We start from the raw sequence: 56,775 nt of genomic DNA, 5'->3' as shown, positions 1-56,775 counted from the left end.
CCTGATGGATACCCACAATGGACCTGACCCCACGCGAAAAAGACAAACTGTTGATCTTCACCGCCGGCCTCGTCGCTGAGCGTCGACTGGCGCGCGGTGTGAAGCTCAACTACCCGGAAGCCATGGCCTACATCTCCGCAGCGCTGCTTGAAGGTGCCCGGGATGGCCAGACCGTGGCCGAGCTGATGCACTACGGCACCACCCTGCTGAGCCGCGAGCAAGTGATGGAGGGGATCCCGGAAATGATCCCGGAGATCCAGGTCGAAGCGACATTCCCCGACGGCACCAAGCTGGTCACCGTCCACCAACCGATCGTCTGAGGCCGCGCCATGCCCTACACCATTCGCGATGCCCTGCACGCCGACCTGCCGGCGATCCGCGACATCTACAACGACGCGGTGCTCAACACCACGGCGATCTGGAACGAATCGGCGGTCGACCTCGGCAACCGCCAGGCCTGGTTCAGCGCCCGCCAGGCCCAGGCCTACCCGATTCTGGTGATCGTCAACGCCGACAACGGCGTGCTCGGCTACGCTTCGTTTGGTGACTGGCGGCCGTTCGACGGTTTCCGCCACACCGTCGAGCACTCGGTCTATGTGCGCAGCGACCAGCGCGGCAACGGCATTGGCCCGCAATTGATGAACGCGCTGATCGAGCGGGCAAAAGCCTGCGGCAAGCACGTGATGGTCGCCGCCATCGAAAGTGGCAACGTCGCCTCCATTCGTCTGCACGAGCGCGCCGGTTTCAGCATCACCGGGCAAATGCCGCAGGTCGGCACCAAGTTCGGCCGCTGGCTCGACCTGACGTTCATGCAACTGACCCTCAATCCTGGCGCACAGCCGCCGGTCGCCAACAAGGAGTGACACGCGATGAACCCCGCCCAACTGCGACGCGTCAATGCGGAAAGTTTTGCGCACTATCGTCAGGGCCTGATTGATCTGCTGCTCGACGCCGTGGGCTATGGCGCCAGCGTCGGTTTCATGGCCGACCTCGATGCCGCCCAGGCGCGCGCCTATTTCGATGATGTTCAGCAACAGGTGAACAAGGGCAGCGTGTTGCTCTGGGTGGTGGTCAAGGATGAAGAGGTGCAGGCCAGCGTGCAGCTGGGCCTGTGCCAGAAGGCCAACGGCCTCAATCGCGCCGAAGTGCAGAAACTGCTGGTGCGCGAACAGGCGCGCCGGCGCGGCCTCGGTCAGCAATTGATGAATGCACTGGAACTCGAAGCGGCCAAGCACAAGCGCGGCATGCTCTACCTCGACACAGAAGCTGGTTCGCCGGCTGAAGATTTCTATAAAGCCCTGGGTTACACCCGCGCCGGTGAAATACCTGATTACGCCTGCAACCCGCACGGTACGTATCGGGCCACCGCCCTCTACTACAAGATTCTGCAAGGAGCCCGGCCATGATTCCCGGCGAGTACCAGATCCAGCCCGGCGACATCGAACTGAATGTCGGCCGCCGCACCGTCAACCTGAAAGTCGCCAACAGCGGCGACCGGCCGATCCAGGTCGGTTCGCACTATCACTTCTTCGAAAGCAACGATGCGCTGATCTTTGATCGCGCCGCCAGCCGTGGCATGCGCCTGAATATTCCAGCCGGGACTGCCGTGCGCTTCGAGCCGGGGCAGAGCCGCGAAATCGAACTGGTCGAATATGCCGGGCATCGGCGGGTGTTCGGTTTTGCCGGGCGAATCATGGGCAACCTCGACTGACTGATCGTTCCCACGCTCTGCGTGGGAACGATCAATTTTTGCAAGGAATTGAAATGAAGATTTCCCGGCAAGCCTACGCCGACATGTTCGGCCCCACCGTCGGCGACAAGGTGCGCCTGGCGGACACCGAGCTGTGGATCGAAGTCGAAAAAGACTTCACCACCTACGGCGAAGAAGTGAAGTTCGGCGGCGGCAAAGTGATCCGCGACGGCCAGGGCCAGAGCCAGTTGCTGGCCGCCGAAGTGGTCGACACGCTGATTACCAACGCGCTGATCATCGACCACTGGGGCATCGTCAAGGCCGACGTCGGCCTCAAGGACGGGCGCATCGCCGCGATCGGCAAGGCCGGCAACCCGGACGTGCAGCCGAACGTGACCATCGCTATCGGCGCCAGCACCGAAGTGATCGCCGGTGAAGGCATGATCCTCACCGCCGGCGGCATCGACACGCACATCCACTTCATCTGCCCGCAGCAGATCGAGGAAGCGCTGATGAGCGGCGTCACCACCATGATCGGCGGCGGCACGGGGCCGGCGACCGGCACCAACGCCACCACCTGCACTTCCGGCCCGTGGCACCTGGCGCGCATGCTCCAGGCCGCTGATGCGTTCCCGATGAACATCGGCCTCACCGGCAAGGGCAACGCCAGCCTGCCGGAGCCGTTGATCGAGCAGGTCAAGGCCGGCGCCATCGGCCTCAAGCTGCACGAAGACTGGGGCACCACCCCGGCGAGCATCGACAACTGCCTGAGTGTCGCCGACCAGTACGACGTGCAGGTGGCGATCCACACCGACACCCTCAACGAATCGGGCTTCGTCGAAACCACTCTCGGCGCGTTCAAGGGCCGCACCATCCATACCTACCACACCGAAGGTGCCGGTGGCGGCCACGCGCCGGACATCATCAAGGCCTGCGGTTTCCCTAACGTATTGCCGAGTTCGACCAACCCGACCCGGCCGTTCACCCGCAACACCATCGACGAACACCTCGACATGTTGATGGTCTGCCACCACCTCGACCCGAGCATCGCCGAAGACGTGGCGTTCGCCGAAAGCCGCATCCGCCGCGAAACGATTGCCGCCGAAGACATCCTCCACGACCTCGGCGCGTTCTCGATGATCAGCTCCGACAGCCAGGCCATGGGCCGCGTCGGTGAAGTCATCACGCGCACCTGGCAGACCGCCGACAAGATGAAAAAGCAGCGCGGCCCGCTGCCTCAGGACGGCGAAGGCAACGACAACTTCCGCGCCAAACGCTACATCGCCAAGTACACGATCAACCCGGCGATCACCCACGGCATCAGCCATGAAGTCGGTTCGATCGAAGTTGGCAAATGGGCCGATCTGGTGCTCTGGCGTCCAGCGTTTTTTGGCGTGAAGCCGACGTTGATTCTCAAGGGCGGCGCGATTGCCGCCAGCCTCATGGGCGATGCCAACGCGTCGATCCCCACACCGCAACCCGTGCACTACCGCCCGATGTTCGCCAGCTACGGCGGCTCGCTGCACGCCACCAGCCTGACGTTCATCAGCCAGGCGGCCCTGGAGGCCGGACTGCCGGAGGCCCTGGGCCTGAAGAAGAAAATCGGCGTGGTCAAAGGTTGCCGCGAGGTGCAGAAAACCGACCTGATCCACAACGACTATCTGCCGAACATCGATGTCGACCCGCAGACTTATCAGGTCAAGGCCGACGGTGTGCTTCTGTGGTGTGAACCGGCTGAAACCCTGCCGATGGCCCAGCGCTACTTCTTGTTCTGAGGCCGCCGACACACGGTAAAAGGCCCCGGGTCCGTGCCTTGCGCACAGACCCGGGGCCTTTTTCATGGGCGCGCAAAACCGCCGCTGCAACTGATCGTGTATTTCCCGCCAAAGGGACTACTATTCGATTCGCGCCACCTATTTTCAGGTACTGCCCATGCGTCTTTCCGAGTTCATCGTGGCCAACATCGACCCTATCGTCGATGAATGGGAACAGTTTGCCGCGACCATCACGCCGGCCGCCGACTATCTGGATTCCGCCGCGCTGCGCGATCACGCCAGTGCCATTCTGCGGGCCGCCGCCCGCGACATGAACAAACCGCAGAGCCCTGACGAACAGGCTGCCAAAGCCAAGGGCGAAGGCCCGGAAAAGACCCCAAGCCTGGACGAGGCCGGCGCCAGCCATGGCGAGCTGCGCCACACCGTGGGTTTCGATCTGGTGCAGATGACCTCCGAGTTCCGCCATCTGCGTGCCTGCGTGATCCGCCTGTGGGTCAACAGCCTCGACTCGCCGGACATGACCTATTTCCAGGACATGATCCGCTTCAACGAAGCCATTGATGAAGCGCTGGCCGAATCGACTGCGGCCTACGCCGAACAGGTCAATCGCTCGCGGGACATCTTCCTCGCCATCCTCGGCCACGACCTGCGTGCGCCGCTGCAAGCGGTGAGCATGTCCACCGAGTTGCTGCTGCGCAAAGCCAGCCTTGAAGGCGATGCCCTGACCTGCGCCCTGCACATCAAGCGCGGCGCGCGGCACATGGCAGTGATGGTCAGCGACCTGCTGGAACTGGTGCGCAGTCGACTGGGCAGAAGCCTGCCGATCGAACCGGCGCCGATGGACCTGGCCAATGCCGCACGGGCGGCGATTGCCGAGGCGTGCGCCGGCAATCCGGAGTGCGATCCGAAGCTCAAGGTGAACGGCGACACGCGCGGTACCTGGGATGCCGGACGGCTCGATCAGCTCCTGCAAAACCTGATCGGCAATGCGCTGCAGCACGGTGCGAACAATCGCGACGTAACCCTCACACTCAGCGGCGAGGGCGACAGTGTGTGTTTGTCGGTGCATAACTATGGCCCGCCGATTTCCGAAGAAGCCATTGGCACGATTTTCGACCCGTTGGTGCGCAGCGCCGACGAAGAACTCGGGCAGCCGTCGACCAGCCTCGGGTTGGGCCTGTTTATCGTCAAGGAAGTGGTCACCGCGCATGGCGGGACGATCGAAGTCAGCTCGAGCGCGGCTGACGGGACGTTGTTCAGTGTGGTGTTGCCCAGAACGGTTTAAGCAGGCTTACCGCGTTATCGTTCTTCGCGAGCAAGCCCGCTCCCACAGGAGACCGTGATCACATGTGGGAGCGGGCTTGCTCGCGAAGAGGCCCGATCAAGCAACCGATAAACATCAGACAGACTACTCGACCACCAACCGCCCCAAACGCTGGCGCAACATCCGGTTCTCGGCCCGCAGCTCCTGCACTTCTTCAAGCAGATCGAGCGCCAGGGCGACGCCCTCCCACTCAAGCTCAAGATCGCGCCGCAACTTGGCGGCGCGCTTGGCCAGACTCAGCTCGTAATCGGTGAAGCGCCATTCCCGGGGCTGCGCGCCCTGAGGTTCGAGGATGCCGTGTTCGACGATTTCGATCACGTAGACGTCCGACAAGTCGGCCGCCTCACAGAATTCTGCCAGGTCCAGTTGAACGATCAGGGGGCTGCTCATGATGGGCTACTCCGTCGTCGGGTTCAGAAGTTCTCTCGCGGATTGAAGGCGGCTTTCTTCGCCAGTTCCTGCCACAGCGCCTTGACCTCATCGTCCGAGGTTTTCGGCATCACGGCTTTGAGCTGCACGAACAGATAACCGCGCTCACCGGCCTTGTTTTTCAAGCCATGCCCCTTGGCGCGCATGCGCTGGCCGTTCTGGCTGCCGGCCGGGACCTTGAGGTTGATCTTGCCGGTCAGGGTCGGCACGGCCACCTCGGCACCCAGCGCCAGTTCCCACGGCGCCAGAGGCAGGGTGATGATCAGGTTTTCGCCTTCGACATCGAATTTCGGATGCGGCGCAAAGCGAATGGTCAGGTACAGGTCGCCATTGGCCCCGCCTCCAATGCCAGGCGCGCCCTGCCCCTTGAGGCGGATGCGCTCGCCGTCGGTCACGCCCGCCGGGATCTTCACGTTCAGGCTCTTGCTGGTGTTGCTGACGTGCTGACCATTGGCGTTGTATTGCGGGATCTGGAAGCTGACTTTCTTCGACTCGTCCGACAGCGTCTCCTCAAGGAAGATCGGCAGTTCCATTTCCACGTCTTGCCCTCGGCGCCCTGCACTGCGTTGTTGCCGACCTTCGCCGCCACCGAAACCGGGGCCACGATTGCCGAAGATCGAACTGAAGAAGTCCGAGAAGTCGCCGGTGTCGCCACCGCCGCCGCCAAAGCCGCCACGGCTCTGCCAGCCCGGTGGCCCCTGAAACGGCTGACCGTGCTGGCCGTAGCGGCGCAGTTCGTCGTACTCGGCGCGTTTGTCGGCGCTTTTCAGCGCTTCATAAGCTTCCGAGGCGTCCTTGAACTTGGCCTCGGCGTCTTTTTCCTTGCTGACATCGGGGTGGTATTTGCGCGCCAGCTTGCGATAGGCCGCCTTGATCGCCTTGTCGTCCGCTGTCGGCTCCACGCCGAGTATCTTGTAATAGTCTTTGAAGTCCATCGAAGGAATCACCATCCGTTATCGATTTCGCGCCGAGGCCAGCATGCGCTCATTCGCGCGTGCCGGGTTGACCGATCTCAAACTTGTGACCGGGTGGCGCAGCAGAAGTTTATCGGCAGTGGACGACGGTTCTTGCGACCGCCGGTATGTCTGCCGGCCCATGCCAGCAAGTTTGGGGCGAAGCTGCGACTTTCAAGAAGCTTAGTCGTGAAATAGCAGATGACCGGCCTTCGAATCTGTCGCGCACTGACATACACTGCGCGGCCGTTTTTTGACCGGAACCCGAAAGACATGAACAACGCCTCTCCAGCCCGTGCCTGCGGCATCGACTTCGGCACCTCCAACTCCACCGTCGGCTGGCTGCGCCCCGGCATGGAAACGATGATCGCGCTGGAAGACGACAAAATCACCCTGCCGTCGGTGGTCTTCTTCAACATCGAGGAGCGCCGCCCGGTTTACGGTCGCCTGGCGCTGCACGAGTACCTGGAAGGCTACGAAGGCCGGCTGATGCGCTCGCTCAAGAGCCTGCTGGGTTCCAAGCTGATCAAGCACGACACCAGCGTCCTCGGCACCGCGATGCCGTTCAAGGACTTGCTGGGGCTGTTCATCGGCCAATTGAAGAGCCGCGCCGAAACGGCTGCCGGTCGAGAGTTCGAACACGTGGTTCTGGGCCGCCCGGTGTTCTTCGTCGATGACGATCCGCTGGCCGACCAGGAAGCCGAAGACACCCTGGTGGAAGTCGCGCGCAAACTCGGCTTCAAGGATGTGTCGTTCCAGTACGAACCGATTGCTGCAGCGTTCGACTATGAGTCGACCATCGAAAAAGAAGAGCTGGTACTAATCGTAGACATCGGCGGTGGTACGTCCGACTTTTCCTTGGTGCGTCTGTCGCCCGAGCGTCGCAGCATGGACAACCGCCACGACGACATCCTCGCCACCGGCGGCGTGCATATCGGCGGTACCGACTTCGATAAACAGCTGAGCCTGCAAGGCCTGATGCCGCTCTTCGGCTACGGCAGCCGGATGAAGAGCGGCGCCTACATGCCGACCAGCCACCACATGAACCTGGCGACCTGGCACACCATCAACTCGGTGTACTCGCAAAAATCCAGCCTGGCGCTGGGCAGCATGCGCTACGACATCGAGGACACCGGCGGCATCGACCGACTGTTCAAGCTGATCGAACAGCGCGCCGGGCACTGGCTGGCGATGGAGGTCGAAGAAACCAAGATCCAGCTGACCCACACCGACAGCCGCCATGTACCGCTGGACCGGATCGAGCCAGGCCTGAGCGTGGAACTGAGCCGCGCCTTGTTCGAATCGTCGATCGACGCCTTGCTGGAACGCGTGCGCGGCAGCGTCACGCAGTTGTTGAACGACGCCAACGTGGCGGTGGGTCAGATCGATACGGTGTTCTTCACCGGTGGTTCCAGCGGCATCCCGGCACTGCGCAACAGCGTCTCGGCGATGCTGCCGAATGCGCGTCATGTTGAAGGCAATATCTTTGGCAGCATTGGCAGCGGGTTGGCGATTGAGGCGATGAAGCGTTACGGCTCGGTGAACTGATCCAAAATGGGCGGTGCACCCTTCGCGAGCAAGCCCGCTCCCACAGGTTCGGTGTGATCCTGTGGGAGCGGGCTTGCTCGCGAAAGGGGCGGCTCAGACGCTACAAAGCCTGGATCAGACCATCCCGCCCAGCTTCAACTCACTCTTCAGATACGCGTAATAAATCGGCCCCGCCACCACTCCCGGCAGGCCGAATGCGGCTTCGAACACCAGCATCGCCAGCAGCAACTCCCACGACTTGGCACTGATCTGCCCGCCGACAATGCGCGCGTTGAGGAAGTACTCGAGCTTGTGGATAAAGATCAGATAGCCCAGCGCCGCCACCGCCACCCAGATCGACAGCGACAGGCCGACGATGGTAATCAGCGTGTTCGACATCAGGTTACCGATCACCGGCAGCAGGCCGAGCAGGAAGGTCAGGACGATCAGGGTCTTGGTCAACGGCAGCTTGATGCCGAACAGAGGCAAGATCACCGCAAGGAAGATCGCGGTGAAGAAGGTGTTCAGCAGGGAAATCTTGATCTGCGCGAAGACGATATTGCGAAAGGCCTGGACCAGCAGATGCAGACGGTCGAACAGTGCGGCGGCCAGCGGTTTGCGTTTGGTCACGTCGGGAATGCGCTGCAAGGCGATGATCGCGCCGAGCACCATGCCGATCAGCAAAGTGACGAACATGTGTGCCGCGTCTTTGCCGACCAGTTGCAGGTCGGCCAGGTGCTTGCTTGCCCAATCGCCGATGGCCACGCGGAACTCGGCGGCGCTGGCGGGCAGATAGCTGTCGAGAAATGGCGGCAGTTGACCGCGAGCGCGATCGACCACGCCCATGAATTTGTCGAGAGAGGCACCGGGATTTTCCGCTTCATGCAGGAGAAAACTGATAGCGCCGGCGAAGATCAACGCCAGTACGCTGACCACCAACGTGCCCAGCAGCGCCACCGCCAGCCAGCGCGCGCGCCGGCCTTCGATCAGCCGTTGCAGTTGCGGGGTGAGCATGTTGACCAGCTCGAACACCAGCAAACCGGCCAGCAGACTGGGCAACAAGCGCAACGGCAATGCCAGCAGCAACCCGCCGCAAATGATGATGCAACTGACCCAGAACACAACATGACGCTCAGAAAACGTTGGCATACAGCCTCAAAACGAACGGCGTAAAAGGATTGGCAGTCTGCCAGCGTTCCCGAGAGAGCACTAGGAATATGCAGGTTTTGAGATTGTCGCTGACATTAGCGCCCTCTTCGCGAGCAAGCTCGCTCCCACATTGGAACTGCAGCATTCACCACCAATGTGGCAACACCCGGGTTATGCAGGGTTTGAGATTGGCGGTGCTGCAGCAGACGCCATCGCGAGCAGGCTCACTCCTACACTTGAAATACGTTCCCCTGTAGGAGTGAGCCTGCTCGCGATGAGGCCGGCACGCTCACCACCAGATCAGGGAGTTATTTTTTCTTCAGGCAATCACTCATGAATGTCTTGCGCGCATCGCCGGTCAGGGCTTTGGTTTTCGCGTCGGCGTTGCAGGTTTTCATTTTTTCCTGCTGCGGGGTCAGGGTCTTGGCGTCGTTGGCCGCCGGTGCTGCCTTGAGGCAGGTGCTCATGAAAGTCTTGCGCTCATCGCCTTTGAGGCTCTTGGCGGTAGCGTCGGCATTGCAGGTGGTCATTTTGTTCTGTTGCGCCGTGGCGGCGAAACCCTGGGAACACAGGAGCAGACCGATCATCAACAAAGGGACACGCAACATCTTCATGGAGTTTTCTCCTTGTCGCCGCACCGATGGGTGCGACCTCTGCTGAAGTGTAGCCAAATCTTGTTACACCTTCCTGCCTTCCTGATGGCTGCGACGATACTGCTCCGGCGTGCATCCGGCCTGCCGGGCGAACATGGCGATAAACGCCGAGCCGCTGCTGTAACCCAGATCGAAGGCGATTTCCTGCACGCTCCTTGTGCTTTCCAGTGCCTCGATCGCTGCCAGATAGCGCAGACGCTGGCGCCATTCGCCGAAACTCATCCCCAGTTCGCGCACGAACTGTCGGGCCAGCGTGCGCTCACTGACGTGCACCTGCGCCGCCCAGTGCGCCAGCGGCTGATTGCTCCCCGGATCGGCCTGCAATGCGTCGAGAATCGCCAGCAACCCGGGATGGCTCGCGTACGGCAGATAGCATTCATGCACCGGCGCTTGCTGCAGTTGATCAACCAGCACTTGGGCCAGACGCTGATCGGCATCGAGTTCGGGGATTTGCACATCGCGGGCGGCGAAGTCCTTGAGGATCGCCTTGAGGATGTCGCTGATCGCCAGCGTGCAGGCGCGTGCCGGCAGATCGGCGCAGACCTTGGCATCGAGGCACACCGCGCGATAATTGACCGGCTGGTGGCTGTAGAAACTGTGCTCGACCTGCGGCGGCACCCACACCGCGTAGTGCGGCGGCGACATGAAGCGGCTGCCGTCGACGTCCATGTGCAACACGCCGTGGGCCGCATACTCCAGCGTGCCCCACGGATGGCGGTGCGGAGCGGCGTATTCATGGGTGTTGAAGTCGGCGTAGCGAAAGTACACCGCTGACGGCAGTTCGCTGAAATCCAGCAGATCGATGTGTTTACTGTTCATGCTGTCCGGTTTCAGAGGCAGGTTGTCCGGTTCGCAGTATAGGGCTGCATCCAGACAGGAGATAATCACCGTTCATCAACGTTATGGTTTTAACCCATGCAATACGCGTTTCCCTTGCTGGCGATTTTCATCTGGGCCGGCAACACCGTGATCAACAAACTGGCCGTCGGGGCGATCTTCCCCGCCGAGATCGGTTTTTACCGCTGGCTGCTCGCCGGCCTGCTGTTCACGCCTTTCATGCTCAAAGCGGTAGTCACCCACTGGCCGCAGATCCGCCCGAACCTGGGCAAGATCTTCGTCCTCGGCGTGCTCGGCATGGCGATCTATCAGAGCCTGGCCTACTTCGCCGCCACCCTGACCACCGCGACCAACATGGGCATCATTCTGTCGTTGATGCCGCTGATGTCGCTGGCCATGGCGATCATCAGCCTCGGCCAGCGCCTGACCGCCGGTGCATTGTTCGGCGCGGTGCTGTCGTTCGCCGGCGTGCTGGTGGTGGTGTCATCCGGCAGCCTCGGCGCGCTGCTGCAACACGGGGTGAACCTGGGTGACGCGATGATGCTGATCGCCACCCTCGCCTACGCGATCTACAGCACCTTGCTGAAAAAATGGCAGCTGCGCCTGCCGCCGCTGGTGTTGCTGTACCTGCAGGTGCTGGTGGCGATTGTGGTGCTGTTTCCGCTGTATGCCGCCTCGCCGAAAACCGGCCTGACCGTGCAGAACATTCCGCTGGTGCTGTACGCGTGCCTGCTGGCGTCGATGCTCGCGCCGCTGGCGTGGATGCAGGCGGTGCAGCGTCTGGGACCGAGCCGCACGACACTGTTCTTCAACTTGCTGCCGCTGATCACCGCGCTGATTGCCGCGGTGGTGTTGAAGGAAGAGTTGGCGATGTACCACTTGGTCGGAGGTTTGCTGACCTTGGGCGGGGTGATTCTTTCCGAGCGTTGGACCACCGTTCTAGGCCGCAAACTCAGCGTCGCCTGATCAGGCCTCTTCGCGAGCAAGCCCGCTCCCACATTCGACCGAGTTCCATCAGGTGGAATGCATTCCAAATATGGGAGCGGGCTTGCTCGCGAAGAACGATAACGCGGTGTAACTGACCTTCACACGCCGGCAGCCTTGAGCCGCGCCGCATGCTCGACAAACAGCCGCACCGGATCCGCGCCCTTGCCCACCAGCCCCAGCGACTGGTTGACGATGTCGAAGTGATCCAACGGGTAATCGTCGCCAATCACCGTGCCCAGGTGCGAGCTATACCGCCCGACCATCCCGTCACACTGCCCTGGCTCACGCACAAAGGTTGTCGCGAACAACCGACAACTGCGATTGGTGCCGTCAAACAGGTTGCCGCCGCGATCGGTCTTGCCCGGTTGCAGCGTCCCTGACCACGAGTAATACCGCACGCCGTTGACCTCTTCCGGTCCGTGCCCGCCCCAGGTCTCGGGCAGGCCCTGTGGATAACGCCGATTGAACAGCGCCACCCCTTCGCTGGTCAGCGATTGATGCGAGGCGTGGATGTCCACCGGCAGCTTCGGCCCGTGGTAACCGGTTTCCAGCAACGCCATCAGCGAGCCGACAAAACGCAGCAGCGCCTCAAGCAGGCGGCCCTTGGCGCTGTCCGCCGGGTAATGTTTTTGCAGGTAGTCGGCCAGTTCCGAACCGTGATTGGGCCCGGCCACCGAGGTCACCGACGCAACCAGATCCGGTCGCTTGGCCGCAGCGTAACGGGCGGTCAGCGAACCCTGACTGTGGCCGAACAGATTGACTCTGGCGGCGCCGGTCTCGCGCAGAATCTCGTCGATCCGCGCCAGCAACTGCTCGCCGCGCACCTCGGTGCAATTGAGCGGCGACACCTGCACCGCGATCACCGTTGCACCACCGCGGCGCAACGCCTTGATAATCCCGTACCAGTACGGGTACAGCAGCAGCCGGATAAACCCGAGCATGCCCGGCACCAGCACCAGTGGATAACGTGTCGCCGTACCTTGTGACATGGGCAAACATCCTTGTGGTCGCTGAGTGGATGCCAGACGTGCAAAACGCCCGCCAAGCATCCCCCACGATGATGACAACGCCACGACCAGCCTACTTCAGGCCCACCACCCCCGCCACAATCAGTCCCACCGACAGCAGTTTTACCAGCGTCAGGCTTTCGCCGAGCAAGGCAAAACCGAGAAACACCGTGCCCAGCGAGCCGATTGCCGTCCAGATCGGATAGGCAACGCTCACCGGTAACTCGCGCATCGCCAACGTCAGGAAGTAGACCCCGCCAACGGCCGCCACCACGGTGATCACCGACGGCCACAAGCGGGTGAAGCCTTCGGCGTACTTCATGCCCATGGCGAACGTGACTTCGAACCCGGCGGCGATCAGCAGGAACAGCCAGGCCATCTAGAACGCCCGGGCGAGGTCGAGCAAACGTTGCTCGGCCTCGGCCACCGACACCGCGAAGGTGCGCTCTGCCGACTCTTCCCCCTCGGCCGCGACCACGGTGACGTCGTTGATGCCGACAAACCCCAGCGCCGTGCGCAACCATGGATCGGCATGGTTCAGCGCTTCCAGTTCACCGCCCGGGCCGAAGCCGAAACCGCCACGGCTGGTGACGATCAGGGCTTTCTTGCCCTGCAACAGCGGCGTGTATTGGGCCACGCCGTTGTCCAGGGTGTAATCGAAGGTCAGGCCCAGGCGCACGATCTGATCGACCCAGGCCTTGAGGCCGCTGGGCACGCTGAAGTTGTACATCGGCGTGGAAATCAGCAGCAGATCATGCTCGAACAACTCGCCGACCAGTTGATCGCTGAGCGCCAGATCGGCCCGCATCGACAACGGCCGCGCTTGCGGCTCCGGGTAAAACGCCGCTGCCACGAACGCCTCGTTGACTGCTGGAATCAGCGCCCGTCCGACTTCGCGACGGGTGACTTGAGCCTGCGGGTGGCGCAGTTGCCAGGCGCTGAGAAAACTTTCCGCCAGGCGCCGTGAGTGCGAACGATCACCCCGTGGGCTGGCATGAATCGCAAGAATCCTGTTCATCTGTATTTGCTCCGGACTAGAATCAAACTGCTTGTGGCTTGCAGCTTGCGGCCCGTCACTGCGTCTCTTCAAATGAGTAAAAATCAGTCGGGATGAATCCATTTCATCCATGGAGTTTCCAATGTTCGCTTCGTTGCCGCTGACCGCCCTGCGCGCCTTCGAGTCCGCCTCGCGCCTGCTGAGTTTCAAGGCCGCCGCCGAAGAGTTGTCGGTCACGCCCACCGCGATCTCCCATCAGATCCGTTCGCTGGAAGACTGGCTCGGCGTGGCGCTATTCGAACGCCTGCCGCGTCAGGTGCGCCTGACCGAGGGCGGTGAGCGACTGTTTCGCAGCCTGCACGGCGCGCTGCTGGAAGTGGCGCAAAGCGTCGACACCCTGCGCCCGCAGCGCAGCGGCAGCAGCCTGACGCTGTCAACCACCGCCGCGTTCGCCGCGCTGTGGCTGGTGCCGCGCCTCGGGCGGTTTTATGCGCAACACCCGAACATCAACGTGCGGCTTGACACCCACTGCGAAGTCATCGACCTGCATCAGGACGCCAGCGTCGATCTGGTGTTGCGCTACAGCCTCGACGACTACCCCAATCTCTACGGGATGTGCCTGTTCGATGAGTCATTCGGGGTGTATGGATCGCCGGAGCAGGTGGCGCTGGCCGCCCGGCGCACGCCGGCGCTGATCAGCGTGCGCTGGCACAACTCAAAGCTCTTTGCCCATGGCTGGGAGGCGTGGTGCGCGCGGTCTGGCGAACACTGGCTGAAGCAGCACCCGGCAATCCGCGAATACGACGAAGAGCATTACGCCCTGCAGGCGGCGATTGCCGGGCAAGGCCTGGTGCTGGCGAGCAATATTCTGGTTTCCGAAAGCGTCGCCAGTGGCTTGCTGGTGCCATACAAGGGCCAGGTGCAGGTCGATGGCGCGGGTTACAGCGCGCTGTGCGTGCCGGGGCGCGAACGGCATCCGCCGGTGCGGGCGTTTTTTACCTGGTTACAGGCAGAAGCCGTGTTGTCCGGGCTGACGCCAAGATCGCAGCCTTCGGCAGCGCCAACAGGGAGCCCCGGGTAAAACCGATAAAACTTTTTGCATCGCGCATGACTCACAACTTGGGTACGCGATCACGCCTGTAGAGCGTGGCGCCCATTGGATTAGCCTCCTGGAGATCGAAATGAGCGATGACCTGCATTTGTCTGATGTAAAAACCCTGCGCGAGCGCGCACGGCAACACGTCGAGAACGGCGCGGTAACCGAGAGCTACAGCGCCAACCGTGAGGAAGTGCTGCGCTTGCTCAATGAATCGTTGGCCACCGAGCTGGTCTGCGTCCTGCGCTACAAGCGTCACTACTTCATGGCCAACGGCCTGAAAGCCAATGTGGCCGCCAACGAATTCCTCGAACACGCGACCCAGGAAGCACAACACGCCGACCGTCTGGCCGAGCGCATCGTGCAACTGGGCGGCGAGCCGGAGTTCAATCCGGACCTGCTGTCGAAAATGTCCCACGCCCAGTACGTGGCCGGGAACACCTTGAAGGAAATGGTCTACGAAGACCTGGTGGCAGAGCGGATCGCCATCGACAGCTACCGCGAAATCATTCAGTACATCGGCGAAAAAGACCCGACCACCCGGCGCATCTTCGAAGACATCCTGGCGCAGGAAGAAGAGCATGCGGATGACATGGCCGACATTCTGAAAGACCTCTGAACCTTCGATACCGCTATCGCGAGCAGGCTCACTCCTACAAGTTTTGCGCTGTACCTGTAGGAGTGAGCCTGCTCGCGATGACGCTTTTACAAACGCTGAAGATTTACTTCGTTGGCTTGACGGTGACGGGCGCCTTGCCCGCCTTCATCTGCTGCAGCAACGGTGCACACTGATTCGGCTCACCACCGCTCGGCGCCACCAGCGCCAGCAGCCCCGCTGCCGGTGCGGCGATCACGCCCAACGCGACCATTCCCGCGCCGCGCAGCAACAGCGGCACTGCCTTCACGCCAGCATCCGGCTTGATGAACTTGCCACGCACGTACAACGGCGAACGCAGCGAGATCAAACGCCAGCCCTTGGATTCCGGGGTCACGGTCAGGTCCAGTTGCTCGGTGGCCATGTTCGCCGTGCCGTCGATATAGATGATCGCGTTCTCGGTATCGAAGACAAACAGGCGTGTAGTCGCCAGGCCAGTCTTGATGTCGAAGTCGGCTGCTGCGCAGTTGATCTTCACTTCCTTGTCGCCAAAGATCTTGCCAACCACATAGTTGCCGACGTTGAGCCCCGCCAGTTCCATCAGCTCGCGGCTGATCGCACCGTCGTTGATCAGCATCTTGAGGTTGCCATTGGCGCCGCCCAGCAGCTTGGCCACCGAGTTGCCGCGACCGCTGATGTCGGCGTCGCCATTGAGCTCACCGAAGCTGGTTTTCATCGGTTCGAAGGTCGGGAATAGCTGCTTGAGCTTGAAGCCTCGGGCGGTCAGTTTGGCCCGGCCTTCCAGCGGTTCGGTGCGGCCGTTGAGGCGGATCTGCGCATCCAGATTGCCGCCGGCCACGCCAAAGCGCAGCGGCTCGAGGCCGAGTTCGCCGTCATTGAGTTTCAGGTGGGTATAGAGGTCGGTGAACGGCAGTTTTTCGCTGTGCACGATGCGTTTGCCGGTGAACTCTACGTCGGCGTCCATCGCGCGCCAGCGGTCGGTCTTGAACTCTTCGACCGGCAGCACTTTGTCCGTCGGCTGTTTGCTCTCGCCACCGCGGGCCTTTTGCTTGTCATTCGAGTCGGCGCCGATCAGCGGCGCGAGGTCGGCGAACAGCAGTTGATTGGACAGCAGCGCACCGCTGAGTTTTGGCCGCGGCTGGCTGGCGACGTAGGTCAGATCGCCGTGAATATCGCTGCTGCCGATCTTGCCGTTGAACTGCTCGTAGGTGAATTTCGCCCCGCCAGCGTCGTGCAGTTTGGCAATCAGATGGCCGTCGGTGGAATACGGCGGCGTGTCCGGCAGGGTCACGCCGGTCAGCGGATAGAGGTTACCGAGGCTGGCACCGGCCAGTTTCAGACGCAGATCGAGGGCGCCGAGGTTGAGCGGGTCGGTCAGGGTGCCGGCCAGTTCGATGCTGGTGGCGCCGATCTTCGCCTGGGCCTGCAGCGGGAACGGTTTGTTCGCGTCCTGCAACGCCAGTAGCCCGCCGATCTTGCCCTGGCCGGTAAGGTTCTGACCGTGATACTGGCCTTTGACCTTCAGCGCGAACGCATAATCCTGCGGTGCAGCGCCCTTGTCCTGCGCAGTCTTCGCAGCTTTGTCACCGACGATCTCGCTGAACGGAATCGGTTTGCCCAGCGGATCGATCACCACGTCCAGGCTGGTCTTCAGCGTCTGATCGTCCAGCGTGACGTGGCCCTTGTCGAAGCCGATCGCGCCGATGTCCACCACCCAACTGGACGGTTCGGCGTTCGGGTCCTTCGGATCGAACTTGAACGTCCAATTGGCGCGGCCATCGGCCAGGCGTTGCAGTTGCGCGTTGGGTTCGGTCAGGTCGATGCGCGGGATCGTCACCCGTTGTGCCAGCAGCGCCAGCGGTGAGATGCGCAGTTCCACGCGTTTGAGGGTGACCATCTGCGGCTGCTTCGACCACTGCGGATTGCCCAGCGTCAAGTCTTCAGCGACCACGTGCGGCCACGGCACCCAGGCCCGCCAGCCACCCTCGTCCGGCTCGCGCTGCCAGATCACCGCGAGGTTGCCATTGATGGCAAACGGTCGATGCAGTTCTTCCGAGACTTTGGCGTTGAGCGGCGGTTTGATCCGGTTCCAATCGAAGAACACGATGATCAGAACCAGCACCGCCAGCAGCAGTACGAGGGTGGCGAAGGTCCAACTGAAGATTTTCCCGGTGCGCGTCATGCACAAGACTCCTGATGACGACCGCACGCCGACTTCGCGACGCACAGCTGAAACGACGGGCCAAAGCGGCCCTCATGAATTCTACGACTGGCAAACAGTGCGCAGGTTTAATCGGAATATAGATTCCGGGGCAAAAAATCGCCCGAATGCTGACCGATTGGTCGAACAGCGTTACCGCCACCCGCACATTTGCGAGGCGCGAGTGAGTCGAAAATACCCACTGCGGTGCAAAACCACCGTCCGCAAACGCCCGAGATAGAGCGCCTCAGTGGAACAATCAATTCTGTTGATTATTACCATTGCGTTTATGAACTTTTATATCGACTTATCGAGAGTAGCATTGGCTTCGTACCCACTTTATCGCCCTCCCAAGGAGCAACCCATCATGAAACGCCAATTGCTGCTCAGCCTTACCCTGTCGATGCTAGCCAGCACTGCTTTCGCTCTGCCCGCTGCCGATCAGGCTACCCCACAAGTGAAATCGAACCACTCGGTATTCAGCCAGACTGTTGCTGCTGACGGCGGCGACCGTACTCCACAAGGTCAGACCCTGGCTGAAAACGGCCGTAACCGTCTGGAAGAAAAAGGCCTGGTACAAGATGGCTACGACAAGACTCCACAAGGTCAAGCTGTAGCAGAAGGTGGCCGTGATCGCCTGGAAGAGAAAGGTCTGGTTCAAGACGGCTATGACAAGACTCCACAAGGTCAGTCCCTGGCTTCTGACGGCTACGACAAAACCCCACAAGGTCAGACCCTGGCTTCTGATGGCTACGATAAAACCCCACAAGGTCAAACTCTGGCCGAAGGTGGTGGTGACCGTGTGATCGAACGCAACAGCGCTTTGAGCTAAGCCCGTGGCGGCCTGGAAAAAAAGCCCAATCACCCGATTGGGCTTTTGACTTTTTCAGCTCCGGCAACCGCAAGACTGCATTTTACCTCGCTGAATATCCCCTGCCGTTCGACGCCGACAAAGCCGATTTGCTAGAGTGCGGCGCTTGTCCCGCCGAAGAAAACGCCTTTGCGATGCTGCCCCGCGCCGAACAGAAACAACAGACCCGCAATGCCCTGATGGACGCTGCCCGCCATTTGATGGAAAGCGGCCGAGGATTCGGCAGCCTGAGCTTGCGCGAAGTGACCAAGACCGCGGGCATCGTGCCAACCGGTTTCTATCGGCATTTCGCCGACATGGACGAGTTGGGTCTGGTGCTGGTCAGTGAAGTCGGCCAGACCTTCCGCGCGACCATCCGCCTGGTGCGCCACAATGAATTCGTCATGGGCGGCATCATCGATGCCTCGGTGCGGATCTTCCTCGACGTGGTCAGCGCCAACCGTTCGCAGTTCCTGTTTCTCGCCCGCGAGCAGTACGGCGGCTCGCAGCCGGTGCGCCAGGCGATTGGCCGTCTGCGCGAGAACATCAGCGCCGACCTCGCGGCCGACCTGACGCTGATGCCCAAGCTGCAACATCTGGACGCTGCCGGCCTGAGCGTGATGGCCGACCTGATCGTCAAATCGGTGTTCGCCACACTGCCGGACATCATCGACCCACCCGCCGAAGCCCTGCCGGAACATCTGACGCCACAAGCGAAGATCACCCAGCAACTGCGCTTCATCTTTATCGGCCTCAAGCACTGGCAAGGGCTGGGCAGTACCGAGTAATTCCCTCTTCCGGATCTACCACAAATCCCCCCCTGTAGGAGTGAGCCTGCTCGCGATAACGGTTTATCAGTCGAAGTATTTGCTGCCTGACACACCGTTATCGCGAGCAGGCTCACTCCTACATTGCTTTGCGTGGTAGCCATAAATTGGTGCATGGAAAAATCTTCACGCACCAAAACCTTCCAAAATTCCGCAACATCTTGAAACATCCACTACGCTCCGACAGGGATTTCCTACATCTCATGCGGTTGGCAAGCCCCTTGCTCTAGCCCTCCCTACCTGTCCACTGCTGGAAGCTTTCCGATGCTGGTGATTCACCGCAGAATCGACCCTCAACCTGTCTGGTCCGCCGAGTTGCACCTGACCTTCGAAGCGCGGAGCAAGAGCCGCCTGCGCTGTTTCAGTGCCGATGGCGAAGACGTCGGGTTGTTTTTGGAGCGAGGCCAGTCACCGTTGTATGACGGCGAATGCCTACAGGCCGACGACGGCCGCATCGTTCGTGTCTGCGCCCGCCCCGAGCAACTGTTGCACGTCACCTGCGCCAATGCCTTCGAGCTGATCCGCGCCGCCTATCACCTCGGTAACCGCCACGTCGCCCTGCAAGTCGGCAATGGCTGGCTGCGCCTGCTCGACGACTATGTGCTCAAGGCCATGCTTGAACAGCTGGGCGCGCAGGTCGAGGCGATTGAAGCGCCGTTCCAGCCAGAACACGGTGCCTATGGCGGTGGCCATCACCATTCGCGGCACGGCGACGAAGACTTCAACTACGCGCCCAAACTCCATCAGTTCGGCGTACGCCTGTGAATCCGGCCTGGGCGCTGCTGCGCCTGGCCAGTCCGCAATTGCCGATTGGCGGCTACAGCTATTCGCAAGGTCTGGAAATGGCGGTGGATAACGGCCGCGTGAACAATCCGGAGAGCGCCCGCCGCTGGATCAGCGATCAGTTGCTGCTCAACCTCGCCCGTTTCGAAGCGCCACTGTTGCTCGCGCATTGTCAGGCGGCGGCCGAGGAAAACTGGGATGAGCTGCGGCGCATCTGCGAAACCCATCGCGCCAGCCGCGAGACCCGCGAATTGCACCTGGAGAGCCGGCAGATGGGTTACTCGTTGCAGCAGTTGCTCAACGGTTTACCGGAACTCGACACGCCGGCCCGCAGCTTTCTCGAGCAATGCGTCGAGCCACATCTGGCGCTCGGCTGGGCACTCGCCGCCCGCGCCTGGCGCATCAACCCGCAAGACGCCCTCGCAGCGTGGCTGTGGAGCTGGCTGGAAAACCAGCTCGCGGTGCTGATGAAAACCCTGCCGCTGGGCCAGCAAGCCGCCCAGCGCCTGACCAGCGAATTACTGCCGCTGCTGCAACAGGCGCAGCAGGACGCTACCCGTATCAATCCCGAACACATCGGCAGCGCCGCGTTCGGCCTGTCCCTGGCGTGCATGGCGCATGAGCGCCAGTACAGCCGCCTGTTCCGTTCCTAGGGCCTGTCATCTTGGAGAAGCACATGAACACACAACCCCTGCGCGTCGGCATCGGCGGCCCGGTCGGTTCCGGCAAGACCGCATTGACCCTGGCCCTGTGCCTGGCGCTGCGCGAACGCTACAACCTGGCCGTCGTCACCAACGACATCTACACCCGCGAAGACGCCGACTTTCTGGTGCGCAACGAAGCACTGGCCCCGGAGCGGATCATCGGTGTGGAAACCGGTGGCTGCCCGCACACGGCGATCCGCGAGGACGCCTCGATCAACCTCGAAGCGGTCGATCAACTGAACCGGCGTTTTCCGGGGCTGGACCTGATTCTGGTGGAGTCCGGCGGCGACAACCTGTCGGCGACGTTCAGCCCCGAGCTGTCCGACCTGACCATCTACGTGATCGACGTTTCCGCCGGCGACAAGCTGCCGCGCAAGGGTGGGCCCGGTATCTGCAAGTCGGACCTGCTGGTGATCAACAAGATCGACCTGGCGCCGCTGGTCGGTGCCTCGCTGGAAATGATGGATAGCGACACGAAACGCATGCGCAACGGCAAGCCGTTTGTCTTCAGCAATCAGAAGACCGGCCAGGGCCTGGAAGAGATCATCGCCTTCATCGAACGCCAGGGCCTGCTGAACGCTGCCTGATTCATTGACCAACAAGGAAGCTTATCCATGACACTCAAACGTATTCTCGGCGCCGTGGCGCTGCTGCTGACCCCGGCACTGGCCTTCGCCCACCCGGGCCACGGCGACAGTGGTCTGGTCGCCGGTATCAGCCACCCGATCGGCGGCCTCGACCACTTGCTGGCGATGGTCGCGGTTGGTCTGTGGGCGGCGCAGCAGCAAGGCGCCGCACGTTGGGCGCTGCCGTGCACGTTCGTCGGCACCATGCTGATCGGCGGTCTGCTCGGCTTTGAAGGGCTTGAGCTGCCGGCGCTGGAAAGCGGGATTGCCGCCTCAGTGCTGGCGCTGGGGCTGGCGGTGGCGCTGGCCGTGCGTCCGCCGCTGCTGATGGCAGTGGTCGCGACGGCGCTGTTTGCGTTGTTCCACGGAGTGGCGCATGGCCTGGAGCTGCCGGACATGACCAGCCCTTGGGCGTATGCCGCTGGTTTCGTCGCTGCGACTGCTGCCCTGCATGCGGCGGGTTACGCGGTGGTTCGTTTTCTGCCGCAGGCTGCTACGCCACTGGTGCGAGTGGCCGGCGCTGCTTCGGCAGTGACTGGCGCGTGGTTGCTGGCCGGTTGATCTCTATCGTCTGAACTGGCCTCTTCGCGAGCAGGCTCGCTCCCACAGGTTTTGTGTACGCTGCAAATCCACTATGGGAGCAGACTTGCTCGCGCAGGCGGACTGACAGACACCGCGTCTCTAACAGACGCTCCTCTGCTACCATGTCGCGCAATCGCCCCAGCCGTGACGACGTCCGCCAATGCCCCATGCTTCCCGCTCCACCTCCCTGCCCGAATTGACCGCCCTGTTCAGCGACGTGCAACAGCACTTTCTGAACGTGATCGTGCCGCTCTGGCAAGGCCCGGGCTGGAACGCCGACATGGCGCTGCCCTACGAAGCACTGGACGCCGCACACCAGCCGCTGCCGCCCCAACGCTATAGGGCGATGGCCTGCGCACGGCAGCTGTACCTGTTTTCCAGCCTGATCGGGGTTGTGGATAACGCCGATGTGCGCGCCGCCACACTGTTCCGCTCGCTGCAACGGCACTTCCACGATGCCGAGTACGGTGGCTGGTTCTACAGCATCGATGCACAAGGCAAGCCGCTGGATCAGCGCAAAGACCTCTACACCCACGCCTTCATCCTGTTCGCCTGTGCCCATTACTGGGCCAAGTCCCACGAGCCGTTGGTGGAATCTACGCTCAATGCCGCACTTGAAGTCATCGCCCGGCGCTTCGCCACCGGCGATGGCTTGTACGAGGCGTGCCTGGACCGCGACTGGATCACTCTGCAAACCGGCCCGTTGCAAAACCCGCTGATGCACCTGGCCGAAGCGTTCCTCGCCACCCTCGCCGTGCGCGAAGACGCGCCGACGCAGCAAGCGCTGTTCGAGTTATGCACAGCCATGCACAAGCACTTCGTCGATCCGCAGCATGGCGTGCTGATGGAGAAACCGCTGGGCGCTGTGGATAACTGGTACGAACCGGGCCATCAGTTCGAATGGTATTTCCTGCTCGAATCTTCGCCATTGCTGCGCGCCTCGAAACTGCACGCGGCGCTGGACCGGGCATTCGCCTTCACCGAACAGTTCGGCGTTGAACAGCCTTCAGGTGCGGTGCGGGCGATGCTTGATCTACAGTTGGATGGACGACCGAAGGATTCGACGCAGCGCATCTGGGCGCAGGCGGAATACCTGCGCGCCCTGACGTTGCGTCCGGACAGCGAAACTGCGGTGCTGCGCCAGTTGCAGGCGCTGCAGCAGCGGTTTCTGCATACGGGCGGTTGGCATGAGTGCCGGGATGAACAGGGTGAAGTCAGCCGCAAGGACATGCCTTCGACGACGCCGTATCACTTGGCGACGTGCTATAGCGGGCTGGCCGACTATCTGCGTTGATTGACAGAAAGCTTTCGCGAGCAGGCTCGCTCCCACAGTTGACCTGTGCTGTTCACAAATATTGTGTCCGGCACAATTCCAATGTGGGAGCGAGCCTGCTCGCGAATAACCATTACACGGTCTCTAGGCAATCCACTTCTTGTCGCCAGTAAAACTGATGGTCAACCAGCGCGCCGCATCCGGCTCGCCCAACTGGGCCGAAATCTCCTCACGCAGCGCATCCAGCTGACCCACACTGCTCAGCGCATAATCGGCCGGCAACACCACATGAATTTCGATGAATCGCGCCCGTCCGTGCTTCTGCACGTAGGTCACGTAATCGTCGAAACCATGCTCGACCTTCGCCGCCTCCATCACCTGCCGTACCTGGTCATCCAGCGTGTCCGGGGCAATGCCCAGCACATCGCGCAGCGCCGGGCCAAGGATCTTGAACGCCGGCGGCAACATGGTCAGGGCCAGCACGATCAGGATCAGCGGGTCGACAAACTTCGCCCACTCGCCAAAGCCCTGGGCCTTGAGCAGCAGCGCCGCAAGAAAGCTGATCAACAGGCCGACCGAGAGCATCGCGTCCACCAGCCAACTGATGTTATCGAACTGGATCAGGCTGGATTTGAGCTTGCGATTGCGTCGGCGCACGTAGAAGAAATAAGCGAATTCAACGACGGTGAACACCGCCGCATAAATGATCACCAGCCCCAGCTCGATCTCGCGGCCACCGTTGATGATGCCGAACACACCATTGAGAAACGCATAGATGGCGATCAACAACAGGAAACTGCCTTCGATCAGCAGCACCATCGGCTCCAGATGCCAGAAGCCGAACTGGAAGCGATGATTGCTCTCTTTGGCGATCAGCCTGGCAGTGATCAGCATCAGGACTTTGATGAAGGTTGCGATCAGCGAGAAAAAACCATCGAAAAGGATGGATTGCGAACCAGAAACAAAACCGGTGACGATCCCGGCGATCGACACCGCGAACATCAGGATGGTCGATTGTTTGAGCAGCGCCTGCTCACCTCGGTTACTCACTTTAACTCCTCGAAAACCTTGAAAACCGCAGGGTGCGGTGGGGTTGTTGCGAGGGGAGTTTACCCTATCGTCCTGTTTTGGCCGATTTGACCTATTCGCGAGCAGGCTCGCTCCCACTTTGAAATGCATTCCAATGTGGGAGCGAGCCTGCTCGCGAAGAACGATGACACGGTATCAGGCTTTGTTACGCTCGATCGCAAACCCCGCCCAGGTCTGGCTCACCGGCATCAACTCCAGGCTGTTGATGTTGATATGCGCCGGCGCATTCATCACCCAGAAGATGGTCTCGGCGATGTCCTGCGGCTGGATCGGCTCAGCCCCGGCGTAGGTCGCGTTGTAACGCTCCTGGTCACCGGCAAAGCGCACCAGCGAGAACTCGCTTTCGCACAGGCCTGGCTCGATGTTGCTGACGCGCACGCCAGTGCCCTGCAGGTCGCAGCGCAGGTTCAGCGAGAACTGCTTAACGAACGCCTTGGTCGCGCCATACACGTGGCTGCCCGGATACGGGTAGTTGCCAGCGATCGAACCCAGGTTGACGATACCCGCGCCACGGCCATGGGCGATCAGACGCGGCAGCAGCAAACGGGTGGCGTACATCAGGCCTTTGACGTTGGTGTCGACCATGGTGTCCCAGTCGTCGAGGTCGCACTTCGGTGCTGGATCGACACCCAGCGCCAGCCCGGCGTTGTTGATCAGGCCACGCAGCCTGGCGAAGGATGGCGGCAGATTGGCGATCGCCTCTTCCATCGCCTTGCGATCACGTACGTCGAGCACCAGGCCGTGCACTTCGGTCTGCTTCGACAGTTCGGCGCACAGGGCATTCAGACGTTCTGCACGACGACCGGTCAACACCAGTTTCCAGCCAGCCTCGGCGAAACGACGGGCACAGGCTTCACCAAAACCGGAAGTCGCGCCGGTGATAAACAGGGTGTTGGACATCGTGTTCTCCTTGCGTCGGCCGCCAGCGCAGCCATTGAAATAGAAAATCAGCAGCCAGCATGCCCGGCCTCGCGGCGACCGGCAACCCGCTTCAAAGCGCGCTGTGGAAAAGTTTCAGAAAGCATTTTACAGCCGCCCCCTGTACAAAAAACGACCAACCACAGCAACACCACGGCCAGCGTGGCCTGTAGCCATGTGCACGCACGTTATCCACAGTCCCTTCCACAGTTTCCGGGGGCAAGTGGAAACGCGCAAAGCCACGCCACACAAGGCTTTGCGCGGGAAATAGAAAGTTTTTTGCTTGACCCTGAAGCGGCAGTTGTGCCGGACATGGCATTTTGCACGACCCACCGGTCACCCCTGTGATTGCGCGAGGCCAGTAATTACGGCCCTCAGCGCAGTCTTTCCAGAGTTTAGTCACAGACTTATCCACAGGCTTGCTCACATCGAATCACCTGGGTTGCGACCAGCATAAAAAGGTTGACAACGACGTCATCCGCTCCAGAAAAAACACCTGATCAAAAAACACTCACCACCCTGCAGGCCACGGTTCAAAAGGGCTGCAGCCAGCTACTCCCACGTTATTCACAGCCAGCTCCACAGCAAACGGGGACAAGTCAAAACTGTGGAAAAACAGCCATTTGCAGCGTCTATATGTCGCGCTTTGGCAGCTATGGGAATTTGTTTTCCACAATTCTGAAAAATGGCTCAGATCAACCGCAAGAGTGAGCCTGCTCGCCATAGCGGTAATACATTCAGCATCGGCGGTGGCCAACACACTGCTATCGCGAGCAGGCTCACTCCTACAGGAGGTTTTGCGGTGAGTTCGAGATGTAAAAAGCCCCGGGACTTTCGTCGCGGGGCTTGTGGACAACTCAAGAAGAATCAGTGCCCACCCAGATAGGCGTTACGCACCTCCTCGTTCACCAGCAGCTCTTTACCGGTACCGGTCAGGCGAATCTCGCCGTTGACCATCACATACGCGCGGTCCGACAGCTTCAGCGCATGGTTGGCGTTCTGCTCGACCAGAAAGATCGTCATCCCGGTTTTCGCCAGTTCGCGCAGGGTGGCGAAGATCTGCTTCACCACGATCGGCGCCAGGCCCAGGCTCGGCTCATCGAGCAGCAGCAACTTCGGCCGACTCATCAGTGCCCGGGCGATGGCGAGCATTTGTTGCTCGCCACCGGACATGGTCATCGCCCGCTGAGTGCGGCGCTCTTCAAGCCGTGGGAACAGCGTGAACATGCGCTGCATGTCCTCCTTGGCGTACTTGTCGCCAATCGGGATGGTGCCCATCAGCAGGTTTTCCTCGACGGTCATGTCGGGGAACACCCGCCGCCCTTCCGGCGACTGCGCAATGCCGTTGGAGGCGATGTAGTGCGAGGACTTGTGGGTAATGTCGACGCCTTGATAGAGGATCTGCCCGCCCGCGGCCCTTGGCTGGCCAAAGATCGACATCAGCAGCGTGGATTTTCCCGCGCCGTTGGAGCCGATCAGGCTGACGGTTTCTCCTTCGTTGATCTGCAGCGACACGCCTTTGAGGGCCTGGATCGGGCCGTAGAACACGTCGAGGTCTTTGAGTTCGAGGATCGGTCGGGTCATACCAGTTCCTCTTCATCGGCGCCCAGGTAGGCGGCAATCACTTTCGGATCGTGACGGATAGCGTCGGGGCCGCCCTCGGCGATGACGACGCCGTGGTCCAGCACCACGATGTGGTCGGAAATGCTCATTACCATGCCCATGTCGTGTTCGATCAGCACCACGGTCAGATCGTGCTCGTCACGCAGCAGCCGGATCATCGCGCTCAGCGCTTCGGTTTCCTGAGGGTTGAGGCCGGCGGCCGGTTCGTCGAGGCAGATGATCTGCGGTCGCGTGCACATGGCCCGGGCGATTTCCAGACGGCGTTGCTGGCCGTAGGACAGTTCACCGGCCAGGCGGTTGGCGCAGTCCACCAGATCGACCACTTCCAGCCAGTAGAACGCGCAATCCAGCGCGTCGCTTTCGGCCTTGCGGTAGCCCTTGGTATTGAGGATGCCGGCCAGCATGTTGCGGTTGACCCACATGTGCTGGGCCACCAGCAGGTTTTCCAGCACCGACATTTCCTTGAACAGGCGAATGTTCTGGAACGTCCGGGCCAGGCCAGCACGGTTCACCAGATGCGTACCACCGAACATCTTGTAGTACAGGCGACTGAGGAAGGATTTCGGCGAAACGAAATCGGTCGGTTTGAACGACTCGCCCAGCAGCTTGATGACGTTGGTCTGCTTGCCGCGCACGTTGAGTTCGATCTTGCCGCCGGAGGCCTTGTAGAACCCGGTCAGGCAGTTGAACACCGTGGTCTTGCCCGCTCCGTTGGGGCCGATCAGGGCGAAGATCGAATTGCGTTTGACCTTGAGGCTGACATCGCTCAGGGCCTTGATGCCACCGAAGTGCATCATCAGTTTTTCCACAGAGAGTACGACTTCACTCATGGCGCAGTCCTCTCGTAGTGAATGGCACCTTTGCGTGGAGTGACCCCGGTACGGCTGATGCGGATCAGCCCTCGTGGTCGCCAGATCATCATCAACACCATCAGGATGCCGAACAGCAGCACGCGGTATTCAGCGAAACCGCGCAGCAGTTCCGGGGCCACCGTCAGCACGAACGCCGCGATCACCACACCGATGGTCGAGCCCATGCCGCCGAGCACCACAATGGCGAGGATCAGCGCCGATTCGAAGAAGGTGAACGAGGTCGGATTGACGAAGCCTTGATAGGTGGCGAAGAACACCCCGGCCAGACCTGCCGTCGACGCACCGATGGTGAACGCCGAAAGCTTGACCAGCACGTGATTCAGGCCCATCGAGCGACAGGCGATTTCGTCTTCACGCAAGGCTTCCCAGGCCCGGCCTACCGGCATCTTCACCAGGCGATGCTTGATGTACAGCACGGCCAGTACCACCAGGAACAACACCGCGTAGATGAAGTAGTACTTCACGTCAGGGTTGTAGGCGATGCCGAAGAACTCGTGGAACGGCACCCCGCCATCCTTAGCCCGTTTGCCGAATTCCAGACCGAAGAACGTTGGCAGCGGTGCCGGCATGCCGTTCGGGCCGCCGGTCAGCGACAGCCAGTTGTTAAGGATCAGGCGAATGATTTCACCGAAGCCCAGGGTCACGATCGCCAGATAGTCGCCATGCAGGCGCAGCACCGGGAAGCCGAGGATGCAACCAGCCAGACCCGCAGTGATCGCTGCCAGCGGCAGCACGGTCCAGAAGCCCAGCCCGAGGTATTGATAACCCAGCGCCAGACCGTAGGCGCCGATGGCGTAGAACGCCACGTAACCGAGATCGAGCAGACCAGCGAGGCCGACCACGATGTTCAGCCCCAGCCCCAGCAACACGTAGATCAACCCGAGGATGACCACGCCCAGTAAATAGGAGTTGGAGACAAACGGCACGATGACCGCGAGCACAATCAGCAGCGGGATGACCCAGCGCAGGGAGGATTTGTGATCGGCAGGCAGCACATGCACACCGGAACCGGTGCTCTCGAATCCGTCGAGAATCTTCAGGCCCTTGGGCGTCTGCAGAAACAGGCTCAGGGCAAAGCGGCCGAGCATGACGATGCCGATGATCCACGCGACGCGGGTCGGTTCGAGTTTGAAGCTGTAGCCGTCGAGCACGACGCCGACAATCGGGCCGAACACGATCAGCGCAATGAGGCCGGCCAGAATCGCCTCAACCAGGCTTTTTTTGATATCGATGTTTTTTTGAGTGGTTGAAGACATCGCTTACACCTTCGACACAAGAGGACGGCCCAACAGACCCTGAGGCCGGAAGACCAGAACAAGTACGAGCAGCGAGAAGCTGAACACGTCTTTGTAGTCGGAGTTGACCAGGCCCGAGAACAGCGACTCGGAGATCCCGAGAATGATCCCGCCAAGCATCGCGCCGGGCAGTGAGCCGATCCCGCCGAGCACCGCGGCAGTGAACGCCTTGATGCCGATGACGAAGCCTGCGTAGAAGTCGAACGTGCCGTAGTTCATGGTGATCAGCACGCCGGCCAGGGCCGCCATCGCCGCACCGATGATGAACACGTAGGAAATCACCCGGTCGGTGTTGATCCCGAGGATCGAAGCCATCTTGCGGTCTTGCTGGGTGGCGCGGCACATACGGCCGAGCTTGGTGTACTTGATCACGTAGGTCAGCAGGCCCATGCCGACAAATGCGGCCACCAGAATGAAGATCTTGGTGTAGGTCAACTGAACGAAACCGCTGCCGACGTCGACACGCCAGGCACCGGTGAGCAGCGTTGGAACACCCTGTTGGCGGGCGCCCTGGCTGATCTGGGCATAGTTTTGCAGGATCAGGGAGATACCGATGGCGCTGATCAGCGGTGCCAGTCGGGTGGAGTTGCGCAGAGGTTTGTAGGCGACGCGTTCGATCACCCAGCCATAAACGCCGGTGACGACGATGGTGAAGACCAGCGTGCCGAGCATCAACAGCGGGAAGGATTCAATACCGAAGTAAGCCAGCAGAGCCAGACTGATTGCCGCGAGGTACGCGGAAATCATGTAAACCTCGCCGTGGGCGAAGTTGATCATGCCGATGATGCCGTAGACCATTGTGTAGCCGATGGCGATCAGGCCATAGACCGACCCGAGGGTCAGGCCGTTGACCAGTTGCTGCAGGAAAATACCATCCATAACGCAATCTCACGCAATGAGAACCTGCCCCCCGGTGGGCGGGCGGTTCTTCTAGGAAAAATACAGATTTACGTCGGAGCAATGTCAGCCACGATCAGCCCATCCCACACCGTCCCTGTGGGAGCGAGCCTGCTCGCGAAAGCGGTCGATCATTCAACACATGTGTTGGCAGTCATTCCGTCTTCGCGAGCAGGCTCGCTCCCACATTGGATCGGTGGGGGATCAGCTGATCGCGTCAGCCCTTACTTCTGTTTTTCCAGCTGGTGATATTTGCCTGTCGCGTCCCACTGGTAAACCACGTAGTCGGAGACTTTCAGGTCGCCCTTCTTGTCCCAGGCCTTCTCGCCCATCACGGTTTTCACCGGATTGGCTTTCAGCCACTCGGCGGCTTTCTCGCCACTGTTGGACTTGGCGCCGTTGAAGGCGGCCGCCAGGGTCTGGACCGATGCGTAGGCATACAGGGTGTAGCCTTCAGGCTCGGTACCGGCTTTGCGGAAAGCATCCACAACGGTTTTACTTTCTGGCAGCAGACGAGGGTCGGCGCCAAAGGTCATCAGCACGCCGTCAACGTATTGCGGGCCACCGGCGGTGGTCACCAGTTCGTCGGTGACGATACCGTCGTCAGACATGAACTTGACGTCTTTCAGGCCTTCGGTGCGCAGTTGCTTGACCAGCGGCCCGGCTTCCGGGTGCAGGCCGCCGAAGTAGACCACGTCGGCACCGGCCGCACGGATCTTGGTGACCACGGCACTGAAGTCTTTCTCGCCACGGGTCAGGCCTTCATACAGCACCGGCTTCACGCCACGTTTTTCCAGCTGAGCCTTGGTCGCATCGGCCAGGCCCTGACCGTAGGTGTCCTTGTCGTGCAGCACGGCGACTTTCTTGCCCTTGAGCACATCGACGATGTAGTCGCCGGCCACGATGCCTTGCTGGTCGTCACGCCCGCACATACGGAACATGGCGCTCAGGCCGCGCTCGGTCACTTGCGGGTTGGTGGAACCCGGAGTGATCGCGATGACGCCGGCTTCGTCGTAGATTTCCGAGGCGGGGATGGTGGAGGAGGAGCAGAAGTGACCGACCACACCGGCAACCTTCTGGTTGACCAGGTCCTTGGCGACCGTTACAGCCTGTTTCGGTTCGCAGGCGTCATCGCCCTTGACCAGTACGATTTTCTCGCCGTTGACGCCGCCTGCCGCATTGACCGCGTCCGCCGCTGCCTGTGCACCCTTCATGTACTGCTCGCCAAATGCCGCGTTGGCGCCAGTCATTGGACCCGCTACACCGATTTTCACATCAGCTTGAGCAAACGCAGAAACACCCAGCGCAGTAGCAACTGCGAGGGCCAGAAAGCCTTTCTTGTAAAACGTCTGGGACATGAGGTGGTGCTCCAAGGTTTTTTTTAGTTGGCACTGCGACTTCACTTCACTGAATGCTCTGAGCAAGCGCCGTGCCATCGGTTTTTTATTCTTCAAAAAGTCGCTGCTTTCTTGTTATTTCGACTGTTTCGTTCCCATTTTCATTGGGCGTGCAACCGTCTAAACCGCGGAAGGTGAAACCTTTTTAAATCTGAGGCGCAACCCGCTTGCGCCATCATTGCAACCGCGGCACCAAACGACGTGCAACCAGCCTGTAACAGCTCGCGTCACCGAACTGCACACTGCTGGTGCGGGACTGCTACAACCCGCACCATTACAGGCTAGTCGCTGCATCGAAAAGCGCCGCTTCCGGCAACATAATTCAACACTCAGATGACGATGCGCAGGCACTGGCCCGCGTGATACAGCGAGAAACCCGCCTCATAAAGGCAGCTGCGCAAGCCGACGCCGGCCAAGGGCTGCATCGGTGCGAAGGGGATCGGCAGGGCTTGAGGATTGCCGTGACACAGGTAATCGGCGAAGGCCTTGCCGACCACAGTGCCAGTGGTCACGCCGCGACCGTTGTAACCGGTGACAGCCACCAGGCCAGGCGCCGGCTCGAACAGGCGCATCAGGTGATCGGGAGTAAAGGCGATGCGCCCGGTCCAGGTGCATTCCCACTCCACCGGTTTCAGGTTGGGGAAGTAGTGCTGCTGCACCCGGTCGGCCCAGGCCTTGAGAAACCAGGTGGGTTTCTGATTGCCGTTGCCCAGACTGCCGAGCAACAAACGGCCGTCCTTGTCGCGGCGAATGCTGCTCAGCACCTGCCGCGTATCCCACGAGCCCTGCCCGCCCGGGAGGATTTCCTGGGCAGCGTCTTCGGTCAGCGGAACCGAGGCGACCTGATAGTAATAACCGGGGAAGAAGTTGCGCTTGAGTTCGGTCCAGTCGCCCTCGGTGTAGGCGTTGGAGGCAATCACCACTTGTTCGGCAAGCACTGAGCCCTGTTCGGTTTGCACCGACCATTGCTGGCCCTGGCGTTCGAGTCGGGTCACCGGCGAGTGATCGAACATCTGCCCGCCCAGGCCTTTCACCGCATTGGCCAGCCCGGTGACATAGGCCATCGGGTTGAGGGTGCCGGCGCGGCGGTCGAGCAATGCCGCAGCGATCTTCTGCGTGCCGGTGGCTTGTTGGCAGGCCTTGCCGGTCAGCAGTTCGACCGGTGCGCCACGGCGCTTCCATTGTTGCTCGCGACTGCGCAGATCGGCCTCGCCCTTGGCATTGTGCGCCATGTGCAGGGTGCCTTCGCGGCGCAACTGGCAATCGATGTTGTACTTCTCCACCAGGCTGAACACCAGCGCCGGCGCCGCTCCGAGCATGCGGTTGAGCTGGCTGCCAACGGCCTCGCCAAACCCGGCCTCGATCTCGTCCGGCGGGATCCACATGCCGGCGTTGACCAGCCCGACGTTGCGCCCGGAACCGCCATGGCCCGCGCGATGCGCTTCCAGCACGCAGACGCTCTTGCCCTTTTCCAACAGATGCAGCGCCGCCGACAAGCCGGTAAACCCGGCGCCGATCACGCAGACATCGACTTTGACTTCACCCTTGAGCGCGGTGTTATCCGGCCTTTGCGGCGTGAGTTTTTCCCACAGACATTCTTCGCGTAACGGCATTGCCAGACTCCAACAGAAACCTGCCAAACACTGCAAAATGATCGTTCCCACGCTCTGCGTGGGAACGCAGTCAGGGACGCTCTGCGTCCCAGAAGCGAACGCGGAGCGTCCGGTGAGGCATTCCCACGCAGAGCGTGGGAACGATCGATCTCCACCTGTCAGTCGAAGGTGATGCCCTGCGCCAGCGGCAACTCCAGCGAGTAGTTCACGGTATTGGTCTGGCGGCGCATGTACGCGCGCCAGGCGTCGGAGCCCGACTCGCGGCCACCGCCGGTCTCCTTCTCGCCACCAAACGCGCCGCCGATTTCCGCGCCGCTCGGGCCGATGTTGACGTTAGCGATGCCGCAGTCGCTGCCGACCGCCGACATGAACTGCTCGGCCTCGCGCACATCAGTGGTGAAGATGCATGACGACAGGCCTTGCGGTACAGCGTTGTTCAGGCGCAGCGCTTCCTGGAAGTCGCTGTAACCGACCACGTAGAGGATCGGCGCGAAGGTTTCGCTGCAGACCACATCGCTCTGCTCCGGCATTTCAACAATCGCCGGCGATACGTAGTAGGCGTTGGGAAATTGCGCTTCAAGCTGACGCTTGCCGCCGAACACCCGACCGCCCTCGCTCAACGCCTGCTCCAGCGCATCCTGCATGTTTTCGAAGCTGTGTTTGTCGATCAGCGGACCGACCAGATTGCCTTCCAGCGGATGGCCGATGCGCACTTTCGCGTACGCGGCTTTGAGGCGGGTGACGATCTCTTCTTTCACCGATTCATGGGCGATCAGACGACGCAGCGTGGTGCAACGTTGACCGGCAGTGCCGACCGCACTGAACAGAATGGCGCGTACAGCCATGTCCAGATCGGCGCTCGGGCCGAGGATCATCGCGTTGTTGCCGCCCAGTTCCAGAATGCTGCGGGCAAAACGTGCGGCGACTTTCGGCGCCACTTCGCGGCCCATGCGGGTGCTGCCGGTGGCGCTGATCAGCGCCACACGCGGGTCATCCACCAGCGCTTCGCCGGCATCGCGACCACCAATGATCACCTGGCACAGGTTTGCTGGAGCATCGGTGAAATTCTTCACCACGCGATCAAACAGCGCTTGGCAAGCCAGTGCGGTCAGCGGAGTCTTCTCCGACGGTTTCCACACCACCGGGTTGCCGCAGACCAGCGCCAGCGTGGTGTTCCACGCCCACACCGCGACCGGGAAGTTGAACGCACTGATCACGCCAACCACGCCCAGCGGATGCCAGGTTTCACGCATGTGGTGGCCCGGGCGCTCGGAGGCGATGGTCAAACCGTAAAGTTGACGGGACAGGCCGACGGCGAAGTCGCAGATGTCGATCATCTCCTGCACTTCACCCAGACCTTCCTGGGTGATCTTGCCCGCTTCCCACGACACCAGCTCGCCGAGGTCGGCCTTGTATTCGCGTAGCACTTCGCCGAACTGACGCACCAGCTCGCCGCGACGCGGGGCCGGCACCTTGCGCCATTGTTCGAACGCATGATCTGCGCGACTGATGTGCTGCTCGACTTCGGCCGGGCCTTCCCAGTTCACGGCGGCGATGCGGCTGCCATCGATGGGCGAATGCACCGGCACTTTGCCGTTCTGGTACAGGGCCGGGTTCACACCAAGACGATCAAGCAATGCGGCAACCATGGGTCACTCCTCAAGCGAAAAACTGAATGTGTGCGGTCGAATGTTCACGACCGGGCAGGCCTTTAGTTGTAGCGTCAGACCGGCGAGGCAACAAACGACCTTTACGCGAGATATCATTCCGTTTATTCATGCTGCGCATAGAAAGACAAGAAAAAGGGATCACCCATGCTGAATAAACGCCACCTGCCGTCGATCACCGCGTTGCAGTGCTTCGAGGCCGTGACCCGGCACCTGAGTTTTACCCGGGCCGCCGAGGAACTGAACCTGACCCAGAGCGCTGTCAGCAAGCAAGTGGCGCAGCTTGAGGAATTGCTCCAGCACTTGTTGTTCCGTCGTGTTCGTCGTCGCTTGCAGATGACCCCGGCCGGGAATTTGTACCTGGTGGAAGTCCGAAAAATCCTCACCCAGGTGGAAATGTCAACGCATTACCTGCGTTCCTACGGCGGCGAGACCGAAGTCCTGCGCGTCTCTACGCCCTCGACCTTCGGCGCCCGCTGGCTGGTACCGCGCCTGAAAGGCTGGCGCCTGCGCCATCCGTCGATCCATCTGGATCTGTGCAACGAGCAGGAGGCCGATGATTTGCTGCAAGGGCGCAGCGATCTGGCGTTCTATTTCGGCCAGAGTTCACGCCCCGGCACCGAGTGCCTGAAGCTGTTCGGCGAAGAGCTGGTGCCGGTCTGTGCGCCGGGCAGTCTGCCGGACACGCCCTTCACCGACCCGACGCAACTGACCGACCTGGTACTGCTGCAAAACGCCTCGCGCCCGCAGGCGTGGCACGACTGGTTCGACAGTCAGGGTTACCACACCGAACACAGCTACCACGGGCCGCGCTTCGAAACCTTTTATATGTGCATCCGTGCCGCTCAGGTCGGCTGCGGCGTGGCGCTGTTACCACGGTTTCTCGTGGAGGAGGAATTGGCCGACGGCAAACTGGTCATTCCCTGGCAGCATGCAATGCCCAGTTCCGACGCCTATTACCTGGCCTACCCGGAGCATGCGGCGGAGGTGCCGAAGGTTCGGGATTTTGTGAAGTGGATGCTGGAACAGATCGACAGCCCTGCTGCTTAACAGACCGAAACACAAACTTGTGGTGAGGGGATTTATCCCCGATCGACTGCGCAGCAGTCGTCACTCTTGAATTTTTGGGGTCGCTGCGCAACCCATCGGGGATAAATCCCCTCACCACAAATGATCTTCACCTGCCAAATATTGCTGGCAATCCCCACCGCTGATATGCGCCACTAGCACCATTGTTTGATACCGCGCCATGCGCGGTGCACCTGGAGACCCCGTTTATGAGCGAGAGTGTGTTTGCCGATCGCATCGTGCAGAACCTGCTCGACACCGACTTCTACAAACTGACGATGATGCAGGCGGTGCTGCACAACTACCCCAACGTCGAAGTCGAATGGGAGTTTCGTTGCCGTAACAGCGAAGATCTGCGCCCATACCTGGCCGAGATCCGTTATCAGGTCGAGCGTCTGGCCGAACTGAGCCTGAGCGCCGACCAGTTGAGTTTCCTGGAGCGCATCAGCTTCCTCAAACCGGATTTCCTGCGTTTTCTCGGACTGTTCCGCTTCAACCTGCGCTATCTGCACACCGGGATCGAGAACGGCGAACTGTTCATCCGTCTACGTGGCCCGTGGCTGCATGTGATTTTGTACGAAGTGCCGCTGCTGGCGATCGTCAGCGAAGTGCGCAACCGCTATCGCTACCGGGAAATCCAGCTGGTACAGGCGCGTGAGCAGCTGTATCGCAAGTTCGACTGGCTCAGCGCCAACGCCTCGACCGATGAACTGGCGCAGTTGCAGGTCGCCGATTTCGGCCCCCGCCGACGCTTTTCGTACCGCGTGCAGGAAGAAGTGGTGAACGTGCTCAAGCACGATTTCCCCGGGCGCTTCGTCGGCACCAGCAACGTGCACCTGTCCCGCGAGCTGGACATGAAACCGCTGGGCACCATGGCCCATGAATGGATCATGGCTCATCAGCAACTCGGCCCTCGGCTGATCGACAGCCAGATCGCCGCCCTCGACTGCTGGGTGCGTGAATACCGGGGGCTGCTGGGCATCGCCCTCACGGACTGCATCACCACCGACGCCTTCCTCGGCGACTTCGACCTGTTCTTCGCCAAGCTCTTCGATGGCCTGCGTCACGACTCCGGGGATCCGGTGCAGTGGGGCGAAAAATGCATCGCCCACTACCACAAGCTCGGCATCGACCCGATGAGCAAGACGTTGGTGTTCTCCGACAGCCTGAGCCTGCCCAAGTCGCTGGAGATCTTCCGCGCGCTGCACGGTCGGATCAACGTCAGCTTTGGCATCGGCACCAACCTGACCTGTGACATTCCGGGTGTCGAACCGATGAGCATCGTGCTTAAAATGACTGCCTGCAACGGCCAGCCGGTGGCGAAGATCTCCGACGAGCCCGGCAAGACTCACTGTAAAGACCCCAACTTTGTCGCCTATTTGCGACACGTTTTCCAGGTTCCTGCCGTTTCCAGTCTATCTAGCAAGGAGTGAATTCATGCAAGCCGTACAGCGTGAGATTGCTGAACAGCTCAAGGTCCAACCGCCATTCGCCGGCCACCAGGCCCTCGAAGCGGAAATTGCCCGGCGCATCACCTTCATCCAGGACTGCCTGGTCAATTCCGGCCTCAAGACCCTGGTGCTGGGCATCAGTGGCGGTGTTGACTCGCTGACCGCAGGCCTCTTGGCCCAGCGCGCCATGCGCGAACTGCGCGAGCGCACCGGTGACCACAGCTACAAGTTCATTGCCGTGCGCCTGCCGTACGAAACCCAGTTCGATGAGCACGACGCACAAGCTTCGGTGGACTTCATCGCCCCGGATGAGCGCCACACCGTCAACATCGGCCCGGCGGTGAAGTCGCTGGCCAGTGAAGTCGCGGCGTTCGAAGGCAAGCATGCGGTGTCGGTGGATTTCGTATTGGGCAACACCAAGGCGCGGATGCGCATGGTCGCCCAGTACACCATCGCTGGCGCGGCGCACGGTCTGGTGATCGGCACCGACCATGCGGCGGAAGCGGTGATGGGTTTCTTCACCAAGTTCGGTGACGGCGCTTGTGATCTGGCGCCGCTCAGCGGTCTGGTGAAAAACCAGGTCCGGGCGATTGCGCGCAGCTTTGGTGCACCAGAGTCGTTGGTCGAGAAAATTCCGACGGCGGATCTGGAAGACCTGTCGCCGGGCAAGCCGGACGAAGCGTCCCACGGCGTGACCTACGCCGAGATCGACGCGTTCCTGCACGGCGAGCCGGTGCGCCAGGAAGCGTTCGACATCATCGTCGCGACCTACAACAAGACCCATCACAAGCGTGTCATGCCGTTCGCGCCTTGATCGCTGATGGAATGAAAAAGCCCGCTGAGGAGTGATCCTCTGCGGGCTTTTCTTTGGCCAGGTCATCTGTCGATGCTGATGGCCCCTTCGCGAGCAGGCTCGCTCCCACAGGGTTTCAGGTGTCAGACACAGAACCTGTGGGAGCGAGCCTGCTCGCGAAGAACGATGACGCGGTAAACCTGCTTACTTGACAGCAATGGTGCCTTTCATCATCGAGATGTGGCCCGGGAACGAGCAGAAGAAGCCGTAATCAGTGCCAGCGGCCAGCTTCGATACGTCGATGGTCAGTGTGTCTTTCTCGCCGGCACCGATGATCTTGGTGTGAGCAATAACGCGCTCGTCGCCGTCTTTCAGGTAGTTCTTGTCGATGCCTGCGGCCAGGCCGTCAGTGGCGATCGGCTGCATGTCAGCGGTTTTGCTGACGACCAGGTTATGGCCCATGACGTTCTTCGGCAGGCTGCCGGAGTGGGTCAGCTCGACGGTGAAGGTCTTGCAGCTCTTGTCGATCACGATCTCCTTGGTGTTGAAGGACATCTGGTCGGTGGAGTCAACGGTGGTTTTGCACTCGGCAGCCATCAATTGGCTGCTGGCCAGCGCCAGCAGGGATACCGCAACAACTTTGGAAAACATGGTGAATCTCCAAGGCAGGGTTAACAAAAACACGAATGGTGGAAAGACTGCCTGAAATCTTCGCAAGTTCATATGACTTGAGTCAAAAATTGTATACAACTTCCAGACTATGACACTCATCGAAACAATCTACCGGCCAGACTCAACGGCCGGCCCTATGATCGGCGCATCTACTGAGACGGAGTGCCTGTCATGTTCTTTAACGGTCTGTTGTGCAGTTTGCTCGCCGCCTACGCCTGTGGCGCCAGCGGCACCTTTGAATCGCCAGAGCGCGAAGTTTAGCCCTTGGATCAACGCGTGCCAGCCATTACCCTGTGACGGATTGACCCAGGAGGAAGGCATGTCTCTCAAATCCGTTTGTGTATTTTGCGGTGCCAACGCCGGCACTGATCCGGCTTACACCGAGGCCGCCAAAGCCCTTGGCCGCGCACTGGCCGAGCGCCACTTGACCCTGGTCTATGGCGGTGGCGCCGTGGGGTTGATGGGGCTTGTCGCCGACGCCGCACTGGCCGCTGGCGGTGAAGTGATCGGGATCATTCCGCAAAGTCTGATGGACAAGGAAATCGGCCACAAAAGCCTGACCCGCCTCGAAGTGGTCGACGGCATGCACGCGCGCAAGGCACGCATGGCCGAACTCAGCGATGCGTTCGTCGCGTTGCCCGGTGGCCTCGGCACGCTGGAAGAGCTGTTCGAAGTCTGGACCTGGGGCCAGCTCGGCTACCACGGCAAGCCGCTGGGCCTGCTGGAAGTGAACGGTTTTTACAGCAAACTCACGGCTTTTCTCGACCATATCGTCGGCGAAGGCTTCGTTCGCGCGCCACACCGTGACATGCTGCAAGTGAGCGAATCGCCACAAACCCTGCTCGATGCTCTCGATCAGTGGAAGCCGACCGTCACCCCCAAGTGGGTAGACCAAAAACCCGGCTAACCGCCAGGCACCGATACAGGGCAGAATACGCGCCGCTCAACCTCACCTTCGACCCAAGAGGATCGCCCATGGCCAAACCCAATTACTCCTTCGCCAAACGTCAACGAGACCTGGCAAAGGAGCAGAAGAAAGAGGAAAAGCTTCAGCGCAAGAAACAAATGGCTGAAGAAGCGGCACTGAACCCTGACGGTGAAGTGGCGACTGACGACGATGCTGTTGATGTTGATGCACCGAAAGATCAGGCGCCCGACGCCTGAGCCCCACCGGGTTTGATGATCGAATCAGACCCTGCGGATTTGTGACGGGGCTGGCGGTTGCACTGCCGGCCCTCACAGCCCCCCTTTTCGCCTCCCCAAAAATTCCCCTGTAGGAGTGAGCCTGCTCGCGATAGCGGTGTGTCAGTTGAAATATTTGCTGCTGACACACCGCTATCGCGAGCAGGCTCACTCCTACTGTTTAAGCTTTGTTAATCCAGTGGCATTACGGTGACCCGCACTTCCGGGTCGTGACTGCCGCCGCCCAGAATCACCCCCCGCAACGGCGACACATCAGAAAAGTCCCGGCCCCACGCCAGCGTGATGTGCTCCAGCGCCGGCTGCACATTGTTGGTCGGATCGAAATCCACCCAGCCCAACACCGGACAGAACACCGACACCCAGGCATGCGACGCATCGGCACCGATCAGCCGTGGCTGCCCCGGCGGCGGCTGGGTCAGCAGATAACCGCTGATGTAACGCGCCGCCAGCCCCCGCGAACGCACGCAGGCGAGCATCAGATGGGCGAAGTCCTGACACACGCCGCGCCGGCGCTCCAGCACCTCCACCAGCGGCGTCGCCACCTGAGTGGCCTCGGCATCGAAGGTGAACTCGCTGAAAATCTTCTGCATCAAGGCTTGCACGCCGAGCATCAAGGGCCGACCGGGCGAGAAGCAGCTTTCGGAGAACTCGACAAAGCTGCGCTTCAGATGCACATAAGGTGACTGAAACCGATAACGACAGGCTTCGAGCAGCTCAGCGGACAACGGCTGACTGCTGTAGGTCAGCGCATAACGCGTCAGCTCCCAGGCGGGCGACTGATTGAAATCCAGCGCCGGTCGCGCCAGCACTTCAACGGTGAGCTGCGCATTGACCTGCAATTCATCGTGCGGGCGCTCAAAGGCCAGCCGGGTCAACGGATTACCAAACACATCCAGCTCATCGCGGCGCGCTGTCGGGTCCGGGCTGATCAGCAATTGCTGCTCGGTGCAGCGTTGCCATGTGCACTCACGCGGCCACAGGTGCGCCAATTGCTGCGCCAGCGACACCGGGCTGTCGTAGTGATAACAGGTGTCGTGGAAGATCTGGTAATGCGCATTCATCAGACGGACACCGTACGCTGGCTGACATCATCGACATGGGCAAAGTGGCGCAGGGCCAGACGATCCGAGACTTGCCCGCTGGCCTCGGCGATGTCGTGCAGCAAGTCCGCCAGGCCATCTAGTGCGGCGCGCACGCTGGATTCGCCGAACAGCGCGTTTTCCAGACAACCCAGATCAAAACGCGCCAGGCGCTCGACCAGTTGCGGCAATCCGGCCTCGCGGGGCACGCCGAAATCATCGTTCAAGCGCTTCAGCGTGCGGGTCACCAGTTTCAACTGGAACAACACCGCATGCGGGTTCTGTTCGTCGAGCAGCAACAAGTCGAGCACCGGGATCAACTGCGCCACCGCCAGATAGCGGGAACGGTAAGTGATGCTGCTGTTGCCCAGCTCCAGCAACCACTCCAGCCCGGCCTGATCGAACGCGGCGCTACCGCGCAGGAATGCGGCGAGGCTGCTGCTGAGAAACTGCAGGCGCTCGATGCGCCGACCAATCATCAGGAAGCGCCAGCCTTCGTCGCGGGTCATGTCGTCCAGGGCAAACCCGGACAGCGCCGCCAGCGACATCACCAGGCGGTTGAGAAAATCCAGCAACTCGCCGAAGTCCGGCGCGTCGGTGTCCAGCTCCATGGCTTCGCGCTGCAACTCCACCAAGGCCTGCCAATTCTCCCGCGAGAGCTTGCCGCGCACCTGTGAAGCGGCCCACTGCAAGCGTTGCAGGTTGGAACGCAGGCTGAACGACCAGTCTTCGCCAAGCAGCGCTGCCAGCAAGCGCTCCGGCAGCTCGCCCTCCTCCGGCAGCAACATCAGGCGCTCGCCCAGTTCGACCGCCGCCTGCAAGGCTTGCGGGTCGTCGCCGTCGACATAGCGCGCAAGCATGATCCGCAGCAATCGCGCACTGTCATCACAACGCTCGCAGTAACGACCGAACCAGAACAGATTTTCGACCACCCGCGACGGCAGGTACGGGTCGCGCCGGACAAGGTCATGCACGCCGACGTTGCGCTGGGTTTTCCATTGTTCGCCGCTCGGCGGGCGCTCGCCCAGCACCCAGGTGTCCTTGCTCGCTCCGCCGCGCTGCATCGACACCACTTCGGCATCGGCCTCGGCGGCGACTCGGGTCAAGCCACCGGGCAGCACGCGATAGCCGTCGCGACTGGCCACCGCGTACATGCGCATGCCGATGGCCCGCGGTTGCAACTGGCCGTCCTCGGCTTGCCAGATCGGCGCCTGGGACAGCTGCGCCAGCTCTTGCGCCACGTAGGCATAGGGCCGGGCCTGCATGCGTTCGGCGAGCGCCTGGCGCTGTTGTTCACTCAGATCCCGGCCCAACACTGGCGCAAAACTTTGTGAGGGGAACGCCGGTTTGATCAGCAGCTCCGGGAGTTTTTCCAGCGCCTGTGCCAGCACCGGCGCCTCACCGCACCACCAGGTGGCGATGGACGGCAGAATCAGCTCTTCGCCGAACAGATACTGATTGATCTTCGGCAGAAACCCGAGCAATCCCGGTGATTCCAGCACGCCGCTGCCCAAGGCATTGGCCACCAGCACCCGGCCCTGACGTACCGCCTCCAGCAACCCGGGTACACCGAGTGCCGAGTCGGTGCGCAGCTCCAGCGGATCGCAGAAGTCATCGTCGAGCCGACGCATGATTGCATGCACCCGGCGCAGGCCGCTGAGGGTCTTCAGATACACCGTGGCGTCGCGCACCGTCAGGTCGCCGCCCTCCACCAGTGGATAACCGAGCTGGTGCGCCAGATAAAGATGTTCGAAATAGCTTTCGTTGAAACGCCCGGGCGTCAGCAGCACCACCAGCGGCGCGTCGTCGTCACAGGGCGCCTGACGTGCGAGGGTTTCCTGCAGGGTGCGGAAGAATCCGGCCAGGTGCTGCACCTTCAGGTCGCGGTACAACTCGGGAAAGGCGCGGGAGACGATGGTGCGGTTTTCCAGCGCGTAACCGGCCCCCGACGGCGCCTGGGTGCGATCTGCAGTCACCCACCAGCGTCCGTCCGGCGTGCGCGCCAGGTCCACGGCGTACAGATGCAGAAAGGCCTTTTCAGGCGGCGCAATGCCCTGACAAGGCCAGAGAAAATTGTTATGACCGAAGACCAGTTCCGCCGGCAGCAACCCTTCGCTGATCAGCCGCTGCGGACCATAAAGATCGGCCAGCACCGCGTTGAGCAGGCGCGCACGCTGGGCGATCCCGGCGGACAACTGCTGCCACTCATCAGCGGCGATCACGTGCGGCAACAGATCCAGTTCCCACGGCCGGTCAGCGCCCTTGGGGTCGGCATAAACGTTATAGGTGACGCCGTTTTCCTGGATCTGTCGGGCCAGCAACGCCTGACGCTGCACCAGTTGCGCAGGGCTGCTGCGCTGTAACTGATCGAACAGCCGCCGCCAATGCGCGCGCACTTCCCCGCTGTCATCCAGCAGTTCGTGATAAGTGCCCGCAGTGCGCGGGTAGCGGTCTAGCAGGTCAGGCATGGAAAGCTCGGCAGACAGCAGGGAACGGTCAGACTAACGCAGGCACATGACGCGCGGATATACGAAAAATCCGCATGTCGTGCAGGACTTAGAAACGTCGCAAATCGAGCGTCATCGGCAGCTCGTCGGAGATTGTCAGGTTCGGTATCGGAAGTTTCCCCGGCGTGTGTCCGATGCGGAAGAAGCGCGCCATGCGCCGGCTCTCTGCCTCGTTGGCATTGACCGGCAAGGTCTCGTAATTGCGCCCGCCCGGGTGTGCAACGTGGTATTGGCAACCGCCCAGCGAACGCTGCATCCAGGTATCGAGCAGATCGAACACCAGCGGCGCATGCACCGGGATGGTCGGTTGCAGGCAGTTGGCCGGTTGCCAGGCCCGAAAACGCACGCCGGCGACGAACTCGCCGATGCGCCCGGTCGGTTGCAGCGGCACCGGAACACCGTTGCAGGTCAGCAGGTAACGCTGCGGCGGCAGCCCGTTGAGTTTGATCTGCAAACGCTCCAGCGACGAATCGACATAGCGCACCGTGCCGCCCGCCGTGCCCTCCTCGCCCAACACATGCCAAGGCTCCAGCGCCTGCCGCAATTGCAGTTCGATGCCATTGACCGCGTAATCACCGACCTTGGGAAAACGGAACTCCAGATGCGCGGCGAACCATTCGGCGCGCAACGGATAACCAGCACTGTTGAGTTCGACGATGACGTCGGCGAAATCCTGCTCGATGAAGTGCGGCAGCATGAAGCGGTCGTGCAGTTCGGTACCCCAGCGCGCCAGTTTCGGCGGCGCATACGGCTCGCGCCAGAACCGCGCGACCAGTGCGCGCAGCAACAACTGCTGGGCCAGACTCATGCGCGCATGCGGTGGCATTTCAAAAGCGCGCAACTCGAGCAGACCGAGGCGCCCGGTCGCACCGTCCGGAGAATACAGTTTGTCGATGCAGAACTCGGCACGGTGAGTGTTGCCAGTGACGTCGATCAGCAAATTGCGCAACAACCGATCCACCAACCACGGCGGGCATTCTTCGCCCACTTGTGGCATCTGCGCGAAGGCGATTTCCAGTTCGTACAAAGCGTCGTTGCGTGCCTCGTCGACCCGTGGTGCCTGCGAGGTCGGGCCGATGAACAAGCCGGAAAACAGGTAGGACAATGACGGATGGTTGTGCCAGTAGCTGATCAGGCTGCGCAGCAGATCCGGGCGGCGCAGGAACGGCGAGTCCGCCGGCGTCGCGCCACCGAGGACAAAATGGTTGCCGCCACCGGTGCCGGTGTGGCGCCCGTCGATCATGAATTTTTCCGTGGTCAGGCGGGTTTGCCGCGCCTCTTCATAGAGAAACTCGGTGCGCTCGACCAGTTCGTCCCAAGTCGCGGACGGCTGCACGTTAACCTCGATAACACCCGGATCCGGGGTGAGGCGAAAGTTGCTCAGGCGCGGATCACTCGGTGGCTCATAACCTTCCAGCAGCACCGGGCAATGCAGCTCTTCGGCGGTGGCTTCGATGGCCGCCACCAGTTCCAGATAATCCTCGACCCGCTCAAGCGGCGGCATGAACAGGTACAACCGCCCTTCGCGCGCCTCGGCACAGAATGCGGTGCGGGTCAGCCAGTCGGCGGATTCGTCAATTTTTGGCGGGCGCTCGTCGGCAGACGCAGGCTGGCCATGACTGTTGAGCTGCGTCGTGTCCGGCAGCGGCGGGAAGTCCTGATTCGGGTCGTTGGGAAGAATGAACGGATACTCGGCGGCCTTCACCCACGGCTGCGAGCCGAGCGGCAGGCGATAACCCAGCGGCGAATCCCCCGGCACCAGTCGGCAATGCTCGTCGCGCAGATACCAGCGCCCGCTCTGCCATTGATCACCCTTGGCGGTGCGCGCCAGCGGCAGAACCTGACCGATCACTTTATCCAGCCCCTGACTGAAGACCTTGCGCAGACGCACGCGCTCCAGCGGCTCCTCCAGCCGTGAGTCTTCGGCGCTGACGTTGCTCGGCAGCGCGCCTTCGCGCCAGAGGTAATAGAAATTGTCTTCGTAGGCCGGGAACACAAAGCGCGCAGGCAATTTCAGACGTTCGGCGACACTCGCCAGAAAGCGCCCAGCCAGCACGCCGTCGGCGCCGTAATCCTGCTGCTCGTCGGCGATCAGCGCGTTGTTGTGCCAGATCGGTACGCCATCACGGCGCCAATAACAGTTGAGCGACCAGCGCGGCAATTGCTCGCCCGGGTACCACTTGCCCTGACCGAAATGCACCAGGCCTTTGGGCGCGTAGTGTTTGCGCATGCGCTGGAACAGTTCGGCGGAGAGCCGGCGCTTGTCCGGGCCCAGCGCTGCAGTGTTCCACTCGGCGCCGTCGGGGTCGTCGATGGACACGAAGGTCGGTTCGCCGCCCATGGTCAGGCGCACATCACCTTCCAGCAGATCGGCATCGATCTGCCGACCCAGCGCTTGAATCGCCAACCACTGCTCGTCGGTGTAGGGCTTGGTCACCCGTGGTGCTTCCCAGATCCGCTCCACTGACATCTCGTGGCTGAACTGGCATTCGCACGGTTCGACCAAGCCACTGATCGGCGCTGCCGAGGAAGGATCGGGACTGCAGGCCAACGGGATATGCCCTTCACCGGCGAACAATCCGGAGGTGGCATCCAGACCGATCCAGCCAGCGCCCGGCAAATACACCTCGCACCAGGCGTGCAGGTCGGTGAAATCGACTTCGGTGCCGGACGGGCCGTCGAGGCTTTTCACATCGGCGGTCAGTTGAATCAGATAACCGGAAACAAACCGCGCGGCCAAGCCGAGATTGCGCAGCAACTGCACCAGCAGCCACGCCGAATCGCGGCAGGAACCAGAGGCGTGTTCGAGGGTGTGCTCCGGGGTCTGCACGCCCGGCTCCATACGGATCAGGTAGCGGATATCTTCGCTGAGGCGTTGGTTGAGCATCACCAGAAAATCAACCGCCGGCAGCGGCGTGCGATCGATGGCGTCCAGATAGGCTTTGAAGGCCGGCGTCAGCGGCAGGGTTTCGAGGTACGGCGCCAGTTCCTTGCGCTCATCGGCGGCGTAGGCGAAGGGGATTTTCTCGGCGTAGGGTTCGAGGAAGAAGTCGAACGGGTTGAACACCGCCATCTCGGCCAGCAGATCGACCTCGATGCGCAGCTCGTCGGTTTTCTCGGGGAAGACCAGACGCGCGAGGTAGTTGCCCTGGGGGTCCTGCTGCCAGTTGATGAAGTGCTGCTCGGGCGAGACATTCAGCGCATACGAGAGTATCCGCGTGCGGCTGTGGGCAGCCGGGCGCAGGCGAACGATCTGCGGGCCGAGTTCGACAGCGCGGTCGTAGCGGTAATGCGTGACGTGATGCAATGCGACATGAATCGACACGGCGTGCCTCCTGCGAGCCTAAGCGTATTCGAAAGCGCGCAAGACTTATGCCATGCAGGGGCTTGGGCGCTTTCCCGGAATGCTCAGGGCAGTACAGCACCAAAATCGGGCGATGCGGAGAAATGGTTTAGCGAAGTTGCGCCTAAATGTGGCGGCATTTGTTTATGCGGCGCCTGAGAGGACGCCTTCGCGAGCAAGCCCGCTCCCACAGGAGACCGTATTCCAAATGTGGGAGCGGGCTTGCTCGCGAAGGGGCCAGTCGTTTCAACGCACTGTTTGAATCCTGAAATGCAAAACGCCAACCCGAAGGTTGGCGTTCTGTTGAGCTAAAAAGCGACTTAGCGCGGTACCACTGGCTTGCGAGCCGGTTTCGGCCCTTTGCCCTTGGCCGCGTCCTTGCGCTCCTTGGCCGCCTGCTGGTTGCGGGCGAATGCCGCCGCCTTGGCCTGTTCACGCTTGTCCCACGGATTGCCACCGTCACTGGCACGCGGCGGCAGTCCGGTGTGCTGAGTGAGAATCTTGGTGGTCTTCTCTTTGCCCTCTTTCGCGACCTTGTGGCTGCCGGCCGGTGTCGAGTTCTTGCGACGGGCGCTCTGGTAGCTGTCGGTCGCTGGCTGATGGGCCGGAATCAGTTGATCCTTGCCCGGCCCGATCAGATCACCACGGCCCATGCGAATCAGCGCTTCGCGCAGCATCGGCCAGCCCTTCGGATCGTGATAACGCAGGAACGCCTTGTGCAGACGACGCTGGTCTTCGCTCTTGACGATGGTCACGCCGTCACTCTTGTATGTGACCTTGCGCAGCGGGTTCTTGCCCGAGTGGTACATCGCGGTGGCGGTGGCCATTGGCGACGGGTAGAACGCCTGCACCTGGTCGGCACGGAAGCCGTTGCCCTTGAGCCAGAGCGCCAGGTTCATCATGTCTTCGTCGGTAGTACCCGGGTGGGCGGCGATGAAGTACGGAATCAGGTACTGCTCTTTGCCCGCTTCCTTGGTGTACTTCTCGAACATGCGCTTGAACTTGTCATAGCTGCCGATGCCCGGTTTCATCATCTGGTTGAGCGGACCTTCCTCGGTGTGTTCCGGGGCGATCTTCAGGTACCCGCCGACGTGGTGGGTCACCAGCTCTTTGACGTACTCCGGCGACTCGACAGCGAGGTCGTAACGCAGGCCGGAGGCAATCAGGATCTTCTTCACACCCGGCAAGGCACGGGCGCTGCGGTACAGTTGAATCAGCGACGAGTGGTCGGTGTTCAGGTTCGGGCAGATACCCGGGAACACGCACGATGGCTTGCGGCACGCGGATTCGATTTCCGGTGTCTTGCAGGCGATGCGGTACATGTTCGCGGTCGGGCCACCGAGGTCGGAAATGACGCCGGTGAAGCCCGGGACCTTGTCGCGGATCTCTTCGATTTCGCGAATGATCGACTCTTCGGAACGGTTCTGGATGATCCGGCCTTCGTGCTCAGTGATCGAGCAGAAGGTGCAGCCACCGAAGCAGCCACGCATGATGTTCACCGAGAAACGGATCATGTCGTAGGCCGGGATCTTTTCCTTGCCGTACGCCGGGTGCGGAACCCGTGCGTAAGGCATGCCGAACACGTAGTCCATTTCTTCAGTGGTCATCGGAATCGGCGGCGGGTTGAACCAGACGTCGATCTCGCCATGCTTCTGCACCAGCGCACGGGCGTTGCCCGGGTTGGTTTCCAGATGCAACACGCGGTTGGCGTGGGCGTACAGGACCGGGTCGTTACGCACCTTTTCCATCGACGGCAGGCGGATCACGGTCTTGTCGCGGGTCATCTTCGGGCTGGCCAGGATCTGTACGACCTTGGCTTCCTCAGGATCATCCACCGGGCCCTTCTCTTGCTCGATGGCGCAGGCCTGGGTGTCCTGGGTGTTCACGTACGGGTTGATGATCTTGTCGACCTTGCCCGGACGGTCGATACGCGTGGAATCGACTTCGTACCAGCCTTGCGGCGTGTCACGGCGAATGAACGCGGTGCCGCGCACGTCGGTGATGTCTTCGATCTTGTGCCCGTAGGACAGACGCTGCGCGACTTCGACAATCGCCCGCTCGGCGTTGCCGTACAGCAGAATGTCGGCGCTGGCGTCGATCAGGATCGAATTGCGCACGCGATCCTGCCAGTAGTCGTAGTGGGCGATGCGGCGCAGGGAAGCTTCGATGCCGCCGAGTACGATCGGCACATGCTTGTACGCTTCCTTGCAACGCTGGCTATAGACCAGGCTCGCGCGATCCGGACGTTTGCCGGCCATGCCACCCGGGGTATAGGCGTCGTCGGAGCGGATTTTCTTGTCCGCGGTGTAGCGGTTGATCATCGAGTCCATGTTGCCGGCCGCGACGCCGAAGAACAGGTTCGGCTCGCCGAGCTTCATGAAGTCGTCTTTGGACTGCCAGTTCGGCTGGGCAATGATCCCGACGCGGAAGCCCTGGGACTCCAGCAGCCGGCCGATGATCGCCATGCCGAACGAGGGGTGATCGACGTAGGCATCACCGGTGACGATGATGATGTCGCAGGAATCCCAGCCGAGCTGATCCATCTCCTCCCTGCTCATCGGCAGGAACGGCGCTGGCCCGAAACATTCGGCCCAGTACTTTGGATAGTCAAATAACGGCTTGGCTGCTTGCATGTCGATAACCGGTGTTGGCTTTCATTGAATTTCGCGGGCGCGGAATATAGCACAAATTTTGACCAATTCCGACGGCTGTGGTCGGAAATTGCGCCACGCCCATTCGCGAGCAGGCTCGCTCCCACATTTGAACGCATTCCAAATGTGGGAACGAGCCTGCTCGCAAAGAGGCCAGATCAGGCGACGAAGATTACTCGTCGTCGTCGAAGTTATAGCTGCCCGGCGCAAGGTTTTCGAAACGGGTGTACTTACCGATAAACGCCAGGCGGATAAAGCCGATCGGGCCGTTCCGCTGCTTGCCGATGATGATTTCGGCGATGCCCTTGTGTTCGGTTTCCGGGTGATAGACCTCGTCCCGGTACACGAACATGATGACGTCGGCGTCCTGCTCGATCGCTCCGGATTCCCGCAAGTCGGAGTTCACCGGGCGCTTGTTGGGACGTTGTTCCAGGGAGCGGTTGAGCTGCGACAGCGCCACCACCGGGCAGTTGAATTCCTTGGCCAGGGCTTTCAGGGATCGCGAGATCTCGGAAATTTCGTTGGTCCGGTTGTCACCACTGGAGCCAGGGATCTGCATCAGCTGCAGGTAGTCGATCATGATCAGGCCGACATCGCCGTGCTCGCGCACCAGACGCCGGGTCCGCGCCCGCATTTCCGACGGGCTGATACCGGCAGTATCGTCGATGAACAGCTTGCGGTCGTTGAGCAGGTTGACCGCCGAGGTCAGGCGTGGCCAGTCGTCGTCTTCCAGTTGGCCGGAACGGACCTTGGTCTGATCGATACGCCCCAGGGACGAGAGCATACGCATGATCAGCGATTCGCCTGGCATCTCGAGGGAGTACACCAGCACTGCCTTCTCGCTGCGCAGTACGGCGTTTTCCACCAGGTTCATCGCGAAGGTGGTTTTACCCATCGACGGACGGCCGGCGACGATGATCAGGTCGGACGGCTGCAGGCCGCTGGTCTTCTCGTCGAGGTCGGTGTAGCCGGTGGACAGGCCGGTGATCGCGTCGGCGGTGTTGAACAGGGTGTCGATGCGATCGATGGCCTTGGTCAGCAGTTCGTTGACGCCCACCGGACCGCCGGTTTTCGGCCGGGCCTCGGCAATCGCGAAGATCTGCCGTTCGGCTTCGTCGAGGATCTCTTCGGCGGTACGCCCCTCAGGATTGAAGGCGGCGTCGGCGATTTCGGTGCTGATGCCGATCAACTGGCGCAACGTCGCGCGCTGGCGGACGATCTGCGCGTAGGCCTTGATGTTGGCGACAGACGGCGTGTTTTTCGCCAGCTCGCCGAGATAACCGAGGCCACCGACCTGCGAGGTCTGACCTTCCTTGTCCAATTGCTCGGCAAGGGTCACGACGTCGATCGGGGAGTTCTGATCGGCCAGTTTGGCGATCGCACGGAAGATCAAACGGTGGTCATGCCGGTAGAAATCGCCGTCGGAGACTTGATCGAGCACGCGTTCCCAGGCGTTGTTGTCCAGCATCAGACCACCGAGTACAGCCTGTTCAGCCTCGATGGAATGCGGCGGCACTTTCAGCGCGGCGGTTTGCAGATCGTATTGCTCGGGAGCGGAGATTTCGTTCATGGCCACTTGGAGTCAGGGTTGAAAACGGGAGTACCAGAAAGACAAAGGGCACGACCTGTAAACAGGATCGTGCCCGATGTTACCGGCAAGCACCCGAGGGTGCCAGCCGACAAGTGTTGCTTAAGCTGCTACCACGACAACGCGTACGGTGGCTTCAACTTCGGCGTGCAGGTGCACAGCCACGTCGAATTCACCCACGTTGCGGATGGTGCCGTTCGGCAGACGAACTTCGCTCTTCTGCACTTCAACGCCGGAAGCGGTCAGTGCGTCAGCGATGTCGTGAGTACCGATCGAACCGAACAGCTTGCCTTCGTCGCCAGCGGTGGCAGTGATGGTCACTTCCAGCTCGGCCAGTTGGGCAGCACGGCTTTCAGCCGATGCTTTACGGTCTGCGGCAGCTTTTTCCAGCTCAACACGACGCTCTTCGAAAGCAGCCAGGTTGGCAGCGGTCGCAGCGGTAGCTTTGCCGAAAGGCAGCAGGTAGTTACGGCCGTAACCGGCCTTAACGTTTACTTTGTCGCCCAGGTTGCCCAGGTTGGCGATTTTTTCCAGAAGGATCAGTTGCATGTGGAAATCCTCTTAACTTTTAACCTTCACCGTTCGCGTTATCGGTGTCTTTCGACACGTGACGACCGCGAAAATCAATCAGGCTGTCGACAATGGCCAGGACCACGAGCAACGGATAGAACAGCTGCATGAACAACAGCAGCGTGACGTACAACCCCACCAGCCAGAAACCGGCCAGTCGCTTCTGCCCGACCAGCCCGTGAATCAGGGCGAGTCCGGCGAACACCAGCGGTACACTGCACAACGGCGTCAACATGGCCATCTGTGCACCGAGATTCGGGCCCAGAAGCATCAACGCCAGCAGTAACATCGCCGGCCCCAGCGGGATCCGGATGGCGCGAAACTCGCGACCAAAACCACCCGGGTTGTACAACAACGCCTGCCAATGCCGCCCGACGATCAGGCTCAGCACGCTGACGATCTGCAACAATGCCGCAATCAGTCCGGTCAGGACCGGTGCAATCAGGGACGCGAAACGCGCCTGCTCATCGACCGACAATTGCTTGTAGGTCTCACCGAGAAGCGCCGGCATGACCTTTATCAAGGCCTGCGCGAGCATCTCGATCTGGGCCGCAAACGCTGCCCCGAGCACCACCGAAAACACCACTCCAATCACTACGCTGACCAGCAGCGTGCGGACCCAGGATTCGCTTGCGCGCAAAACCAACGCAAGCCCCGAAGAACCCAGCAGCACCAGAAGTGCCCGTGGGTCATCGGCATACAGCCACCAGATCAACGCCGGCAGCAGCCCCAGAGACAGAACACCCAGGGCGTCCGTCAGTCCGCGCCGCAGCAGCACCAGGCTCCCCGCGGCAGCACCCAACCAATACAACAACGGCAATGTTGCACATCCGGCCACCACGAGAGTGGCCTGCATACGGCCTCGCATGATGAACTCAGCTAAGGCACGCATGCATTCAATCCTTTGCTACTTGTCGACTGCCCGGTCTCAGCGGCCGTGGCTGTCGGTGTAGGCCAGCAGGGCCAGGAAGCGGGCGCGCTTGATAGCGGTGGCCAGCTGACGCTGATAACGAGCTTTGGTACCGGTGATGCGGCTTGGAACGATTTTGCCGGTCTCGGATACGTAGGCTTTCAGAGTGTTGAGATCTTTGTAATCGATCTCTTTCACGTCTTCAGCGGTGAAGCGGCAGAATTTACGACGACGGAAGAAACGTGCCATTTGATAGGCTCCTTAAAAGGTCCGTGGATTACTCGTCAGCGTTATCGCTGTTGTCGCTGTCATCACTATCAACGCTATCAGCGCCTTCGTGCTCAGGACGGTCGCGACGCTCACGGCGCTCACTGCGGTTTTCTTCAGCCTTGAGCATCTCGGACTGGCCGGTAACGGCTTCGTCGCGACGGATGACCAGGTTACGGATCACTGCATCGTTGTAGCGGAAGTTGTCTTCCAGCTCGGCCAAGGCCTTGCCAGTGCACTCAACGTTCAGCATCACGTAGTGAGCCTTGTGAACATTGTTGATTGCGTAGGCCAGTTGACGACGGCCCCAATCTTCCAGACGGTGGATTTTGCCGCCGTCTTCTTCGATCAGCTTGGTGTAACGCTCAACCATGCCGCCGACTTGCTCGCTCTGATCCGGGTGGACCAGAAAGATGATTTCGTAATGACGCATGAATGCTCCTTACGGGTTGTAGCCTGCCGCTCAAAAACGGTCAGACAAGGAGTGAATGACACTTATGGACTTGCTGGCGCGGGGCACATGCGTGCCTGCCGTCACAGCAAGGGGCGCAATTGTAGAGAAGGGACAGAAGAGGTGCAAGGCAATTGGTGATTATTTGAACAACCACCAATTCATGCCACACCAAAAAACACTGCGGGAGCGAGCCTGCTCGCGAATGCGGTCTGTCAGGCAACATTTACGTCGACTGACACTCCCCCTTTCGCGAGCAGGCTCGCCCCCGCATTTGAATCGTGTACGACTCAGGATTTCTTGGCGGCAGCCTTGGCTTTGGCGCCGCGCTGACGCTGGGCTTCGAACAGGCACACGCCAGTAGCGACCGAGACGTTCAGGCTGCTGACGCTACCGGCCATCGGCAGGGTCACCAGATAGTCGCAGTGTTCGCGGGTCAGGCGACGCATGCCTTTGCCTTCGGCGCCCATGATCAGGATGGTCGGGCCGGTCAGGTCCTGGTCATAAATGCTGACCTCGGCCTCACCCGCCGTGCCGACCACCCACAGACCGCGCTGCTGAAGTTTTTCCAGCGTGCGGGCGAGGTTGGTCACTGCCACCAGCGGAATCACTTCCGCCGCGCCGCAAGCCACCTTACGCACCACCGGGGTCAAGGTTGCCGACTTGTCTTTCGGCACGATCACCGCCAGCGCACCGGCCGCATCCGCCGAGCGCAGGCAGGCACCGAGATTGTGCGGATCGGTCACGCCGTCAAGCACCAGCAGCAGCGGCGCGCCTTCGGTGCGGTCGAGCAACTCGTCGAGCATCGCCTCGCCCCAGACCTGGCTCGGACTGACATCCGCGACCACGCCCTGATGCACGCCCTCAACCCAGGCGTCCATTTCGCGGCGCTCGGCCTGGCCGACCTGAACGCGATTTTCGTTGGCCAGCTCTACCAGAGTCTGTACGCGCGGATCGTTGCGGCTTTCCGCCAACCAGATCTGCTTGACGCGTTTCGGGTGGTGACGCAACAACGCTTCTACCGCGTGAACGCCGTAGATTTTTTCCAACTGACTCATGACTTCGCCTTCGGTTTACGTGCCCCGCCACTTTTGGCTGGAGCGGAACCCGTTTTTGGCGGGCCCTTACGATGTTTGCTCGGTTTCGCTGGCTTGCCGCCGGAGGCCTTTTCAGGCGCCGACCGCCCGGTCTTTCCCCCGGACGCCGCTTTACCACCGCTTTTGGCATCGGCCAGCAAGGCCTTCTTCATTTCACGGCTTTTGCGCAGCTCGGCGTTTTTCGCTACGGCGTCACTCGGGCGATAGGCTTCTGCGGCTTTTTCCTTGGCAGGACGGCGGCTGGCGGTTTTTGCCGGGGCCTTCTCTTCCGAGGTTTTCGCGGCAGGCGCTGAAGTTTCGGCACCACGCTTTTTGCGACCAATCGGCGCGCTGATGGTTTTTTCCGCCATCTCGAAGTCGATCTTGCGCTCGTCGAGGTCAACGCGCATGACGCGCACTTCAACGGTATCGCCAAGACGGAAGCTGCGACCGGTACGCTCGCCCGCCAGGCGGTGATGCACAGGATCGAAGTGGTAGTAATCGCCCGGCAGCGCGGTGACATGCACCAGGCCTTCGACGTAGATATCGGTCAGCTCGACAAACAGGCCAAAACCGGTCACGGCGGTGATCACACCCGGGAACGACTCGCCCACGCGATCCTTCATGAACTCGCACTTGAGCCAGTTCACGACGTCGCGGGTCGCTTCGTCGGCACGGCGCTCGCTCATCGAGCATTGTTCGCCGAGTTGCTCCAGCGCCGCCTCGTCGTACGGATAGATGCGCGCCTTCGGAATGGTCATCGCACCGGCACGACGAACGTGCGGGGTGTCCTGTTTCGAATGGATCACGCTGCGGATCGCGCGGTGCGTCAGCAGGTCTGGATAACGACGGATCGGCGAAGTGAAGTGGGTATAGGCTTCGTAATTCAGGCCAAAGTGGCCCTGATTATCAGCGCTGTAGACCGCCTGGCTCAGCGAACGCAGCATCACGGTCTGGATCAGATGAAAATCCGGACGGTCCTTGATGCTCGCCAACAGGGCCTGATAATCCTTCGGCGACGGGCCATCCTTGCCTTTGTGCAGGGACAGGCCGAGCTCGCCGAGGAAGGCGCGCAGTTTTTCCAGACGCTCCGGTGGCGGGCCGTCGTGGACGCGATACAGCGCTGGAATCTCATGCTTCTTGAGGAACTCGGCGGTGGCCACGTTGGCCGCCAGCATGCATTCCTCGATCAGCTTGTGCGCATCGTTGCGGGTGGTCGGACGGATTTCGGCAATCTTGCGCTCGGAACCGAAGATGATCCGGGTTTCCTGCGTTTCGAAGTCGATCGCGCCACGCACATGACGGGCGGCCAGCAACACTTTGTACAGCGCATAAAGCTGTTTGAGGTGCGGCACGACGTCGGTGTACTCGCCACGCAGCTTGCGCGCTTCAGCGACCTTAGGCGTTTCCAGCATCGCGCTGACCTTGTTGTAGGTCAGACGAGCGTGGGAATGGATCACCGCCTCATAGAAGCAGTAGTCGGTCATTTCGCCGGACTTGGAGATGGTCATCTCGCAAACCATGGCCAAACGGTCGACTTGCGGGTTCAGCGAGCACAGCCCGTTGGACAGCTGCTCAGGCAGCATCGGCACTACGCGCTCAGGGAAGTACACCGAGTTGCCGCGCACCTGGGCTTCGTTGTCCAGCGCAGAACCGATCTTCACGTAGCTGGAAACGTCGGCGATGGCCACGTACAGCTTCCAACCACCGGAGAACAGGCGCAGCTTGCCCGGCTTGGCTTCGCAGTAGACCGCGTCGTCGAAGTCGCGAGCGTCTTCACCGTCGATGGTCACGAACGGCAGATGGCGCAGGTCAATGCGCTTCTCTTTGTCTTTCTCTTCGACTTCCGGCTTGAGCTTGGCCGCTTCTTTCAGAACGGCTTCAGGCCAGACGTGTGGAATGTCGTAGGTGCGCAGGGCAACATCGATTTCCATGCCCGGCGCCATGTAGTTACCGACGACTTCGACCACGTCGCCTTGCGGCTGGAAGCGCGGGGTTGGCCAGTGGGTGATTTTCACCTCGACGAACTGACCGATCTGCGCGTTGGCGTTGCGACCCGGGGTGACCAGCACTTCCTGCTGGATCTTCGGATTATCGGCAACGACGAAACCGATGCCGCCTTCTTCGAAGTAACGACCGACGATGCTCTCGTGAGCACGGGTCACCACTTCGACGATCACGCCTTCACGACGGCCGCGACGGTCGAGACCGGAAACACGGGCCAAGGCACGGTCACCGTCGAACACCAGACGCATTTGCGCCGGGCTCATGAACAGGTCATCGCTGCCATCATCCGGCACCAGGAAGCCAAAACCATCACGGTGACCGCTGATGCGGCCGAGGATCAGGTCGAGCTTGTCCACCGGCGCGTAAGTGCCGCGGCGGGTGTAGATCAGTTGAGCGTCGCGCTCCATGGCGCGCAGGCGGCGGCGCAGGGCTTCGATCTGGTCTTCTGTGGTCAGACCAAACTCTTCGACCAGTTGCTCGCGGGCAGCCGGCGAACCCCGATCGGCGAGATGCGCCAGGATCAGTTCGCGGCTAGGAATAGGGTTTTCATATTTTTCCGCTTCACGAGCGGCCTCGGGATCGAGGGACTGCCAATCGGCCATTAGAGAGTTTTCACCTTGTCTATATGCGGGTTAGTTTGGCATAGGCGCCATCAAACGGGAAATTTCCCACTCTATAAGGCTCTTCTAGAGCCTTGTATCGACGCCTGAAAGCCCTTTTGAACACCGTCGGTAAAAAAAATCATTTTTTTTGCTGGCAGGGGTTTACAGTTAAAAAGACGCTCCGTATAGTGCGCGCCATCGACGACGTACATACGTTGACGAGATGCCCAGGTGGTGAAATTGGTAGACACGCCAGCTTCAGGTGCTGGTGACCTTACGGT

Annotated in this window: 53 protein-coding genes; 22 read left to right on the top strand and 31 right to left on the bottom strand. The window is 61.0% G+C overall.

Annotated features, from left to right (window positions below):
- The first annotated feature begins 17 nt into the window (after window positions 1-17).
- From ureA to PseAD21_RS02475, 6 genes are all read left to right on the top strand, one after another.
- Window positions 18-320 (top strand): urease subunit gamma, encoded by a 303-nt coding sequence (gene ureA / locus PseAD21_RS02500; protein ID WP_003221215.1) that lies wholly within the window; start codon window positions 18-20, stop codon window positions 318-320.
- Between the two features lie 9 nt (window positions 321-329).
- Window positions 330-863, top strand: a complete 534-nt coding sequence (locus PseAD21_RS02495; RefSeq protein ID WP_102354356.1) for a GNAT family N-acetyltransferase — start codon at window positions 330-332, stop codon at window positions 861-863.
- Between the two features lie 6 nt (window positions 864-869).
- On the top strand, window positions 870-1,406 hold the full coding sequence (locus PseAD21_RS02490) for a GNAT family N-acetyltransferase (protein ID WP_102354355.1): 537 nt from the start codon (window positions 870-872) through the stop codon (window positions 1,404-1,406).
- Window positions 1,403-1,711 carry an urease subunit beta gene (locus tag PseAD21_RS02485; protein ID WP_102354354.1) on the top strand — a complete coding sequence of 103 codons (309 nt, stop codon included), beginning with the start codon at window positions 1,403-1,405 and terminating at the stop codon, window positions 1,709-1,711. The genes PseAD21_RS02490 and PseAD21_RS02485 overlap by 4 nt, the downstream gene beginning before the upstream one ends.
- A 53-nt stretch (window positions 1,712-1,764) precedes the next feature.
- Window positions 1,765-3,465 carry an urease subunit alpha gene (gene ureC, locus PseAD21_RS02480; protein ID WP_102354353.1) on the top strand — a complete coding sequence of 567 codons (1,701 nt, stop codon included), beginning with the start codon at window positions 1,765-1,767 and terminating at the stop codon, window positions 3,463-3,465.
- 157 nt (window positions 3,466-3,622) lie between these two features.
- Window positions 3,623-4,750 (top strand): sensor histidine kinase KdpD, encoded by a 1,128-nt coding sequence (locus PseAD21_RS02475; RefSeq protein ID WP_102354352.1) that lies wholly within the window; start codon window positions 3,623-3,625, stop codon window positions 4,748-4,750.
- A gap of 123 nt (window positions 4,751-4,873) precedes the next feature.
- Here the strand turns inward: PseAD21_RS02475 and PseAD21_RS02470 are convergent, their stop codons facing one another.
- Window positions 4,874-5,179, bottom strand: a complete 306-nt coding sequence (locus tag PseAD21_RS02470; RefSeq protein ID WP_102354351.1) for a chaperone modulator CbpM — start codon at window positions 5,177-5,179, stop codon at window positions 4,874-4,876.
- 23 nt (window positions 5,180-5,202) lie between these two features.
- A complete protein-coding gene (locus PseAD21_RS02465; RefSeq protein ID WP_102354469.1) occupies window positions 5,203-6,153 on the bottom strand; it encodes a DnaJ C-terminal domain-containing protein in 951 nt (316 codons plus the stop codon).
- A gap of 291 nt (window positions 6,154-6,444) precedes the next feature.
- Here PseAD21_RS02465 and PseAD21_RS02460 point away from each other — a divergent pair, with 291 nt between their 5' ends.
- Window positions 6,445-7,719: an Hsp70 family protein gene (locus tag PseAD21_RS02460; protein ID WP_102354350.1), complete on the top strand. Its 1,275-nt coding sequence runs from the start codon at window positions 6,445-6,447 to the stop codon at window positions 7,717-7,719.
- 114 nt (window positions 7,720-7,833) lie between these two features.
- On the opposite strand, the gene PseAD21_RS02455 is transcribed toward PseAD21_RS02460, so the two are convergent.
- The 3 genes from PseAD21_RS02455 to PseAD21_RS02445 all read right to left on the bottom strand — a co-directional run bounded on the left by PseAD21_RS02455 (window position 7,834) and on the right by PseAD21_RS02445 (window position 10,319).
- Complete coding sequence (locus PseAD21_RS02455; protein ID WP_102354349.1) at window positions 7,834-8,847, bottom strand: AI-2E family transporter; 1,014 nt, start codon at window positions 8,845-8,847, stop codon at window positions 7,834-7,836.
- Window positions 8,848-9,155: 308 nt separating this feature from the next.
- Complete coding sequence (locus PseAD21_RS02450; protein ID WP_025111807.1) at window positions 9,156-9,461, bottom strand: PsiF family protein; 306 nt, start codon at window positions 9,459-9,461, stop codon at window positions 9,156-9,158.
- A 63-nt stretch (window positions 9,462-9,524) separates the two neighbouring features.
- The gene (locus PseAD21_RS02445; RefSeq protein ID WP_102354468.1) at window positions 9,525-10,319 is read right to left on the bottom strand and encodes a helix-turn-helix transcriptional regulator; all 795 of its coding nucleotides are present in this window, start codon (window positions 10,317-10,319) and stop codon (window positions 9,525-9,527) included.
- Window positions 10,320-10,415: 96 nt separating this feature from the next.
- Here PseAD21_RS02445 and PseAD21_RS02440 point away from each other — a divergent pair, with 96 nt between their 5' ends.
- Window positions 10,416-11,303 (top strand): DMT family transporter, encoded by an 888-nt coding sequence (locus tag PseAD21_RS02440; RefSeq protein WP_102354348.1) that lies wholly within the window; start codon window positions 10,416-10,418, stop codon window positions 11,301-11,303.
- A 119-nt stretch (window positions 11,304-11,422) separates the two neighbouring features.
- On the opposite strand, the gene PseAD21_RS02435 is transcribed toward PseAD21_RS02440, so the two are convergent.
- From PseAD21_RS02435 to PseAD21_RS02425, 3 genes are all read right to left on the bottom strand, one after another.
- The gene (locus tag PseAD21_RS02435; protein ID WP_102354347.1) at window positions 11,423-12,313 is read right to left on the bottom strand and encodes a triacylglycerol lipase; all 891 of its coding nucleotides are present in this window, start codon (window positions 12,311-12,313) and stop codon (window positions 11,423-11,425) included.
- A 91-nt stretch (window positions 12,314-12,404) separates the two neighbouring features.
- Entirely contained in the window at window positions 12,405-12,710 is a 306-nt protein-coding gene (locus tag PseAD21_RS02430) for a multidrug efflux SMR transporter (RefSeq protein WP_102354346.1), read from the bottom strand.
- Window positions 12,711-13,349: an FMN-dependent NADH-azoreductase gene (locus tag PseAD21_RS02425; RefSeq protein ID WP_102354345.1), complete on the bottom strand. Its 639-nt coding sequence runs from the start codon at window positions 13,347-13,349 to the stop codon at window positions 12,711-12,713. It lies immediately after the preceding gene.
- 109 nt (window positions 13,350-13,458) lie between these two features.
- Here PseAD21_RS02425 and PseAD21_RS02420 point away from each other — a divergent pair, with 109 nt between their 5' ends.
- Both PseAD21_RS02420 and PseAD21_RS02415 read left to right on the top strand, forming a co-directional pair.
- Window positions 13,459-14,409: a LysR substrate-binding domain-containing protein gene (locus tag PseAD21_RS02420; protein ID WP_178082082.1), complete on the top strand. Its 951-nt coding sequence runs from the start codon at window positions 13,459-13,461 to the stop codon at window positions 14,407-14,409.
- 100 nt (window positions 14,410-14,509) lie between these two features.
- Window positions 14,510-15,043 carry a bacterioferritin gene (locus tag PseAD21_RS02415; protein ID WP_102354343.1) on the top strand — a complete coding sequence of 178 codons (534 nt, stop codon included), beginning with the start codon at window positions 14,510-14,512 and terminating at the stop codon, window positions 15,041-15,043.
- 103 nt (window positions 15,044-15,146) lie between these two features.
- Here the strand turns inward: PseAD21_RS02415 and PseAD21_RS02410 are convergent, their stop codons facing one another.
- Window positions 15,147-17,222, bottom strand: a complete 2,076-nt coding sequence (locus PseAD21_RS02410; RefSeq protein WP_102354342.1) for an AsmA family protein — start codon at window positions 17,220-17,222, stop codon at window positions 15,147-15,149.
- 385 nt (window positions 17,223-17,607) lie between these two features.
- Here PseAD21_RS02410 and PseAD21_RS02405 point away from each other — a divergent pair, with 385 nt between their 5' ends.
- From PseAD21_RS02405 to PseAD21_RS02375, 7 genes are all read left to right on the top strand, one after another.
- Window positions 17,608-18,072 carry a hypothetical protein gene (locus PseAD21_RS02405; RefSeq protein ID WP_102354341.1) on the top strand — a complete coding sequence of 155 codons (465 nt, stop codon included), beginning with the start codon at window positions 17,608-17,610 and terminating at the stop codon, window positions 18,070-18,072.
- A gap of 173 nt (window positions 18,073-18,245) precedes the next feature.
- Entirely contained in the window at window positions 18,246-18,878 is a 633-nt protein-coding gene (locus PseAD21_RS02400) for a TetR family transcriptional regulator (protein WP_102354340.1), read from the top strand.
- A 303-nt stretch (window positions 18,879-19,181) separates the two neighbouring features.
- Window positions 19,182-19,682, top strand: a complete 501-nt coding sequence (gene ureE / locus PseAD21_RS02395; RefSeq protein ID WP_102354339.1) for an urease accessory protein UreE — start codon at window positions 19,182-19,184, stop codon at window positions 19,680-19,682.
- Window positions 19,679-20,353, top strand: coding sequence for an urease accessory protein UreF (locus tag PseAD21_RS02390; RefSeq protein ID WP_102354338.1), 675 nt, complete (start codon window positions 19,679-19,681; stop codon window positions 20,351-20,353). The genes ureE and PseAD21_RS02390 overlap by 4 nt, the downstream gene beginning before the upstream one ends.
- A gap of 23 nt (window positions 20,354-20,376) precedes the next feature.
- Window positions 20,377-20,991: an urease accessory protein UreG gene (gene ureG, locus PseAD21_RS02385; protein ID WP_102354337.1), complete on the top strand. Its 615-nt coding sequence runs from the start codon at window positions 20,377-20,379 to the stop codon at window positions 20,989-20,991.
- A 27-nt stretch (window positions 20,992-21,018) separates the two neighbouring features.
- Complete coding sequence (locus tag PseAD21_RS02380; protein WP_102354336.1) at window positions 21,019-21,591, top strand: HupE/UreJ family protein; 573 nt, start codon at window positions 21,019-21,021, stop codon at window positions 21,589-21,591.
- A 181-nt stretch (window positions 21,592-21,772) separates the two neighbouring features.
- Window positions 21,773-22,906 (top strand): AGE family epimerase/isomerase, encoded by a 1,134-nt coding sequence (locus tag PseAD21_RS02375; protein WP_102354335.1) that lies wholly within the window; start codon window positions 21,773-21,775, stop codon window positions 22,904-22,906.
- A gap of 123 nt (window positions 22,907-23,029) precedes the next feature.
- Here PseAD21_RS02375 and PseAD21_RS02370 read toward each other — a convergent pair whose 3' ends face one another.
- From PseAD21_RS02370 to PseAD21_RS02325, 9 genes are all read right to left on the bottom strand, one after another.
- Window positions 23,030-23,935 (bottom strand): cation diffusion facilitator family transporter, encoded by a 906-nt coding sequence (locus tag PseAD21_RS02370; protein WP_102354334.1) that lies wholly within the window; start codon window positions 23,933-23,935, stop codon window positions 23,030-23,032.
- Between the two features lie 174 nt (window positions 23,936-24,109).
- On the bottom strand, window positions 24,110-24,874 hold the full coding sequence (locus PseAD21_RS02365) for an SDR family oxidoreductase (protein ID WP_102354333.1): 765 nt from the start codon (window positions 24,872-24,874) through the stop codon (window positions 24,110-24,112).
- Between the two features lie 885 nt (window positions 24,875-25,759).
- Window positions 25,760-26,476 (bottom strand): ABC transporter ATP-binding protein, encoded by a 717-nt coding sequence (locus tag PseAD21_RS02355; protein WP_025111825.1) that lies wholly within the window; start codon window positions 26,474-26,476, stop codon window positions 25,760-25,762.
- Window positions 26,473-27,345: an ABC transporter ATP-binding protein gene (locus PseAD21_RS02350; protein WP_102354332.1), complete on the bottom strand. Its 873-nt coding sequence runs from the start codon at window positions 27,343-27,345 to the stop codon at window positions 26,473-26,475. Before PseAD21_RS02350 ends, PseAD21_RS02355 begins: the two co-directional genes overlap by 4 nt.
- Entirely contained in the window at window positions 27,342-28,643 is a 1,302-nt protein-coding gene (gene livM / locus PseAD21_RS02345; RefSeq protein ID WP_102354331.1) for a high-affinity branched-chain amino acid ABC transporter permease LivM, read from the bottom strand. Before livM ends, PseAD21_RS02350 begins: the two co-directional genes overlap by 4 nt.
- A 3-nt stretch (window positions 28,644-28,646) precedes the next feature.
- The gene (locus PseAD21_RS02340) at window positions 28,647-29,561 is read right to left on the bottom strand and encodes a branched-chain amino acid ABC transporter permease LivH (protein ID WP_102354330.1); all 915 of its coding nucleotides are present in this window, start codon (window positions 29,559-29,561) and stop codon (window positions 28,647-28,649) included.
- Between the two features lie 242 nt (window positions 29,562-29,803).
- On the bottom strand, window positions 29,804-30,937 hold the full coding sequence (locus PseAD21_RS02335; RefSeq protein WP_064117213.1) for an ABC transporter substrate-binding protein: 1,134 nt from the start codon (window positions 30,935-30,937) through the stop codon (window positions 29,804-29,806).
- A 368-nt stretch (window positions 30,938-31,305) separates the two neighbouring features.
- Window positions 31,306-32,589: an FAD-binding oxidoreductase gene (locus tag PseAD21_RS02330; protein WP_102354329.1), complete on the bottom strand. Its 1,284-nt coding sequence runs from the start codon at window positions 32,587-32,589 to the stop codon at window positions 31,306-31,308.
- Between the two features lie 158 nt (window positions 32,590-32,747).
- Window positions 32,748-34,238: an aldehyde dehydrogenase family protein gene (locus PseAD21_RS02325; RefSeq protein ID WP_102354328.1), complete on the bottom strand. Its 1,491-nt coding sequence runs from the start codon at window positions 34,236-34,238 to the stop codon at window positions 32,748-32,750.
- Window positions 34,239-34,403: 165 nt separating this feature from the next.
- Here PseAD21_RS02325 and PseAD21_RS02320 point away from each other — a divergent pair, with 165 nt between their 5' ends.
- The 3 genes from PseAD21_RS02320 (at window position 34,404) to nadE (ending at window position 37,589) form a co-directional block, all read left to right on the top strand.
- On the top strand, window positions 34,404-35,306 hold the full coding sequence (locus PseAD21_RS02320) for a LysR family transcriptional regulator (protein ID WP_102354327.1): 903 nt from the start codon (window positions 34,404-34,406) through the stop codon (window positions 35,304-35,306).
- Between the two features lie 227 nt (window positions 35,307-35,533).
- Complete coding sequence (pncB, locus tag PseAD21_RS02315) at window positions 35,534-36,757, top strand: nicotinate phosphoribosyltransferase (RefSeq protein ID WP_102354326.1); 1,224 nt, start codon at window positions 35,534-35,536, stop codon at window positions 36,755-36,757.
- 4 nt (window positions 36,758-36,761) lie between these two features.
- Complete coding sequence (gene nadE / locus PseAD21_RS02310; protein ID WP_102354325.1) at window positions 36,762-37,589, top strand: ammonia-dependent NAD(+) synthetase; 828 nt, start codon at window positions 36,762-36,764, stop codon at window positions 37,587-37,589.
- Window positions 37,590-37,772: 183 nt separating this feature from the next.
- On the opposite strand, the gene azu is transcribed toward nadE, so the two are convergent.
- The gene (gene azu, locus PseAD21_RS02305; RefSeq protein WP_025111837.1) at window positions 37,773-38,219 is read right to left on the bottom strand and encodes an azurin; all 447 of its coding nucleotides are present in this window, start codon (window positions 38,217-38,219) and stop codon (window positions 37,773-37,775) included.
- 340 nt (window positions 38,220-38,559) lie between these two features.
- Between azu and PseAD21_RS02300 the strand changes: the two genes are divergently transcribed.
- Complete coding sequence (locus tag PseAD21_RS02300; protein WP_102354324.1) at window positions 38,560-39,147, top strand: TIGR00730 family Rossman fold protein; 588 nt, start codon at window positions 38,560-38,562, stop codon at window positions 39,145-39,147.
- A gap of 68 nt (window positions 39,148-39,215) precedes the next feature.
- Window positions 39,216-39,404, top strand: coding sequence for a hypothetical protein (locus tag PseAD21_RS02295; protein ID WP_102354323.1), 189 nt, complete (start codon window positions 39,216-39,218; stop codon window positions 39,402-39,404).
- 209 nt (window positions 39,405-39,613) lie between these two features.
- Here the strand turns inward: PseAD21_RS02295 and PseAD21_RS02285 are convergent, their stop codons facing one another.
- The 12 genes from PseAD21_RS02285 to PseAD21_RS29850 all read right to left on the bottom strand — a co-directional run.
- A complete protein-coding gene (locus PseAD21_RS02285; RefSeq protein ID WP_102354322.1) occupies window positions 39,614-40,504 on the bottom strand; it encodes a transglutaminase family protein in 891 nt (296 codons plus the stop codon).
- Window positions 40,504-42,990, bottom strand: coding sequence for a circularly permuted type 2 ATP-grasp protein (locus PseAD21_RS02280; protein ID WP_102354321.1), 2,487 nt, complete (start codon window positions 42,988-42,990; stop codon window positions 40,504-40,506). Before PseAD21_RS02280 ends, PseAD21_RS02285 begins: the two co-directional genes overlap by 1 nt.
- A gap of 88 nt (window positions 42,991-43,078) precedes the next feature.
- Window positions 43,079-46,354, bottom strand: a complete 3,276-nt coding sequence (locus tag PseAD21_RS02275; RefSeq protein WP_102354320.1) for a DUF2126 domain-containing protein — start codon at window positions 46,352-46,354, stop codon at window positions 43,079-43,081.
- A gap of 338 nt (window positions 46,355-46,692) precedes the next feature.
- Window positions 46,693-49,005 carry a YgiQ family radical SAM protein gene (locus PseAD21_RS02270; RefSeq protein WP_102354319.1) on the bottom strand — a complete coding sequence of 771 codons (2,313 nt, stop codon included), beginning with the start codon at window positions 49,003-49,005 and terminating at the stop codon, window positions 46,693-46,695.
- Between the two features lie 190 nt (window positions 49,006-49,195).
- Window positions 49,196-50,593, bottom strand: a complete 1,398-nt coding sequence (dnaB, locus tag PseAD21_RS02265; RefSeq protein WP_102354318.1) for a replicative DNA helicase — start codon at window positions 50,591-50,593, stop codon at window positions 49,196-49,198.
- A gap of 120 nt (window positions 50,594-50,713) precedes the next feature.
- The gene (rplI, locus tag PseAD21_RS02260) at window positions 50,714-51,160 is read right to left on the bottom strand and encodes a 50S ribosomal protein L9 (protein ID WP_102354317.1); all 447 of its coding nucleotides are present in this window, start codon (window positions 51,158-51,160) and stop codon (window positions 50,714-50,716) included.
- A gap of 19 nt (window positions 51,161-51,179) precedes the next feature.
- Window positions 51,180-52,073 carry a hypothetical protein gene (locus tag PseAD21_RS02255; RefSeq protein ID WP_102354316.1) on the bottom strand — a complete coding sequence of 298 codons (894 nt, stop codon included), beginning with the start codon at window positions 52,071-52,073 and terminating at the stop codon, window positions 51,180-51,182.
- Between the two features lie 36 nt (window positions 52,074-52,109).
- Window positions 52,110-52,340, bottom strand: coding sequence for a 30S ribosomal protein S18 (gene rpsR / locus PseAD21_RS02250; RefSeq protein WP_002551829.1), 231 nt, complete (start codon window positions 52,338-52,340; stop codon window positions 52,110-52,112).
- A gap of 28 nt (window positions 52,341-52,368) precedes the next feature.
- Window positions 52,369-52,791, bottom strand: coding sequence for a 30S ribosomal protein S6 (rpsF, locus tag PseAD21_RS02245; protein WP_025111846.1), 423 nt, complete (start codon window positions 52,789-52,791; stop codon window positions 52,369-52,371).
- A 308-nt stretch (window positions 52,792-53,099) separates the two neighbouring features.
- A complete protein-coding gene (rlmB, locus tag PseAD21_RS02240) occupies window positions 53,100-53,867 on the bottom strand; it encodes a 23S rRNA (guanosine(2251)-2'-O)-methyltransferase RlmB (RefSeq protein ID WP_102354315.1) in 768 nt (255 codons plus the stop codon).
- On the bottom strand, window positions 53,864-56,494 hold the full coding sequence (gene rnr, locus PseAD21_RS02235) for a ribonuclease R (protein WP_102354314.1): 2,631 nt from the start codon (window positions 56,492-56,494) through the stop codon (window positions 53,864-53,866). The genes rlmB and rnr overlap by 4 nt, the downstream gene beginning before the upstream one ends.
- A 71-nt stretch (window positions 56,495-56,565) precedes the next feature.
- Window positions 56,566-56,775, bottom strand: a 210-nt coding sequence (locus tag PseAD21_RS29850) for a hypothetical protein (protein ID WP_218244966.1), incomplete at its 5' end; no start/stop codon positions are given.

The organism is Pseudomonas sp. AD21 (assembly GCF_002878485.1).
Classification (GTDB): Bacteria; Pseudomonadota; Gammaproteobacteria; order Pseudomonadales; family Pseudomonadaceae; genus Aquipseudomonas.
The sequence above is the reverse complement of the archived record's forward strand: the minus strand, read 5'-3'. Positions and strand labels throughout refer to the sequence as shown.

What these genes read in the sequence shown, in the direction of transcription:
- ureA (WP_003221215.1), top strand. Translation starts at nt 18, where the DNA reads ATGGACCTGACCCCACGCGAAAAAGACAAACTGTTGATCTTCACCGCC.
- PseAD21_RS02495 (WP_102354356.1), top strand. Translation starts at nt 330, where the DNA reads ATGCCCTACACCATTCGCGATGCCCTGCACGCCGACCTGCCGGCGATC.
- PseAD21_RS02490 (WP_102354355.1), top strand. Translation starts at nt 870, where the DNA reads ATGAACCCCGCCCAACTGCGACGCGTCAATGCGGAAAGTTTTGCGCAC.
- PseAD21_RS02485 (WP_102354354.1), top strand. Translation starts at nt 1,403, where the DNA reads ATGATTCCCGGCGAGTACCAGATCCAGCCCGGCGACATCGAACTGAAT.
- ureC (WP_102354353.1), top strand. Translation starts at nt 1,765, where the DNA reads ATGAAGATTTCCCGGCAAGCCTACGCCGACATGTTCGGCCCCACCGTC.
- PseAD21_RS02475 (WP_102354352.1), top strand. Translation starts at nt 3,623, where the DNA reads ATGCGTCTTTCCGAGTTCATCGTGGCCAACATCGACCCTATCGTCGAT.
- PseAD21_RS02470 (WP_102354351.1), bottom strand. Translation starts at nt 5,179, where the DNA reads ATGAGCAGCCCCCTGATCGTTCAACTGGACCTGGCAGAATTCTGTGAG.
- PseAD21_RS02465 (WP_102354469.1), bottom strand. Translation starts at nt 6,153, where the DNA reads ATGGACTTCAAAGACTATTACAAGATACTCGGCGTGGAGCCGACAGCG.
- PseAD21_RS02460 (WP_102354350.1), top strand. Translation starts at nt 6,445, where the DNA reads ATGAACAACGCCTCTCCAGCCCGTGCCTGCGGCATCGACTTCGGCACC.
- PseAD21_RS02455 (WP_102354349.1), bottom strand. Translation starts at nt 8,847, where the DNA reads ATGCCAACGTTTTCTGAGCGTCATGTTGTGTTCTGGGTCAGTTGCATC.
- PseAD21_RS02450 (WP_025111807.1), bottom strand. Translation starts at nt 9,461, where the DNA reads ATGAAGATGTTGCGTGTCCCTTTGTTGATGATCGGTCTGCTCCTGTGT.
- PseAD21_RS02445 (WP_102354468.1), bottom strand. Translation starts at nt 10,319, where the DNA reads ATGAACAGTAAACACATCGATCTGCTGGATTTCAGCGAACTGCCGTCA.
- PseAD21_RS02440 (WP_102354348.1), top strand. Translation starts at nt 10,416, where the DNA reads ATGCAATACGCGTTTCCCTTGCTGGCGATTTTCATCTGGGCCGGCAAC.
- PseAD21_RS02435 (WP_102354347.1), bottom strand. Translation starts at nt 12,313, where the DNA reads ATGTCACAAGGTACGGCGACACGTTATCCACTGGTGCTGGTGCCGGGC.
- PseAD21_RS02430 (WP_102354346.1), bottom strand. Translation starts at nt 12,710, where the DNA reads ATGGCCTGGCTGTTCCTGCTGATCGCCGCCGGGTTCGAAGTCACGTTC.
- PseAD21_RS02425 (WP_102354345.1), bottom strand. Translation starts at nt 13,349, where the DNA reads ATGAACAGGATTCTTGCGATTCATGCCAGCCCACGGGGTGATCGTTCG.
- PseAD21_RS02420 (WP_178082082.1), top strand. Translation starts at nt 13,459, where the DNA reads ATGGAGTTTCCAATGTTCGCTTCGTTGCCGCTGACCGCCCTGCGCGCC.
- PseAD21_RS02415 (WP_102354343.1), top strand. Translation starts at nt 14,510, where the DNA reads ATGAGCGATGACCTGCATTTGTCTGATGTAAAAACCCTGCGCGAGCGC.
- PseAD21_RS02410 (WP_102354342.1), bottom strand. Translation starts at nt 17,222, where the DNA reads ATGACGCGCACCGGGAAAATCTTCAGTTGGACCTTCGCCACCCTCGTA.
- PseAD21_RS02405 (WP_102354341.1), top strand. Translation starts at nt 17,608, where the DNA reads ATGAAACGCCAATTGCTGCTCAGCCTTACCCTGTCGATGCTAGCCAGC.
- PseAD21_RS02400 (WP_102354340.1), top strand. Translation starts at nt 18,246, where the DNA reads ATGCTGCCCCGCGCCGAACAGAAACAACAGACCCGCAATGCCCTGATG.
- ureE (WP_102354339.1), top strand. Translation starts at nt 19,182, where the DNA reads ATGCTGGTGATTCACCGCAGAATCGACCCTCAACCTGTCTGGTCCGCC.
- ureG (WP_102354337.1), top strand. Translation starts at nt 20,377, where the DNA reads ATGAACACACAACCCCTGCGCGTCGGCATCGGCGGCCCGGTCGGTTCC.
- PseAD21_RS02380 (WP_102354336.1), top strand. Translation starts at nt 21,019, where the DNA reads ATGACACTCAAACGTATTCTCGGCGCCGTGGCGCTGCTGCTGACCCCG.
- PseAD21_RS02375 (WP_102354335.1), top strand. Translation starts at nt 21,773, where the DNA reads ATGCCCCATGCTTCCCGCTCCACCTCCCTGCCCGAATTGACCGCCCTG.
- PseAD21_RS02365 (WP_102354333.1), bottom strand. Translation starts at nt 24,874, where the DNA reads ATGTCCAACACCCTGTTTATCACCGGCGCGACTTCCGGTTTTGGTGAA.
- PseAD21_RS02355 (WP_025111825.1), bottom strand. Translation starts at nt 26,476, where the DNA reads ATGACCCGACCGATCCTCGAACTCAAAGACCTCGACGTGTTCTACGGC.
- PseAD21_RS02350 (WP_102354332.1), bottom strand. Translation starts at nt 27,345, where the DNA reads ATGAGTGAAGTCGTACTCTCTGTGGAAAAACTGATGATGCACTTCGGT.
- livM (WP_102354331.1), bottom strand. Translation starts at nt 28,643, where the DNA reads ATGTCTTCAACCACTCAAAAAAACATCGATATCAAAAAAAGCCTGGTT.
- PseAD21_RS02340 (WP_102354330.1), bottom strand. Translation starts at nt 29,561, where the DNA reads ATGGATGGTATTTTCCTGCAGCAACTGGTCAACGGCCTGACCCTCGGG.
- PseAD21_RS02335 (WP_064117213.1), bottom strand. Translation starts at nt 30,937, where the DNA reads ATGTCCCAGACGTTTTACAAGAAAGGCTTTCTGGCCCTCGCAGTTGCT.
- PseAD21_RS02330 (WP_102354329.1), bottom strand. Translation starts at nt 32,589, where the DNA reads ATGCCGTTACGCGAAGAATGTCTGTGGGAAAAACTCACGCCGCAAAGG.
- PseAD21_RS02325 (WP_102354328.1), bottom strand. Translation starts at nt 34,238, where the DNA reads ATGGTTGCCGCATTGCTTGATCGTCTTGGTGTGAACCCGGCCCTGTAC.
- PseAD21_RS02320 (WP_102354327.1), top strand. Translation starts at nt 34,404, where the DNA reads ATGCTGAATAAACGCCACCTGCCGTCGATCACCGCGTTGCAGTGCTTC.
- pncB (WP_102354326.1), top strand. Translation starts at nt 35,534, where the DNA reads ATGAGCGAGAGTGTGTTTGCCGATCGCATCGTGCAGAACCTGCTCGAC.
- nadE (WP_102354325.1), top strand. Translation starts at nt 36,762, where the DNA reads ATGCAAGCCGTACAGCGTGAGATTGCTGAACAGCTCAAGGTCCAACCG.
- azu (WP_025111837.1), bottom strand. Translation starts at nt 38,219, where the DNA reads ATGTTTTCCAAAGTTGTTGCGGTATCCCTGCTGGCGCTGGCCAGCAGC.
- PseAD21_RS02300 (WP_102354324.1), top strand. Translation starts at nt 38,560, where the DNA reads ATGTCTCTCAAATCCGTTTGTGTATTTTGCGGTGCCAACGCCGGCACT.
- PseAD21_RS02295 (WP_102354323.1), top strand. Translation starts at nt 39,216, where the DNA reads ATGGCCAAACCCAATTACTCCTTCGCCAAACGTCAACGAGACCTGGCA.
- PseAD21_RS02285 (WP_102354322.1), bottom strand. Translation starts at nt 40,504, where the DNA reads ATGAATGCGCATTACCAGATCTTCCACGACACCTGTTATCACTACGAC.
- PseAD21_RS02280 (WP_102354321.1), bottom strand. Translation starts at nt 42,990, where the DNA reads ATGCCTGACCTGCTAGACCGCTACCCGCGCACTGCGGGCACTTATCAC.
- PseAD21_RS02270 (WP_102354319.1), bottom strand. Translation starts at nt 49,005, where the DNA reads ATGCAAGCAGCCAAGCCGTTATTTGACTATCCAAAGTACTGGGCCGAA.
- dnaB (WP_102354318.1), bottom strand. Translation starts at nt 50,593, where the DNA reads ATGAACGAAATCTCCGCTCCCGAGCAATACGATCTGCAAACCGCCGCG.
- rplI (WP_102354317.1), bottom strand. Translation starts at nt 51,160, where the DNA reads ATGCAACTGATCCTTCTGGAAAAAATCGCCAACCTGGGCAACCTGGGC.
- PseAD21_RS02255 (WP_102354316.1), bottom strand. Translation starts at nt 52,073, where the DNA reads ATGCGTGCCTTAGCTGAGTTCATCATGCGAGGCCGTATGCAGGCCACT.
- rpsR (WP_002551829.1), bottom strand. Translation starts at nt 52,340, where the DNA reads ATGGCACGTTTCTTCCGTCGTCGTAAATTCTGCCGCTTCACCGCTGAA.
- rpsF (WP_025111846.1), bottom strand. Translation starts at nt 52,791, where the DNA reads ATGCGTCATTACGAAATCATCTTTCTGGTCCACCCGGATCAGAGCGAG.
- rlmB (WP_102354315.1), bottom strand. Translation starts at nt 53,867, where the DNA reads ATGAGTCAGTTGGAAAAAATCTACGGCGTTCACGCGGTAGAAGCGTTG.
- rnr (WP_102354314.1), bottom strand. Translation starts at nt 56,494, where the DNA reads ATGGCCGATTGGCAGTCCCTCGATCCCGAGGCCGCTCGTGAAGCGGAA.